Here is a 57,671-nt window from a genome sequence, read left to right as displayed (position 1 = left end):
CGAGCTCACGCGGCTGCCGCCTCAAGTCGCACCAGGCCTTTACGACGGTTGCCGAGGCGCTCACGCGCAACGTGGACATCGAAAGCGAGACCAACCGTTTTGACCAAGCAGACCGTCGCCGCATGGTGAGCGACACCGATACTGGCGCCAAGATCCGCGGCCAGATCCAGGACCTGCGCCAGCTGCTCGATGCATATAGAAACGGTGCTATCGAGGAGCGCGCCTAGCCCCGCCTGCAGGGATTGGCTAAACTTGCTGAGTTTGTCATCCCCACGGCGCTTTTCGGCGCCAGCTTAAGGCAGGTACCATGCAAAAGCTCCTTGCGCAGATCATGAAATTTGGCGTCCTCGGCGTCATTGCCACGGTTATCGACTTTGGCATTATGAATCTGCTCCACTACGGTCTGGGCCTCAACATCCTAATCGCCAACACCAGCGGCTTTATCATCTCACTCATCTTTAACTACCTCGCAAGCATGAAGTACGTGTTTGCGCACAAGGAAGGCATGAGCCGCCGCCGCGAGTTCATCATCTTTGTCGTGCTGTCAGTGATCGGCCTGGCACTCAACGACGGTATCGTGCTGACACTCAACGCCGGTCTGGGGCTCGAGGCCAATATCGCCAAGATCTGCGCCACCGCGCTTGTCATGGTCTACAACTTTGTGACCCGAAAGGTCTTCCTGGAGGGCGACGAGACCAAGTAACTCGCAACCCTACGGCCTTACGATGCCCACGGATGACGCGCGTCGAGCGCTGCGTTGTTCGTGAGCTTTGCTCGTTTACGGGAAGATTTGCAACGTTTGCGGATTACCTCTTGAATATTTGGCGAGTTCGTATAGTTCTTTCCAAAGACCTTACGTTTCCCTTGCAAAAGCTCTAAAGTATCCTCTGCTCGATTCATCAACGCATTGGATGTGATTACGTGCGCAAGGCACTGGCACAACCTCATACCAAGCAGTTCCTCAAGTTCGCCGTCGTGGGTCTTATCTCCTTTGGCATCGACTGGGGCATGCTCATTGCGCTCGTCGAGCTGTTCCACCTCGACTTTTTGATGAGCACGACGGTCTCGTTTACCACGTCCGTCGTGGTCAACTACTGGCTCAGCATGAAGTACGTGTTCGACCATCGCGAGGGCATGAGCCGCAAGCGCGAGTTCACGATCTTCACCATCCTGTCGGTAATCGGTCTGGGCCTCAACGACCTGTACATGTTTGTGGGCGTCACGTTTTTGAGCATCGGCTACCAGGCCATGAAGGCCATCGCAACGTTCCTCGTCACCTGGTACAACTACTTCAGCCGCCGCTTCTTCCTCGAGGGCGCACGGTCGTAGTCGATTCACTATTTGCCTGAATGTATAACCGGTTGGAATTCCCGTTCCAACCGGTTTTTTGTTTGCCGAGAGACCCAGCGGCCAGTCCCATTCGCATGAAAAACGGGCGGTCCGGATGTTGGTCCGAACCGCCCGTTTGATGCAATATGTCGAGGCTCCTAGCCTGTCACGTAATACCAGACCACGCTGTCGCCATTGGAGAGAACGTAGTTACTGCAGGCCGTCATGGGCGTTGTGCCGTTGACGGAGTACATCCAGCCGCTCGTGCCGCCGTGCTGTTTCTCGGCCAAACCACCAATCGCGGAGACATACGTGCCGTACGACGAGCCATGTGCGTTGACAGAAAGGCCCAGCGCGCACAGGGCATCGTAGACGGTAGCGCCTTCGTTAAAGGTAAAGGTGCCACCAGAGGACACAGGATTGCCCACGGCGCTCGATGTGACCGAAACCGTCACCGTTACGTAGCTAGGCTGCTGCGAGCTGCCCTGGTCGCCAGTAGAGGCGTTGCCGTTATCGGGGGCAGAAGATGCCCCGCTGGATGAGGAGGAGGCGCCAGGCGTAGAGCCGGCCCCGCCAGAAGAAGTCGAGTTCTGAGAAGTCGACTGATTGCCGTCGGTCTTTTTATTGCTGTTCTTCTCTCCAGACTTCTTGCCATCCTTGTCTTCGGACTTTTTGCTATCCGAGCCCTTGTTTGATTCCTTGTCCGAAGACTCGGACTCCTTCTTAGAGTCAGATTTATCCGAACCCTTAGACTCGTCGTTCGACCCATCCGAAGATTTGGAATCCTTGGACCCAGCTTTACCCGAAGCGGCGGTCGAGCCAGACCCCTTGGTGTCCTTGGTGACGACGCTCTCCCCCGTCACGGTCTGAATGATCCAGTCAATGGACCAGGCGCCGCTCTCGGAAGGATGGACGAAGCCCAACGAGACGACGATCAGAATGATGCACGCGGCAGTCAGAACGCCGAGGAGCGCCTTGCGACGAGGGGCGGACGCCGCCGAAGCGGCGCCCTTTTGCTTTGGGTCATCGAGCTGGATAAACGAGGAGTCGGGCTGTTGCCCGTTGGTCTCCTTGGGCTTATCGAGCATTACCGTCACCCTTGCCGCGCTTGGTCAGCACGAAGACGGCGATGAGCGCAAGGCCAATCACGCCGGCGGCGATGCCAACGATGGCGAGCGGGTTGGTGCCAGTCTCCTGCTCGGAAGTACTAGAGGACTTCTTAGCAGTGGTCGTGGAAGCAGCACCCGTATCGGACTTGGAATCGGACTTCTTGTCGGACTTGCTGTCCTTCTTGTCAGACTTCTTCTCGTCCTTCTTATCGGACTTATCGGAGTCCTTCTTGTTGGACTTGTTGCCCTTGGTCTCGGTCTTGGTCGACACCGTCGTCTTGGTCACCGGCTTCTGGCCCGGGGCAATAGCGCCGCCCTTCGAGCCGGAGCCAGAACCCGCGCCAGCGCCAGCGCTGGAACCAGTACCGGTACCAGAACCGTCGCCGCCATTCGAACCAGTGCCGCCATTACCGCCAGGGTTAACAGCATTCTTGGTCCACTTGGCATACAGCGTCAGGTCGGCCGTTACCGGCGTACTGAAGTCATACGCCTGCGTGCAAGCCTCATCGGTATACCAACCGCCGAAAGTGTAGCCATCGCGCGTCGGATCGGCCGGCTTGACCAGCTTGCCATCGGCCGTAGCAACAAACTTAGTGTCGCAAGCAGACCCGCCGTTGGAATTAAAGGCAACCGTCCAAGACTCAACGGCCCCAAGCTTGAACAGCGTGCCCGAATCATTGATGTAGTACAGGTTGCCAGATGCATCGGCAATGACCGGAGAGTCACAGTACTGGTAATGGCCAGCCGCATCATAAATCTGTGTCGCCTCTGCGTCGCCAAGCGTATAGCGGTACACGCCGCCACCAGCAGAGTAGTTGACGTAATCCTTGCAATCCGCGCTGTTAACGGTGAAGTACACATGGGTCTTGCCGCCCTGAACACTCACCAGCGGAGTAGCGGCAATACCGTTAAATCCGGCCGGTAGTTCTTTACCGTCGGCAGCGGTGACCATCGTGGCCTTACCGGTCTTCAGATTATAGAGAACCAGAGCAGATCCAGTAGCCGTCTGCCCACCGACAATCAAGTTGTCGACAGACACCGCCGGGGCGCTCATGTTATTCGTAAGACCCAGGTCGACCGTCTTCTGCTCGCTCAGCACGCCCTTCGCCGAAAGCGAAATCACATGGAGCTTTCCGTCGTGCGTCATCTGATAGAAGGTCGAGCCATTGGACGGATCGGCGACGCAGTCAGCGTTCGCAAAGGCGCCGAGCTTCATGGTCGAAACGACATCACCCGTTGCCTTATCAATGCACTTAAGCGTACCTGCGCTCGTGGGGACGATGGCGTACTTATCCGTCAGGGCAGCGCCAGTCCAATAATAGCCCTCAGCTGCGTCGATGTTCTGCCAAGAGACTTCACCTGTGGAGATCTTGATGCGCGTAAAGGAACCGTTGACGTATTTCTTCCCATCAGCCGTGCCTACATAGACGTACTCGCCGTCCGAAACGACGGTGCAGGAGCTCTGCGTCAAGTCCGTCAAACCAGGCGTCAGCCACTTGCAGATCAGCTTGTCTGCAGTAATCGCCTGGACCGCACCGCCGTTGAGCGGAACGATGATAAGGCCATTGGTATAGATCGGACGAGAGGTATAGCTCACCTTGGAGGCAAGCGGCGCAGAGGCAACCTTTTTGCCCGTGGACGAATCGATCTTAATGAGCTCGTTCTCGGTCGCGATGTACACAAAACCGTTAGCAATGACAGGCTCGCTGCAGTTGGCATACTGCTGGCCAGACTCGGCCTTCCAATCGAAGGCCCACTTAAGACCGGCGGCCTGCGCAGGCGTCTTGGAATCCGTTGCGGTCGAACCGTTGCCACTGTTGCCGTAGCCGGCCCACTCGGCATCCCAATCAGGAGTCGTCGCGCTCGGGTCCACGACAATCTTGTCGGGATCGGGCATGGCCGAATCGTCGGTGGTATAGGCAAGCGTAACCTTATCGCCGCTCTTGAGCGTAATCTGATTGGCGCAGAGTAAGGAGGGCTCTCCGTTGATATACAGGTACCAATATTTATTGGTCGCAGCATCCCAGGCATACGGCTTGTGATCGAACGGCGAGTTGATGGAATTGAGGAACCAGTACTCACCACTCTGGGAGCCGTTGTACGTAACGCCCTTGGCCTTCAGGACCGTCTCAATAAGGTTCTGAGCCGTAGAGCCCTCGGGCAGGGAAACATTGCTTGCCGAGCCCCAGCGAGTATTGTTGCCGTTGACATCGGGACCGATAACATCGACAGACCCAAGAACCTGGCCAGGAAGGGCATCGGCGTCAGCACCATACATAAAGGTGACGGCATCGCCCTCTTGGAGCTCATAGGCACCGGCGCCAACGTCGGCGAACTTGCCATTTACGTAGAAGCGCCAATAGCTATTAGTCGCAGCATCCCAGCCATAGGACTTACTATCGAACGGTGAAGTAATGCCGTTGAGGAACCAACCCCAAGACGATTCGCCAGCATCGAGAGTAAGACCGGTCTGCTCAAGGAGATCCTTGGCAGTAGAGCCCGCCTTGAGACTCGTCTGGCCCGTCGAAGCCCAAACCTGCTGCTTGCCGTCCTTGTCCTTACCGAGGACCTGAACGGAAGCATGGACGGAATCGGACGGCAACTGGTCGCCCCAGCCACCGTAGAACCACGTAACGGTATCACCAGCATGAATGGTGACATTGTCTGCCGTGTAGTCGCTCGACTTGCCGTTGATGAACAGCTGCCAATAGGTCGAATAATCGAACGGCGTACCCAGCTCAACACCGTTGTACTTAAGGCTCAGAATGAAGGAGCCCGCAGCAACGGCGTCGATGCCATTCGCCTCGAGCGCGACCTTCGTAAGGTCAAGTGCGTTCGAGCCGGACGTCACCACATACTGCGCGTTATCGACCCAAGTCTGAGTCTTGCCCTGGGCATCGCGACCAATGACGGTCACATTCGCAGCAAGCTGGTCCTTAACGACAGGGGATGCGCTACCACCCGTAAAGGCAAGCTCAATCTTCTGCCCCGGGGCGAGCTTAACGCTGCTCGCGCCAACCGAGGAAGACACGCCGTCGACGAACAGCTGCCAGAAGGCATTAGTCGTCGGATCGTAGGCAAGCGTGCGGCCATCGCTCGGGGACGTGATGCTTTCGAGGTAGAAACCGTATACCGTGTTCGGATCGTACTTCGCCTTGAAGCCCGTCTTCTCCTGCAGCTTAATGAAGGCATCCGCAGCCGTCGCGCCCTCATCGAGCTTGAGCTGCGTAGGTGCCACCCAGGTCTGAGCCTTGCCGTCGGCATCGGTGCCGATAATCGAGAACGAGACCTCGACTTGCTTCTTGGCGACATCGCCGGTTTCTGTCGGGTTCTCTGTCTGGACGGCAGTCGCGGCGGCAGATCCTGCTTGGCCAGCGGATGCCGTCGAAGACTGCTCGCTCGTGGCAGGGCTCTCCCCCGTCGCCGAGCCTTCGTCGCCAGTTGCCGCCTCTGTTGTAGCGGCACTAGCTGCAGGCGCGCTCCCGGAATCCGAAGCCTCGGCGCCGCTCTGCTCAGCGGCACCGCCCGCAAGCGCTGCGTCCTCGCCCGGCGTCGTAGCCTGAGCCACAGCCCCGGCAATGCCCTCGGCGCCCTCGGCCCACAGCTGAGCCGGCGTGGTGCTGAAGGCCATCGCGAAGGCCAGGAATGCCACCAGGCCGCGCTTGGCTACGCCGCGTGCAATTGCGCCACGGCGATGCAACGAGGCGCGCTCGCGCTCGTCCTCAAACATATCCATTTGTCCCCCATTGTCTGTACTTGGAGCGTTGCCTTGCGACTGCCCAACGTCATCGCGCATGTTGCGCTCGAGTTCCCCCATCGGGGTCCCCCTTCCCTCCAGAGCCCTATGCACACCGGCGGCAAAAGCCGCAGCCGCATACAAGACGGGAGGCGATCCGACTTAACCTTAACGACTCGGGCACGTCGTCCGATCTGCGACGCGAGCATCCCGAGCCAAGAGGAATTACGGTTACTGGTACAGCCGGGGACTTGCACCCCGATTCTCCCAAATGCGCAGGATAACCGCGCATTCGTGCGTCTCCGCACCACCATCTAGGCCATCGATTATTACCGTCAAAATGGTATCACGCAAAAGAGCCTCGCACGCAGGCGAAGCCCAAGGTAAAAGCTATTGTTTGCGATAGGAAAATGCGGTGACGGCCGCAGCCTCTAGTGCTTGCCGCCGTGGCTGTTGAGCCAGATATTGCGGCCCAGCATGAGCGCCAGCACCAGCGCACTCACGTAGCCCATAAAGCCAATGACTGGGATACCAAACACAACCGGCTCGATGCGTGCGTAGTACACCACCGACGAACCGATAAACAGACCGGCGATAACGATAGCCATCGACATGCGGTCGATAATTCCGCCCAGCTGTCGCAGCGCCTTATCGCTGCTCATGATCTGCGTGTTCACCTTAAGCTGGCCGCGCGTGAGCATGCGCGAAGCCAAGCCCAGATACTCGGCCGCCTCGAGCGAGCCTTTTGCCGCGCGATAGCTGCTCGCGGCAAAGTCGCGGCTCATCTCGCGCATGCGGGCATAGGTGCTCTTCTCGTTTTTGATATGAGCCTGAATGATCTGGATCATGTTGACGTTGGGCATGTACTCGGTCAGCAAACCCTCGAGCGTCACCATGCCGCGGGCGAACATCGTCACCACGCTCGGCAGCTCAACGTCATTTTTGCGCGCCAGATTGAGCAGCGAGGTCAAAAACTCGCCGATATCCAGATCCTTCAGGTCAAGTCCCGCAAAGTCAGCCACGATAAAGTCCAAGTCGGACAAAAAGGCCGAATGATCGAGCTCAGCCGAGTCGCCACGCGTCACGGCAAAGCGCATGAGCGAATCCTTGAGCTTGGGCACGTCACCCTCGGCCACGGCGAAAATCATGTCCTTAACGATGCCACGGTCGTGGCTCGACATGCGTCCGACCATGCCCAAGTCGATAAAGTAAACGATGCCGTCCTTGAGGATGATGTTTCCCGCATGCGGGTCGGCATGGAAAAAGCCGTCATCGAGCACCTGCGTCGAGTAGTCCTCGACAATCGCGGCACCGATCTTTTCCAAGTCATAGCCCTCGGCCACCAAGCGTTCAGGATCGGCGATCGAAATGCCGTCGACGTAATCCATAACCACCACGTGCTCGGTGCACAGGTCCAGATAGGATTTAGGGCACGTCACGCCATGAACGCTCTTATGGAACTCGTAGAAGTCGTTGAGGTTTTTGGCCTCGGCCAAAAAGTTGGTCTCCTCGCGAAACGAGGTCCACAACTCCTCGACTACGCCGTGCAGGTCAACGAATTGATCGGTGTTGACGAACTTGGAAACGATACGCACCACCGAGCGGATGATATCGATGTCCTGTGCCATAACCTGCTGCGCACCGGGGCGCTGCACCTTGACGGCCACGTCCTCGCCCGTCACCAGACGAGCGCGGTGCACCTGCGCGAGCGATGCGCTACCAAGCGGATTGGGGTCGATCGCATCGAACATCTCCCCCAGGCGCAGGCCGTATTCTTCTTCCAGACAGCTGAGTACGACCTCGTACGGCACCGGCTCCACGTCGGAGCGCAGACGACGCAGCTCGTCGCAAAAGCGCTGCGGTAGAATCTCGGACCGGTTGGCCAAAATCTGCCCCATCTTGACGAACATGGGGCCGAGTTCCTCGAGCAGGCGGCGCAAACGAACCGGCGTGAGGTTATCCCACACGCGGTACTTTTTGACCAGGCGAACAATCTGCCCGATGCGTTCGCGACGACCCGCCGGCGTGAGCTGGTATTCCTCGTCCGGCGCCATCGCGTCGGGCTCCTCGGGGACCATATCGACAGCGCGCGGCTTCTTGCGAGCGCCCGAGACGACGGCATCGACCTCATCGACAACCGCCGCCTCGTCACCCAGAGGATCTAGATTGTTGAAATCGGTGGTGGAATCTGCCATCTGCGCTGCTACTCGGCCTCTTCGGTATCCTTCGCATCGTCGGGCTCAACGGACTCGACGGGCACCGAGGTCACGTTGTCCTCGACCGAATCGACGATGTCGCGCACATGGGCCAGGAAGGCCGTGCGCTCGGGGGCGGTCATAACGCGGACGCGGGCAAGGATGAGCTCGTCGAGCACGCGCTGGGCCGCGGTCTCGCCCTGCATGCCCAAGCGCTCGGTCAGATCGGAGATGGTACCGCCGGCCTGCTCGAACATGTCGGACACGCTGCGGGCGATATCGGGAGCGCCTGCGTCCTTGCGCACCTGCTCACCCTTGGTATTGAGGTCGTCGAGAACCTTCTTGCTGCCCTCGACGGCAACGGCGGCGGCGCCAAAGCCAACGTTGATGGCGCCGTTAACAAGCTGATCGAGTTTCATAACCATGGTTGTCTCCAATCACAAACAACTGCATTGGCGTTCTTGTACCCAAGATTGAGTGAAAGCGACAAAGCGTTTTAGCGCTATTCGATCGACGGGAAATCCCTACCTCACGTTGTCGTTCATCGCGAAAGAGTTCTTCATGGCGCAGCTCGTGGTGTAGAGCACCTTGCCCAGCAGGGCATCGGTCTCCACGCGGACACGCTCGGCAAAGGCCTCGTTGGCGCGTGCAAGCTCGGCAGGCACCTCGGCCTCGGGCAGCGCGGCTACGACAGCGTCAACGTCGTGAATCTGCTTGTGGCCCATGCCGCCGACCTTCTCCTGATAATCCTCGACCGCGCGACCGCACTCATGGAAGCGAACATCGGCCAAGGCACCGATCAGGCGATTTGCCCAATAGAAATTCTCGGACGTCACGCGCGCCTGGGTGTCGGCATAGTACTCGGGCATGGTCTCGACGTTGGCGTACAGCGGGACGAGCGCGTTAAACGAGTTGGAGCCAAACGCCATCCACTGCACGGCGCGATACGCCGGCTGCGCATAGGGGCGCAGCTGCAGCACGGCGAGCTGACTGTTGCGGTTGATGCCAATGGGACGATAGGCGCCGCGCGTGGCGGGCGTACCCTTGCTGCCGTAGCAGTCGTACTCCGTGCCCTGGTAGTGGCTCGAAAGCACGTACTTGATGTCCTCGAGGGTCACCTTGCGCTCGGGCACGCGGCTCCAGGGGATGTCGTCGCTCTCGGGCGTGTAGTCGGCGTCGGGGCCGTCCCACACATCGCTGGGGTTGAGGCAGCGCTGCATGTACCAGGCGCGCGGCGTGTTGTAGACGTGATCGCTGTCGCTGTGCGAGCCAAAGGCCTCACGCGGGTTAAAGACCGCGACGGGACCGTCGCCCTCGACGCCCAGCGTCAGGTCCAGATGCCACTCGGCCATCCAGGAGCGCAGGTCGGCGGAGCACATATGATCTGCTTGCGCGCCTTCAGCGTCGTCCAGGTCAAAGCTGTCGATACCCAGCTGGTTGGGCATGGTCACATAGGCGTCGTCGGGCACGCGCTTGGCGATCCAGTGGTGGCCGCCGATGGTCTCGAGCCACCAAATCTCGTCAACGTCACTCAAGGCGATGCCATTGTTCTCGTAGGTACCGTAGCGCTCGAGCAGGTCGCCCAGGATACGCACGCCATCGCGGGCGGACTTGGCGTACGGCAGCACCAGGGTCACCATGTCCTCCTCGCCCAAACCGCCGGGCTGCGCCGGCACATAGCCGTCCTCGCCCTCGTTGCCCTTGGCGGGCACATAGTCCACGAGCGGATCGGCGCCGCGGACGCGCTCATTGGTGGTGAGCGTCTCGGTTGCGGACATGCCAACGTTGAGCTCGTTGAAACCGGCCTCGGCCCAAATGCCATGACCCGGGACAACGTCGGGGACGCTTGTGTAACGCATGGGGTTGTCGGGCAGCTCAACGGTCAGATGGCTCAGGACACTCGTGTAGACACGCGGCTGCTCGTCGGGATGCACCACGCGCATGCGCTTGGGCTCAAACACCCCGTTGGACGAGTCCTCGTTGCGGGCAACCAGCGTCGACCCGTCGTAGCTCGCGTTCTTACCAACCAAAATCGTTGTGCACGGCATGCGCATCCTCCTTGAGCGAAGAAATCAAACGGCAACAGTGTATCGCTTCGGCGCAAAAAGGGCGAAACCGCGACCCCTCGAGATCCCCTCGGGACCCCAGTGGTCAAAAAATGCCAAATATGAGTACTGTCACCAATTTAGTAACAGCAATTTTGCTACGCATGGGTGTCGAAAGTCTACATTTGTTCAAAAATTAGATGATGTAGTTCCCCATAGGTCCAATAAAATAGGTTCTCTATCGATAATAAATATCGTAGAGAACCAAATTAACCTAAAATATATGTGACTATCTTGGCAACAGTACTCATATTTGGCATTTTTTGACCACGTGGTATAGAACTAACCCCCTAAACAGCCTCTAAACGCCTATTTCGATGCGCGCTCCGCCGCCTCAATCACGTGTTTGGCGAGAATCGCGGTGGTCACAGCCCCCACGCCGCCCGGCACGGGCGTGATGGCGTTAACGACCAGCTCCGCAGCATCAAAATCGATGTCCCCGACCAGCTTGCCAGCGGCCTCGTCCCAGTTAATGCCAACATCAATGATCGTCTGGCCCTCGCGAACGGCATCCGCGCCAATCGTGCTCGCGCGTCCAACGGCCGCAACAACGATATCGGCAGAACGGCACTCGGCAGCAAGATCGCGTGTATGCGTATGGCACGTCGTCACCGTGGCATTGCGAGCCGTAAGCATGGCGGCAACGGGACGCCCGATCACCAGCGAGCGCCCGGCCACAGCAACCTTAGCTCCATCCAGCTCAACGCCGTAATGATCCAGCAACGCCAACACGGCCTCGGCCGTGCAGGGAGCAAAGCCCTCGCCACGACCCGAAAGCGTGGTAAGCAGCGAGGCCGGCGTCATGGAGTCAACATCCTTGGCGGGATCGAGCGCCGCGGCAACCGCATCCTCGTCAAGCCCAACGGGCAACGGACGAAACATCAGGCACCCGTGAACAGCGGGGTCGGCATTGATGTCCTTAATAGCCGCCAGCAGCTCATCCTGCGAAACATCGACAGGAAGCAAAACGCGGCGAGCCTCGATGCCAACCTTCTCGCAGCGCTTGAGGGCACCGCGCTCGTAGGACAGGTCGTCCTCGCGCTCGCCCACACGAACAATGGCCAGCGTCGGCACAACGCCGCGCTCACGCAAAGCGGCACAGCGAACAGCAAGTTCCTCGGTCAGCGCGCGAGCAACGGGAGCACCCTTCAGCAGTTCAGCCATGACTATCCTCTCTTCCTTGCAGCGTCGGAGGCGCGGCGCGCCAGCGCATCGGCGCGCGGCAACCATGTGTCGAGCAACTCATCGCACGCCGTCTCGAGCTCCTCAGCACGAGCGCGATCCTTCATAGACGTGGTGTTCGCAAAGAGCGTCAAGCTCGCGCCCTGCATGGCGGCACGGCAGAACACAGCGCCGCACGCCACATCGGACAGCAGCTGACGCGAACCCTTGTCTGCCATGTCCTCGAGCAGCGCCAACGCGCGCCCACAGGTGTCCATAATGCGATACGGCGGCATAGCGGCCACATGCAGCGCATCCTGAATCGCGGTCGCTCGAGCCGGATCGTCACGCGGAATACCGTACGCCGCGGACACCTGTCCGTAGGCGCGAACGTCCTCGGCAACCAAATCGACAAGCTCCTGGGCCAGCTCATCAGCCTGAGCAAACGCGCGCGTCAGGTCATCCGCACGATCGGCAAGCGCGGGATTGGTCGCCCCGTAGCGCGCGACCATCCCGCAAAGCGAGGCTCCCAGCGCGCCCACAAAGGCGCTCGCGCTACCGCCGCCGGGAACCGGCTCACGCGCGGCAAGCGCCTCGGCAAACCCGCGGCAGGTTTTATCCATCATCTCTTGGCTCATACGCATGCACCTTCAAGTCATATACATCGGTCGGACGGCGACTGCCTGCCGACTGTATCGATCACATAATGGTGCTAAGTCTAGCCCATAAGCACACGGGCGTCAGCGTACCTGGCCATCGCTGATTTCTATGGCACGCGATAGGCGTCGACACCGCAAACATGGGACACATGGCCCACCTTTCGAGACTTCCGGGCAGCGGCAACTGGGGCATACATTATAGGTAAGGAGCCCTATGTTGGGGCAAGCTCATCACGGCACCGGACGACGAATGGAAGAATAACCGCACAGTAAACAAAGACATCATGGACATGCGTAACCGCCGCCCCAGCGATCCGCGGCACACGATGTCCCTGGCAGACAAGGAGGACGCCACCATGAAGAAAAAGACCCTATCGATCCTTTCCCTTTGCATCGCCCTCTTTGCCGCGTTTGCCCTTGTCGGCTGCGGCGGGAGCGCATCGGGCGGCGGCAGCGTCCCCAAGAGCGAGAGCAAGGAAAAGGTCCCCGTCGCCAAGAAGACCGACTTTATCTGGTTTAAGGTCGAGATGCCCGAGAGCGTTGGCGTGAGCGACTCCGCCGGCAAGAACGCCGACAGGGTCCAGCTCACCTTCCCCGAGAACGAGAACACCACGGTTGACCGCTTCATACCTGTTTGGGAAGAGAAGATGACGGCAGAAGAGGCTCTTGCCGATGAAGGTCGAAAGAGCAGCATGTTCCAGTGGGAAGTTGGCGACCCCGTCGAGTACAACGGCAGGACATGGCTCACCGGAACGTGCAAGGACAACCGCGGCACCCATACCTATCTCTTTACCGACGTTGAGCCGGGAAGCGTCTGCGTTCTCATCGCGAACTTCGACCTGCACAAGAAAGAAGCCGAGGCGCTTCTCAACTCCATCGAGTTCCCCGACGACATGAAGAAAGCAGTTGACGAGGCACGTGAAGTCGAGATTTCGAGCATCGAGATCAAGTAACGGGGCACCCGTACGCGCCTACGCGAACCCGCGTAGGCGCGCCCCATTAAAACAACGGGCGCCCAACCCGGGGAGAGCCGACAGCACCGGCCCTCCCCTCTTTTGGACCCGTGCATATTGCCACTTAACGGCGCAAATCCGGCCCTCAGAATGGGACACATGGCCCACCCGAAGGAGCCGTCCACGCGTACAGTAAAGGGAGGTAACCCATGGACGATTACAGATCGAGGAGGACACGACCATGGAAAAGAAGGCCTTTGCGATTCTCACCCTCTGCATCAGTCTCTTTGCCGCGGTTGCCTTGGTGGGTTGCGGTGGCAGCGGCGGCGCTACCGGCAGCGGCGGTGGCGGTGGAGCGGAAAAGCCAGCCGTGGATATGAGGACTGACTTCATTTGGTTTAAAGTCGAGGTGCCCGAGGGCGTCGAAATCACGGACGTTGCAGGCGATACCGCCGACAGGGCCCAGTTTAAGTTCACCGAGAGCGAGCATGCCAGTGACCGCTTCATCCCCGTCTTCGATCCTGACAAGAACGCCGATGAACTGTTCGACTACGAGGCAAAGTGGAAGACCAACTCCGGATGGACCGAGAGCGATCCCGTTAAGTACAACGGCAAGACCTGGCGCAGCGCCTACTTTACGCACTCGGGCGGCGTGACGACCGAGTACTTCACCGACGTTGACGGTGGCAGCGTGTATGTGCGTATCGACAACGTCGAGGAACACAAGGACGCCGTCGAGACCATGATGAAGTCTCTGGAGTTTGCCGACGACATCGCCGAGGCCAAGACCGAGGCCATGGACGTCAAGCTCGACGATATCGAGATCAAGCGCTAAGCGACTGGCGAGTGCAGCGGGAAACACGGGCGCAGTGCTAACAAGCGGCGGTGCCCCAGCGCTTCGTATTAAGGGAGGACCGGCTCGCCGGCCCTCCCTTTCTTATGCCGATAGCCGGCGAACGCGAGGGTGCCGGGCGGCAAAACCACCCCCAGCGCGGTAGCAGCACAAATAGACAAGCGCCCCAACGCGCCCGCCCGCCGATTTATAGCGCCGCGCAGACAATTAAGCCAACACGTTTAGACATCCGGGCAGTATAGTGAACAAAATGAGTGCATAACCGCACCCTGCGAACGGAGGAGTTATGACCGAACACCACGCCATCAGCCGTCGAGCATTCACGTTGGGCCTAGGACTCGCAGCATTGTCGCCATTTGTAAGCCTGCCCGAAACCGCGGGATTGGGCCTTCCCGTGCGCGCGGCATTTGCAGAAGACACGCCCACATCGGCGGCCACCCTCGACAAGTTCGTCATTCGCCTTCGCCCCGCGGGCTATTTTCGCACCGCGAGCGTCAACGAAGACGGCAACGTCATCGGCAACGTCTGCCACCTGTTTAATGACGGCACGTCCAGCAAACTCATCCTTGAGCACGTAGAGACCGATACAGATAATACAAATTGGTATGCCATCCGCACCCTGCTCAATTTCGAAGAGCACAAGAAGACGGGCTACAGCATTTGGTCGGTCGATGGCGACTCGGACAAAGATGGAAAGGTCATCCACGTATGGAGTGGTGAGCATGACGGCAAGCCCAGCCGCTCTTTTGCGTTCGACCGCCAGCAAAACGGAACCTACATCATCCGAGACCGCACAAACGAGAAAAAAGACATTAATTACCTGGCCATAGAAAAGGACGGCAAAGACCAAGACAACAACAAGATCTGCCACAAGAGGAAGAGCATTCCGTGGGAGCTCGAACTTGTCGGTTACGACAAGGGCGAGATCAATACCACGGTTAGAAGTATCGACTGGATCACGTATAGCAGCTAAGTCGACGGACCATGCTGGATGAAATACGTCGACGGCAACAAATACCTCGACGAGCTGAGCATCCCGGGCACGCATGATTCAAGCACCTGCAGCGTCGACAACGACACCGAGCCCCAAACCTCGCTTGCAAAGTGCCAGCAGGATTACATCCCCACGCAGCTGCTCGAAGGCATTCGCTATTTTGATATCCGACTTGGAAAGAACAACGAGAACGGCGACCCCGGCATCGACCATGGAATATGCTACCTGCTCAAAAAAGACGGGGGCTTTATACATCTCTCCGATGTCATCGGTTACTTCAAAACATTTTTGAACGAAAACCCGTCAGAAGCGCTCATCATGCTGGTGTCACGAGGCAACGACGAAGCCACCGACGACAGTGTTACGACGGCTTTCGCCAATGTTATGGACAATAACTCCGATCTGTTCTATACGTCGAGCCATGTCCCCACACTGAACGAGGTGCGCGGAAAGATCGTCCTGCTGCGTCGATTTAAACTCGCCGGCGACAGTGTAGACGGCCACACGTGGGGCCTCGACCTCACCGAATGGGACGACAAAATCAAGGCGCATTCCGGAAAGTCCATGTGCCTCGTGAAATACGAGCAAGGCTTTGAGGCTGCGGGCAATACGGGCGACAAAGAGCCCTATAGCACAGCGGTATATGCCCAAGACCATTACAGCTGCACGGGATCCAGTAAGATCGACTGGGTCGATATGGCCCTGAAGGCGGCGGCCGAGTTCGAGCCCAGCACCGTAGATATCACTGCCGCGGACGGGACAACGGTGCAGGCAACGGAGCGCTGCTGGTTTATTAACTACACTAGCTGCACGCAAAACAACCCTTTTACCGCAGCGCGAGTGGTCGACGAGCACCTGTACAAGAGCTCGTATATAAACAATACCGGAGTTGAGGGCACAAAAGAGAACTGCCGTAAGCGCATTGGCATCATTGCGTCCGACTTTGTTGATGCCGCACTGGCCCGGAGCATCTACCAGCGCAATTACGATACGCAGCACAAGCAGACAGCTTCGTGCTACCTCCCAGCCCGCATGCACATGACATATGGCGACTCGCTGAGCGACGCCTCGCTCCAGGACGGCAAGACCGTTGGCGAGGGTCATTTCCGCCTCGTCGACAGCAGCAACGTACTCAACGTGGCGGCTTCGGGCCATGCGTTTGCCATCGAATATGTGGATGTCGACGCCTTGGGCAACGAGACCGTTACGGAGCTGCGGGGCTCCGTGCCCATCGATATCGATCCACGCGCGCTGACGCCCCATTTTGAGGGACTCGAAGGCCTTAAGGCCGGCGAAGACGTGCGCGCCAAGATTGCGGCATCACTCGAGGGCAAGCTCGAAACCGATGCCTGCACGGCCCAGCTCGAGTTTGTGCACGACGCGAACGGCGCTCCGGGCACGGCAATGGCCGAGGGCGAAACATTTGCCGCAGGGACGTACTGGGTGCGCGCGAAAAGCCTTTTGGGCGACGCGGCACAGAACTACACGCTCGCCAGCGATGGAGCCGCAAGCTTTACCGTAGCGGCCTCGGGCAGTGCAGGCGGCGCCGGCAACGGTACCGGCGACGGCAACGGCAACGATGCCGCCACGGACAGCGCCGACAAGAACGGCAAGGGCAACAAGAGCAAGGGCTCGACCGGAAAACTCGCCGACACGGGCGACGGCTCTGGTATCGCCGCCGGGCTCGCCGCTGCCGCCGTGGCGACAACGGTCGCCGGCGCGGCGATGCTTGCCAATGCCCGCGACAATACCGAGGACGTTAACGAATAGGCAAGCCAGTCTTTTGGGCGCATTAACTCAATCGGGGCGCAGAATACCGTTCTGCGCCCCGATTTTTACCTTAGCCCGAACACCGTTATCGGCTACATCACCATGTTCAGCGCATTCACGAACTCCTGAGCTTGGGAGCGGCTGCTCAGACTAAAGACACAGGCAGTCAACAGCCTGTTACGTAGGAAAACGTCGCGGCCCTTGATCCTGCTGACCCCCGTGATGTCCTTAAGGTAGACAATCTCGGTGTGCTTGCCGCCAAAAGTGCCCTTCTTGAGTACCTCAATGCGGTTAGGGTAGATCTTGACGTCTTTAAACCTACCCGAACCCTTGTCCTGAAACAGCAAGGTGTTGTTGTCCATGCGTGTCACTCCCATGGGGTTCGTTAAAACTGCCTTTATGGTCACATTTTAGTCACCGCAAGGCTCCCATGCGAAGGTGCCAGACAACATAGCAATTCGTGTCCGCGCGAGGCTTTAAACTAAATGCGTTAAAGATGCATTCCACAAGAGGAAAGTGGGGCGACAGTGATGGGTGAACTGGTAAACCGTGGAGAATCGGCAATCGTGCCCGAAGGTTTTTACAAGCAGGTCTCCTCGATTCTCAACGCCGCTCGCGACAAGGCCTATACCGCCGTTAACTTTGCGATGGTTGAGGCATATTGGGAGATCGGCAAGAGTATTGTTGATGAACAGGGCGGAGAGGAGCGCGCCAAGTATGGCGATGCACTGATCGACGAACTTGCCGTTAGATTGACTAAGGATTTTGGCAGAGGCTTCAACGCCAGAAGCTTAAGATACATGCGTCAGTTTTATCTTGCGTTCCCAATCCGGAACGCGCTGCGTTCCGAATTGAATTGGACACATTACCGCAGGTTATCGCGTATAACCGACCCTGATGCTCGAACATGGTACATGAACGAATGTGCCGATTCTCGCTGGAGCACGCGTCAGCTCGAGCGCCAGATCAACACCATGTTCCGCGAGCGCCTACTTGCCAGCAAAGACAAAGAGGCCGTCATCCAGGAAATCCAAAAGAGCGCCCCGGCTCGTCGCCCCGAGGATATCATCCGCGACCCATATGTACTGGAGTTTTTAGGTTTCTCGGACGATACTGCGTTTCGCGAGAGCGATCTAGAGCAGGCGCTCATCACGCATCTTCAGAAGTTCCTGCTGGAGCTTGGCCGTGGTTTCGCTTTCGAGGCGCGCCAAAAGCGCATCACCTTTGATGGGCGCCATTTCTATATTGACCTTGTTTTTTACAACTATCTGATGCGCTGCTTCGTGCTCATCGACCTTAAGACCGATGACCTTACGCATCAGGACCTGGGCCAGATGCAAATGTATGTGAACTACTACACGCGCGAGCTCATGAACGAAGGCGACAATCCGCCCATAGGCATCGTGCTCTGCGCGGACAAAAGCGATTCGATCGTCGAGTACACACTGCCCGAAGACAACGACCAAGTGTTTGCCGCCAAATACCTGCCGTATCTTCCAAGCAAGGAAGAGCTGGCGCGCGAACTAAGCGCCGAGTACCGCGCCATCAACGAAGCGACCAATGGCGAAACGCAAGGGTAACAGCACGTTGCGACCGAAACCACCGCAGCCGTCGCAGGCGCACTCGCGGTTGCGACGCACGCTACGAAACAATACCGGTCATGGACGCCGGCAACGACATTCTAGCCGTGGCTGGCGAGCGTGACCTGACAGGCAAAGACGCGGCCTTCGTCTGATGTGGATCCATTGGCTGTCACAGAAAAGGGCCGGTTGCAGCCGGCCCTCAAGACACTTGCACCTGCGTTGCCCGCGCTTCCGAAGTGTGACTAACTGAGGAGCGGGTTCCGTGGCACAACCTGATTTTACCCGGTGGGGCGGCTCTTGTGCAGCCGCTCCACTGTTTATTTTCATCTGGCACCCTCAAACAATCAGACGGCAGCCCGCACTCCTGAGAGCCGCCCCGCACCCCCGGCCATCACGTTACGGCAACAACCGGCGCTACTCCCCTACTTCCCAAATAGCGTACCCAGCAGACCGCGGCGTTTGGGCTTTTCTTCTCGGTAGGAACCCTCGGCAACCGCTGCAACCTGGCGCGGTTGCTCGCCGCCTCCACGGCGCACGATCTGGTACAGAAACGGCGACTTAACGTATTTGACCTCGATGGGCGTGGCATGCACGGTGCTCTCACCGGACAGATGCAGGCTCGGATTGAGCGGCGCCACGACGTGCGTTTCGCGCTTGTCACTAAACACCACCGCGGCCGCGCGGCCCGTCTGTCCGTTTACGGCAATGCGCACCTGCTCGCCATCGCGGCTGTCCGTCGCCGGACGATCGACAAAGTAGACCGGCACCATCACCAGGCCATCCTTATGCTTGCGGGCCTTGCGCGCCCAGGTTCGGATGCTCTTTTTATTGAGCCCCAGTACGGCCTCGGCATCGTTGCCCGCAACGTCGAGCGCCAACTTATCAATGACCACCTGGTCCTTGGTAGATGCATCGACGGAGACGACGCGGAAGTCGCCTTCCTGCATGGCGGGATCGAACGGACCGACCTTGGCAAAGTCCCACGGTTCCAAAATGCCCATGAGGCGAACGTCCAGGTAGTTTGCCCTGGGGTATGCCCAGTCGAGCACCTCGTAGTACACCAGGGTTTCCTTGCTCAGGCCCTTGCCCGGGAAGCTCGCCATCATGCGCAGGTCCGCCAGCGCCATGGGGAAATAGAAGAGCATCATGTCGTTTTGGATCGCATCTTCCACGTCGTGCCCGGCAAAGGCATCCGGGTACTGGCGCACCAGCTGCAGCGCGTTGGCACGTGCCTGCTGCGGCGAGATTTCGCAGGGAATACCCTGATCCGGCACATACTCCGCACCCACGCCCATGGTCAGACGCTTGCTAAACGTCCCCGGCTTGAGCAGGTCGGCAATGCCGATCTTGTTGCCGCAGGACGGGCACTCAAACACGCGCTGGGTCGACTCGCCCTCAAAGGACGCACCACAGAAGGGGCAAGGAATGCTCACATGCGTGGCCTCTTGGAACTCCTGCGCCGTGCCGCGATCCTCCCACAGCAGATGTTCCAGGACCGACTGATTGCGCCAGTGCGAATTGAAGAAATACCAGTCCGGGTCCTCCGGGCGCTCGAGTTGCGACACATGCGTGAGCTTGAGCAGTCCATCCACCACCGTCAGCGGCGTATGGCGAATGCCCAGGGCGCTCTTGGGCTCCCCCGCATCAGCCTGCCACGGAACGACCGTGCCGCAATAGGCGCACTCAAAGCTGCGCTTAGCCTGGTGCGAGTACATAGGGCCGCCGCAGTTTTGACATTTAATGGCAAACATCTCGTCCATGGAAACGTCCTCCTTTGCACAAAGCTGTCGACATTAAGTATGTCGAGCAAACAGGCACATGCCCATACCCATGTGGCCCAAAATGGACCACCCAGGCAGACGAGAAGGCTCGCTCGTTAGCACCGGCAGACTATTGCTGCATTTTCTGAGCATCGGTGCACGGCGCCCCCGCGCGAGCTACACTATCCCCTTAAACATGATTGTGAGGACGACCGCTATGCTATTTGTAAATCGGCTGGTACATACGCTTGTTCCCGGCAGCGAGAGCGAGCCGGTCGATGCATCTTGCCGCACCAACGCGGGCTTTTCCGCAAGCCTCATCTGCATTGGCCTCAACATCACCCTGTGCCTGGCCAAGGGCATCGCGGGCCTGCTCGCCGGCTCCGTCTCCCTCATCGCCGACGCTTTCAACAACCTCTCCGATGCCTCGAGCAACATCGTGAGCCTGCTCGGATTCCGACTTGCCAGCCGCCCGGCCGACGAAGGTCACCCCTATGGCCACGGCCGCTATGAGTACCTAGCCGGCCTGTTTGTCGCCGTCCTGGTTTGCGCCGTCGGCATCAACCTGATCCTTGAGTCGGTCACCAAGATCATCAAGCCTTCCCCCACTGCATATTCGGTGCTCTCCTTAGCCGCCCTCGTCTTGTCCATGCTCGTTAAGCTCTGGATGGCCGCGTTCAACCGCACGCTGGGCGACCGCATCGACTCGGAGACGCTCATCGCCACAGCACAGGACTCCAAAAACGACGTCATCACCTCGGGCTCGGTCTTGGTGGCGGCGCTTATTTCGCAGATGACCGGCTTTGACCTCGATGGCTGGGCAGGCCTGGGTGTGGGCATCTTCATCTGCATCAGCGGCATGGGCCTAGTGCGCGACGCCATCAGCCCGTTGCTGGGGCAAGCGCCCGACCCCAAGCTCGTCCAGGCAATCCGCGACAAGATCATGTCCTATCCGCAGGTCTTGGGCACACACGACCTCATGGTGCACGACTACGGCCCCGGTCGTCAGTTTGCCAGCGCCCACGTGGAGATGCCTGGCGAGGGCGACGCATTTGAGCACCACGAGATTCTGGACACCATCGAGCACGACATCAAGCGCCAGATGGGCATCGATATCACGCTGCACTGCGACCCCATCGCCACCACCGGCGACGATCTGCGCGGCTGGGTCAAGCGCGGCGTCATGCAGATTGATCCCGCGCTCTCCATCCACGACCTACACGAACACGACGGCTTCGTTTCGTTTGACCTGGTGCGCCCCGACGGCTTTGACATATCCGACGAGGAGCTGTTGGAGCTCGTCACGCGCATCGTGCACGAGCGCAGGCCCGATGCCTCGTGCGTCGTCACGTTTGACTCGGGCTTTAGCTCGCCCGAGCGCCCGGCAGAGCGTCTGTAATCGACGGCAAAACGGGACGCAGGACCGCCGACCCACGCGCACATGCGCCCGGTCACGCGACACTGCGTCCCGTTTTTGTTTGCACTGCTAAGGCTCTAGCCGCTCAGCCGCTAGTTCCCCTGTGCGCCCGAAATGCCGTTTTGCAGTGCGTTCCAGGCATCCGTCGCCATGTCGCCCAGGTTCTGCGCGGTGTCGCCGAGGTTTTGGGCCGTATCGCCCAGCTCTTGGGCCTTGTCTCCCAGCTCCTGGGCCTTGTTGCTGAGATCTTCCAGCGCGCCGGAACTCGAGCTATCCGTGCCGCCCTGGCCACCAGACACATTGCCCGACGAGCCATCCTTACGAGTGAGCTGGACCTCCAAGTTGCCATCGCCGTTGTAGCGGGCAGACGTAACCACCCAGTTAGCATCGACAACGGGCGTCGAGCCATCGTCGGTCAGAATCACGGCGTTCGAAAGTCGGCCCCGCGCGACTTGAGGAGCTTCTTGGCGTTAGACCAGTACTGTCCCGGGATATCACTCAGGTCCACAGCGCCTGATTGGGTAGCCTCGGCCTGCTCTGCCGTCGTATCGGTTGAAGCGCCTCGTTTATTGAGCATGCCCGACACGATGGCAAACACAACCGATAAGGCAAAGAAAATCGCCAGTACGATGAGAATCTTCTTAATAACGCTCGACGAACGCGAGGACTTCTCCCCCTCGTCCTCGCCATACTGCGGAATCGATTTGGGATACTCGCGATAGGGCTGGCGCGCACGCGAATCGCGCGAGTCATAACGAGGCTGGGCCTGTGCCGTACGCGGCATATACGTCGTCTGCTGAGGCTGCAGAATGGAATTTTGCGACAAATCGCTGTAAGGGTCCGGCGCGGAACTGGCATAGGGGTCCTGCGGCGCGTAATCAAACGGGTCTGGTGCCACGTTGCCGTAGGGGCTTTGCGAAGGGACAGCGTAAGGGTCCGGCGCCGCGTTGCCATAACCCATAACTCGCGTGGGCTCGGCCGTGGCCTGGGTCGCGTCGGGCGCGACGTAGCCGGGATTTGCCACAACGCGGGTCGCATCGGCGCTATTACCCGCCTGCGCGGAGCCGTAGCCACCCATTACGGTCGTCTTATCCTGGTCCATGCAACGTTTCCTTTCCGTCGCCTGCAAGCATCGAGTTATCCATGCATTCTACCCGCGCAAAAGCCTATGATGGGCAGTGCCCGCCGGTATCTACAAGACATGCGCGGTCCTCGGGATAAAAAGCCCCGCCGGGCCTTGGTGGCGCGGCGGGGCGGGCAAGCGGCTATGAATAGCGAGCTTAGAACAGGCCGGTGATGTTGCCGTCGTTGTCGACGTCGATGTTCTCGGCCGCGGGAACCTTGGGCAGGCCCGGCATGGTCAGAACGCTGCCGGTCAGCGCGACCACGAAGTGAGCGCCGGCGGAAACCTTGAGCTCGCGCACGGTGATGCGGAAGCCCTCGGGGGCACCGAGGGCCTTAGCGTTGTCGCTAAAGCTGTACTGCGTCTTGGCCACGCACACCGGCAGGTTGCCAAAGCCGTTCTCGCGCAGCTCAGCGAGCTGGCGCTTGGCAGCCGGCGTAAAGTCAACGCCGTCGGCACGGTAAACCTTGGTGGCAACGGCCTCGAGGGCGTCGGCCACATCGGCACCGTCCTCGTAAGCAAACTTGAGCTCGCTCGGCTGCTCGATCAGGCGCATGACCTCATCGGCCAGCTCGAGCGCGCCCTCGCCGCCCTTGGCCCAGACCTCGGACAGCTTAACGTTGACGCCCAGCTTCTGGCACTCGGACTCGATGAGCTCCAGCTCGGCCTCGGTGTCCGTCGGGAAGCGATTGATGGCAACCACACAGGGCAGACCGTAGACGTTCTGAATGTTGTCGACGTGGCGCAGCAGGTTGGGCATACCGGCCTTGAGCGCCTCGAGGTTCTCCTCGTTGAGGTCGGCCTTGGCAACACCACCGTTGTACTTAAGCGCACGGGCGGTCGCGACAATCACGACGGCGCTGGGGCGAACGCCCGTCATGCGGCACTTGATGTCGAGAAACTTCTCGGCACCCAAATCGGCGCCAAAGCCTGCCTCGGTAATGGCGACATCGCCAAAGCGCATAGCCATACGCGTGGCCATGATGGAGTTGCAGCCGTGGGCGATGTTGGCGAAGGGGCCGCCGTGGACAAACGCGGGCGTACCCTCGAGCGTCTGCACCAGGTTGGGCTTGAGCGCGTCCTTAAGCAGCGCGGCCATGGCGCCCTGAGCCTTGAGGTCGCGGGCGCGGACAGGCTCGCCAGCATAGCTGTAGCCGACGACGATCTCGCCCAGGCGCTCCTTGAGGTCGTTGATGCTCGTGGACAGGCACAGGATCGCCATGACCTCGGAGGCGACGGTGATGTCGAAGCCGTCCTCGCGCGGCACGCCCTGGGCCTTGCCGCCAATGCCGTCGATCACATGGCGCAGCTGGCGGTCGTTCATGTCGACGACGCGCTTCCAGGTGATGCGCTTAACGTCGATGCCAAGCTGGTTGCCCTGCTGAATATGGTTATCGAGCATGGCGGCCAGCAGGTTGTTCGCAGCGCCGATGGCGTGGAAGTCACCGGTAAAGTGCAGGTTGATGTCCTCCATGGGGATGACCTGGGCCCAACCGCCGCCGGCGGCACCGCCCTTCACACCAAACACGGGACCGAGCGAAGGCTCGCGCAGGGCCACGGCGCTCTTGACGCCGCGACGACGCAGGCCGTCGGCCAGACCGATGGTCGTGGTGGTCTTGCCCTCGCCCGCAGGCGTGGGGTTGATAGCGGTCACAAGGACGAGCTTGGCCTGGTGATCGGTCGGCTCGTTGAGCAGTGAATAGTCGACCTTTGCCTTGTCGAAGCCGTACGGAATCAGGTGCTTAACGTCGACGCCGGCGTTCTTAGCCACCTCGGTAATGGGCAGCGGCGTTACAGAACGTGCGATTTCGATGTCGGTAGGCATGGGCGGTCCTTTCGTTACCGTGTGAGAAAAAGACCAATCCAGCATAGCACGGGCGCGCAATAGTAAAGCACCCGTAACCGATGAACGACGATATGTTTATCCAATGCCCAGCGATAGCCTACAAACCCGCCAAAACAAGGGTCCCTAAACGGTAGGCTCAATACCCAGATGCTCAAACGTGCGAAGCGTTGCCTGGCGGCCCTGGGGCGTACGGATCATCAGGCCGCACTGCAGCAGATAGGGCTCGTACACGTCCTCGAGCGTACCCGGGTCCTCGCCTACCGCACTGGCAAGGGTCGTCAGGCCCACGGCGCGACCGGAAAACGTCTTGGCAAGCGTCTCCAAAATGCGAATGTCCATCCAGTCCAGGCCAAGCTCATCGATCTCGAAGAACTCGAGCGCCTGGCGGCAAATGTCAAGCTCGATAGGGCCGTTGCCGCGCACCTGCGCATAGTCGCGCACGCGCTTGAGCAGGCGGTTGGCCAGGCGTGGCGTGCCGCGCGAGCGCGAACCGATTTCGAGCGCGCTCGGATGGTCAATGGTCACGCCCAGGATGGTCGCCGAGCGCGTCACGATTTGAGCGAGCTCCTCGACGGTGTAGTAGTCCAGACGATACGAAATGCCAAAGCGGTCGCGCAACGGGCCGGTCAACATACCCGAGCGGGTCGTTGCCGCCACCAGCGTGAACTTGGGGATATCCAGGCGAATCGAGCGCGCCGCCGGACCCTTGCCGATCACGATATCGAGCGCAAAGTCCTCCATCGCGGGATACAGGACCTCCTCGACCGAACGGTTAAGGCGGTGGATCTCGTCGATAAACAGCACGTCGCCCGGTTGCAGGTTGGTGAGGATGGCCGCCAGGTCACCGGTTCGCGCGATGGCAGGACCGCTCGTCGTCTTAATCTGAGCACCCAGCTCGTTGGCGATAACGGTGGCAAGCGTGGTCTTGCCCAGGCCCGGAGGGCCCGAGAAGATCACGTGATCGAGCGTCTCGCCGCGGCTCTGCGCCGCCTCGATCAGCACGCGCAGGCTCTGCTTAATATGCTCCTGGCCGCAGTAGTCGTCCAGGCGCTGGGGGCGCAGGGTGCGATCGACATCGAGGTCCTCGGGCGTTAACTCCGAGCCCACCATGCGCTCGCCATGCGCCATGGATGCCGCCGGCGAGTTGCCGGGCGTCGCCCACAGGTCCTGAGAGTCATCGGCTTCCCACATCACGCATCCATTCCGAGTCGCTTAAGCGCCGCGCCGAGCAAGTCCTCGACACGCATATTCTGCCCATCATACCCGCTCAGGGCAACATCGGTCTCCTGTGGGCTAAAGCCCATGGAAAGGAGCGCCGCGCGGGCGTCGTCAAGCGCCGAAGGAGCAGCAGCGGGCACCGGCATCGCGACCTGGCCGGGAATCACATCGACCGGCACAAAGCCCTTGTCCTTGGCAAAGGTGCTCTTGAGTTCCAAGATCAGGCGCTGGGCGGTCTTTTTGCCCACGCCGGGTACCTTTGCCATGCCCTTGTCGTCCTCGGCCATCACCAAGGAGTACAGCTGCCCCACCGTATAGGTGGAAAGTACGGCAAGCGCCAGACGCGGACCCACGCCCGAAACGGACACAAGGCGGTCGAACATCGTGCGCTCGTCCTTGGAGGCAAAGCCAAAGAGCGTCATGGCGTCCTCGCGTACCTGCATGCGGGTATACAGGCGAACCTCGCCACCGGGCGCAGGCAGCGTGGCCGCGGTGCTACCAGAGATGCCGAGCTCAAAGCCCACGCCCGACACATCGACAACGGCCGAGCTCATCGTGGCCTCGACAAGCGTTCCATGGAGCTGGGAGATCATCAGTATCCGGTTCCTCTCTGTTGGTAGAACTCGCCGCCGGTGAGGGCGCGGGTGCGGCTGAGATTAACGTGGCAGATAGCGCAGGCCAGGGCATCGGCGGCATGGTCGGGATGCGGGTCGTGGTCGAGCTGCGTCAACGTACGCACCATGTAGGCAACCTGCCGCTTATCCGCAGCACCTGTGCCCACGACGGCTTGCTTGATCTGCATGGGCGTGTACTCGCCAATCTCGAGCGCACATTCCGAAAGCGCCACGAGCGCGGCGCCACGGGCGTGTGCCGTAGGTATTGCCGAGCGAACGTTGGCGCCAAAGTAGATGCTCTCGACGGCAGCGGTATCGGGACGATAGCGCTCAACCACATCCTTAAGGTCGCGAGCGATATGTGACAAACGAACCGCGAGCGGGCTGCCGGCACTGGTTTCGATACAACCGTAGGCACGGCAGCGAACCTCGCCGCGCCGCTCCTCGATAATCCCCCAACCCGTATGGGCCAAACCGGGGTCAATACCCAAGATAACCAAGCCAGCCTCCCCTCGCCTTTGCCATACGCAAGGGAAAGGCCCCGCGCATCATTCACGAACGTCTGTTCTAGAATAACACAATGGGGCCGATATACTTAAGGCAAGATCATCTCAATTGTTGAGCTTACGATCGCAGGGAAATCCCTCTCGTGGCATTCCCTTATCAAAACCCTAGTTCTGACTGAAGAAGGGAAATTGGCGAGGATCCACCGGGGGATGAGGCATCGGCATGCCCTGCGGACCACCTTGCGGCCCGCCCTGGCCGCCCATCATCTTGTCGATGGCGTCCTGGACCTCGCCCTCAAACTTTTTCATACCTTCATGCAGGCGGCGCTGGCCGTCCTCGGAACGCAGCTCCTCCATCTGCTCGGGCGAAATGCCCAACAACTCGCCGAGCAGACCCATCATCTCGCCGCGCATGCGCTCGCTCGCATCGCCCTCGTCAAACCGGCGCACCTCGGCGCGCGCCAGCGAATCGACCGTCATGCGCTCCTTGCCACCAAGCCCCAAATCCGACCACGCAAGCATATACGGCCACGAGCGCTCGGCAAACGAACGGGCCGAGACAATCGGCGCCGTCGGCAACATGCGGCGAGCGGCCTCGCCCTGGCGAACGAGCATCAGCAGCAGCGAGCAGGCCTCGGGCTTGCCAGTGGCCATCGGAATGTCGTCGAAGGGACGGTTGCGGTCCACATGCGCCTCGAGCGCGCCGTCGATCTCGCCGGGCTCCAACCCGCCCAGCAGCTGCGCCGCGCGGTCGAGCATGTCGACCGGACCATCGAGCGTCGAGAGCGCCTGCGCCAGCACGCGCTCCATGCAATCCTCCACCGCATTGAGCGTCACAAGCTCCTGCGGCACCACAGCAGACGTACGGTTGCGCACACGCGCCACAAACTCGAGCGTCGACAGGTACACGTCGCCGAAGGGCGCGTAATCTCCCTGGTAGCCACCGCAAAGCGCCGACGCCGCCAGCGCGTACTCGGTTTTGGACAGCGGACTCAGCGCTATCGCGCCCAGCTCGAGCGCCGTATCCTCGAGCATCAGGCCCAGCGTGCGGGAGCGCAGACGCTCGGCATCGCCTGCCGACACGTCGCGGTCGAGCACACGCGCGGCATCCGGCGCATCGCGCTCAACCGTGCGAATATGCAGGCGCTCGGCAATGGCGCGAACGGCGGAACAGCGAGCCGCCTCGGCCTCCTCCTGCGCCGGCGTAAAGATGCGGTTGCGCCCCAGCACCAGGCCGATCACATTGCGCGGACCCAAGGCGTCGACGGCAAGCGCCGCCAGCAGGGACGACGGCAGGTCGCCCTCGAGCGCCACCACGGCGCGCGACGTACCGCGGGCGCGGGCGTTGTCGCGAACGGCGAGCACCAGTGCCTGCCACAACCACTCCTCAGAGCGGAACTCGGGCAGCTCATGGTCCTCCAGGGCATCGAGCATCACGCCGCGTTGAATCTCCTGGACCAGCAGGCTCTCCTCAAAACACGGCGCCTGGGCCACCACGCGGCAGCAGTCGTCGAGCACAAACGACCCGCCGGTATACACCGACTCGTCGTACGCACCGACCGGCGCCATGCAGGCAAACCACACGCTGCGCTTGGAAGCGATCTTGCGGTAGGCGCCACTGCGCACGGCGGCAACGGCAGCGGTCTCGCGGTCAGTCATATCGAATGCGTTGAACTGGAAATAGACAATTAAATCGACCCCGGTCGGCAGCATCTCGAGCTCGCGGTCCAGATCGAAGATCACCGCGATGCGCACGCCGTCCACATCGAACACCGGCGGCGCCCAACGCGCGTCGTTGTTCTCGCCGCGTTGCAGGGCAATGCTTGCGCGCGCGGGCACCACGCGACCGTCCTTGAGCATCATGTAGTCGAGCAGGGGCTGGCCCTCAAACGAAACCGCCGCGGGCACGATGCAGATCATATCGAGCTCCTGGATGCGCTCAGCGACGCCGGACAGGCCAGTAAGCATATCGTGTTCAAAGTCGGCAGCGCCCACCAGACCACCGGGCAGGGCACCCATAAAGAGCGGGGCCGGCACGCACAGTACGCGCGCACCGCGCTCGTGGGCCAGGCGCGCCTGATCCTCGATGCGGCCGCAGATACCCTCAATATCCCCCAGGCGCATATCGATCTGTGCAAGTGCGAGCTTCATGGCTCAGCCCTTTCCGTCGTAAACCGTCGTTGTCGTAGTAAAAGCGCCGGCCGCAAGATGCAGTCGGCGCTTGCATGTGCATATGCTAGCTATGATACCCCGAGCGGGGGCACGCTCCTAGAACGTCGCGGACCACAGCCCGTGCAGGTTGCAATAGGCATAGACGGTGCCGGTCTTGGAACCGCCGGCAAAAAACGTCGCGGGCTTCATGCCGGGCTCAAGGTAGTGGACCTCCAGACGGCCCTCGGCCTCGAGCGCGATCCACTCGATGTAGTGCTCGGGCAGGCTGGGGTGCTCGACCGAGCCCACGCGCGCACGGATCACGTGACCGTCGCGCTCGCTCTCGATGACGGGCACGTGCTTCTCGTGCGCCGCGTCCTCGGTGTTCGCGGTCAGCTCCGTGCAGCCGGCGGGGGTTGCAACGTCGTCGCCAAGGGCAGCGATGAGCTTGCCGTCAGAGTCCTTAAAGAATTTCGCCATGATGTTCTCCTTTGCTGATGTGCCGGTGTTCTCGATGCTTCTTATGCCCAAAGGCAAACGAAACATCCACGGCATCGCAAATGAACACATAACGAGCGAGGTTAGCGCCCGTCACCGCCCAGTAGCGCCAGGACATCCTCGCGAGTAAACAGCGCCGAGGAGATACCGTCGCCACCGAGCACGCTGTTGACTAGGTCGCGCTTGGACTCCTGCATCTGCATGATGCGCTCCTCGATCGTGTCCTTGGCGATGAGCTTGTACACGGTCACGGTGTGTTGCTGGCCAATACGGTGGGCACGGTCGGTCGCCTGGTCTTGCGCCGCCACGTTCCACCACGGGTCGTAGTGAATGACCACGTCGGCGGCTGTCAGGTTCAGGCCGACGCCGCCCGCCTTGAGCGAAATCAAGAAAACCGGCACCTCGCCCGCTTGGAACTGCGCGACCATCTTGGCGCGGCTTTCCTTGGACGATGCGCCCGTAAGCTTAAAAAAGCCGATGTCCTCCTTGGCCAGGCGCTTGCCGATAATATCGAGCATGCCCGTAAACTGGCTGAACAGCAGGATGTGGTGTCCGCCGTCGAGCGCGCCGTGCACGAGTTCCATGCAAGCGTCGAGCTTGGCGCTGCCCGCCTTGTAGTCCTCGTAGTGCAGATGCGGGTCGCAGCAGATCTGGCGCAGCTTGGTGAGCTCGGCGAGCACCTTGAGCTTGTCCTTCTTAAACTCATTGGCCTCGCGATGCTGTACCTGCTGGGCGATGCGGTCCTGATTGGCCAGGTAGAGCTTGCGCTGCTCGCCGGTGAGCTGTGCCATAACCGTGTCCTCGATCTTCTCGGGCAGGTCGGCCACCACGTCTTCCTTAACACGACGCAGCACAAACGGCGACACGAGCGCCTGCAGACGAGCGGCGCTGTCGCCCTCGGCGTGCTCGACCGGACTCTCAAAACGCTTGGCAAACGACTCGCGCGTGCCCAAAAGGCCCGGCATCAAATAGTCGAAGATGCTCCAGAGCTCGGACAGGCGGTTTTCGATGGGCGTGCCCGTCAGGGCAAAGCGCACGCCGGCCGGCAGGCGCTTGGCGGCGCGCGCCACCTGGGTGAGCGGGTTTTTAATGTACTGGGCCTCGTCGAGTACCACACGGGCAAAGTCCTGCTCGACGTATTCGTCGATGTCCCGGCGCATGAGGTCATATGACGTCACGACCACGTTGTGCTCGGCGGCACCGGCAATTTGCACGCGACGCTGGGCCTTGGCACCCACGATGGCGCACACATCAAGCGAGGGGGCAAAGCGCTCCAACTCGGCAGCCCAGTTGTACACGAGCGACGCGGGGCATACCACGAGCGTGGGCTTGGTATCCCCCGCTTCCACGCGCGCCAGAATGTGCGCGATCATCTGCAGCGTTTTGCCCAGGCCCATATCGTCGGCCAAGATGCCGCCAAGGCCCAGATGCTCAAGCGAGCCGAGCCACTGGTAGCCGTCGACCTGGTAGCCACGCAGTGTGGCCTTGAGCGAGGCAGGCACCGTAAAGTCCATCTTGCCGAGCGTGTCCAGACGCTCGACGGTGCGGCGGAACGCGGCGTCGCGATCGGCCTCGAGCGCCGGCGTGCGCGCGAGCATGCTATCGACAAAAAGGGTGCTCGACGCGGGAAGCGACACGCCGTCGAGCAGGTCGACGGCATCGACGCCCAAGTCCTCGGCAAGGCCAAACGCAGCACGAGCGCCCTCGTCCAGGCGCACGATGTCGCCCGACGTGAGACGCGCAAACGTCTGGTGACGCTTGTAGGAATCGAGGTAGATGGCAAGGTCAGCCGCCGAAAGCCCGCTCGCACCCAGCTCGACGTCGAGCAGGTTACTCTTGACGGTCGCGCGCACAGAAAGCTTGGGCGCAGGGCGCACCGAGATCTGGCGCAGGCGGTCGCTGAGCATGACCTCGCCCAGCTCGGACAGGGCAGACAGGCCCTCGGTCAGCAAGTGGAACAGGCTCTCGTCATCGCGCTCCTCAAATGCCAGGCCGCCCTCGTAGAAATCGAAATACAGGGCCGCCGTGTCCATAACGCGAAACTCCGCCACCGTATCGCGGGGCGGAACGCCGGGGCGCTGTTCTTCGAAGGGACTGCCCGGAGCACCAAGACTAAAGAGATCTGCCGACCAATCGCCGTAGGTAACCGTAACTTTGCAGGTCACAAGCCCATCGTCGACGCCGATCGCCATGGCAAAACTCGGCTCGGGCGCCACGGCGTCGAGCGCGGCGGGAGCGGTAAGGTCGGTGTAGTCGCGCAAGATGGGCAGCGCCATGCGGCAGAACTCGCCCACCTGGTCGGCGGCGATATGGACCGGCGTGCGGCAGGGCAACAAGTGCGATAGGAACGGCGCCGCATGTTGGGCAAACGCCGTGTCGCTACGGCGCGCGCGGCGCGTATCGACCAGATAGGCTGCGTCGCCCGCGACAAAGCAGTACGTATCGGCCGGCAGACGCAAGTCGTAGCTGCCTCCCGCCGCCGGTGCAATCTTGGCGGCAAGGAGCGGCGGGCGCTTAGCCGGGGCTTGTCCCTCCCCCTGCGGCGACGGCTCGACGGCCACCTCGTAGGCGCGATGCGTCGTCGTCCCCCGCGACCAAGCAGGCTCAAAGGACAGGGTCCTGCCACGCAGCAGGTCCAGCACGGACACGACGGAATACTCGGATACCGGCAACTGACGCTCGGCGACAAAGCCGCTGCGGGCAAAGTCGTACGATGCCGAGCGCGAACTCGTGATGTCGCTCAGGTAGGCGACCGTCATTGCGATAAAGTCGAGCAGCTTTGTCGATACGTCGTCGAATGCCTCGGACACATGGACAAACGTAAGCTTCTTGCCATAGGAGAACGTACCGCCGCGCACATAGGCATCGGCCATGCCGTCGATATCCTTAACCACGTAGGACACCGAACCGCTGCGAATGCGAAACTCAAGCGCCCAGTTAAAGCGGTCGGCAAACAGCGGATTGTAGTACGGCACCAACGAGGGCTCCAGCACCGCTTTGGGCGCATCGGGATCAACGGCACCGGCAAGCTTGCGGCGCATGCTCGCCAGCTCATCCATGCGCGCGTCCGAAAGATCGGAAAGCGCCGCCACAAGGCTCGGGCTCGTGGGGATGGGTGCCGGAAAGGGAAAGTTGGGGTTGACCGCAGATGCGGTGGGCGCGGGGCGTGCGGGCTGCTTGGACTGTGCGGGCGGTACCGTAAACGTGCGGACCGGCGTGCGCAAACCCTCGACGGACTCGGCGCCGCTGGCATCCAGATACGCTAGCGCCGTGGCGATGGCGTGCTTGCACATGCCGGAATAGCGGAAGGCGGCGGGGCAATCGCAGTCGTAGTCGACAACCTCGTGCTCGTCCATGTCGAGCGCCACGTGCGTCTTGTACAGGTCGCCGCGCGAGCCGCGCACCGAGCCCTCGATAGTCACATTTTTGGAGAAGCGCGAGCCGGAGTCTTCGAACGACAGCACGGCGCCGTTGAGCATGAGCGAGCGCCCCTTCATAAAGGTACTGCTGAGCGCCGCCTCTTTACGAAGCGCCTGCGCAAACGTCCCCTGCGTCATCACTTCCTCCAATCTCGCGCGGACCAGCAAGGTCGCCCTTAGATCACCGTCACTCTGCCTTGGTTACCCACAATGGCCTTGGCCTCTGCCAACAGCGGAATCGAGCGTGCGTTGACCTTGGCCGGCACCTCGGCACGCAGCACGCGCCCGTCCACCTGCTCGATAAAGATCTCCACGCGGTCGCCGCCCGGGTTGGCGGTAAGCACCGTGGCAAGACGCGCCATATTGCCCTGACTAAAGCGGCTATTGGGCACCATGACCTCAAACACCTTGGGCTTGTTGTTCTCCTCGTTGAGCTCCAGCGGCACGATCTCCTGCGCGATGATCTGGTCGCCGCGGTCCGAGCGCTCGAGCTTGCCCTTAATGCGCACAAACGCATCGGACAGCTGCGCGCCGGTCTCGGGATCGACCTCGCCGTACAGGTACCCCTCGGCCTCCTTGTAGGTCTTGGGGAACACCACGACCGTGGCCTCGCCTTCCATGTCCTCGAGCTGCACGATGCCCATCGGGTCGCCGTTTTTGGTCACGCGCTTGGACACGCTCGAGACCATGCCGGCCCACCACAGCGCCTTGCCCTCGGGAATCTCCTGGTTGATAGTGCCGCCCGTGGGGTTTTGCACCTCGTAGCCGGTGTCGATCTGCGAGAACGAGAAGTCGCGCGCTTTGCTCAGTGCATACTCAAACGGGCGCAGTGGGTGGTCCGAGACGTAAATGCCCAGAACCTCCTTCTCCTGGCTCAGCTTGAGGTGGCGGTCCCACTCCTGGCCGTCCGGATCGGGCACGCTGACCTCGAAGCCCGAGCCCTCAACGTCGCCAAACATGTCGAAGAACGAGGTCTGGCCGCTCGCACGGTCCTTCTGGCGCTTTACCGCGGCGTCGATGATGTTCTCGGGGTTGTTCTTGTCCACAAAGTGCATCATCTGGCGGCGCGGATAGCCCGTGGAGTCGAAGGCACCTGCCTTGATCAGCGATTCGATCACGCGACGGTTTGCCTGGCTCGAGTCCACGCGCTCCACAAAGTCGTGCAGCGTCTTAAACGGACCGCCCGCCTCGCGCTCGGCGATAATCGCCTGCGCCACGCCGGTACCAACGCCGCGGATGCCGGCCAGACCAAAGCGCACGCCTTCCTTGGTAGCCGTGAACTCGGTGCCGGACTCGTTGACGTCTGGCGACAGTACGGGGATGCCGTCGTGACGGCACGCCGAGACGTAGTGCACGATCTTGTCGGTCTTGCCCGTATAGGACGTCAGAACGGCCGCCATGTACTCGTGCGGATAGTGCGCCTTGAGCCATGCCGTCTGCATAACCAGAATGGCATAGCCGGCGGAGTGCGACTTGTTGAAGGCGTAGGACGCGAACTCAAGAACATCGTCCCAAATCTTCTGGGCGACCTCGCGCGTGTAGTTGTTCTTGATGGCGCCGTTCATCCAGTGGTCGTAGGTGGTCTCGTCCGAGCCATCCTCCCAATGCAGCACCGTCGACGTGAGCAGCTTGATCTTTTTCTTAGCCACGGGCTTACGGATGCGCGAGTCCGATTCGCCCTTGGAGAAGCCGCACATCTCGACGGAGATGAGCATAACCTGCTCCTGGTAGACCATGGTGCCGTAGGTTTCGCCCAGGATGTCGTCCAGGCGATCGTCGTAGGAGACCGCCGGCTCCTTGCCGTTCATACGGTTGATGTAGGACGAGACCATGCCGGCGCCCAGCGGGCCCGGGCGGTACAGGGCGATCAATGCTACGACGTGCTTGTACTCGGTGGGCTTCATGTTCTTGATCGTGGCCGTCATGCCGGCGGACTCGACCTGGAAGACGCCGGCAGTGTGGCCGGAGCCCATGAGCTTAAAGATCTCGGGATCGTCAAAGGGAATCTCTTCCTCTTTGATGTCGATGCCAAAGTTCTTTTTGATGTTGGCCTTTGCCTTGGAAATAACCGTCAGCGTGCGCAGGCCCAGGAAGTCCATCTTGAGCAGGCCCATGTCGGCGACGGTATGGCCCTCGTACTGGGTAATCTCGACGCCGCCCTTGGTATCGAGCTTGGTCGGCACATGTTCGTTGACGGGGTCACGGCAGATCAGAACGGCGCACGCATGCACGCCCTCGCCACGAGTGAGGCCCTCGATAGAGAGCGCCGTGTCGATGATGCGGCGAGCGTCGTCGTCCTTTTTATAGGCCTCGGCAAAATCGGGGTTAAACAGATCCTCTTTGCCGGGCTGTTTGTCGAGCACCTGCTTGAGTTTGACCTTGGGGTCGCTCGAGACCATCTTGGACAGGCGCTGGCCCATGTAGACCGGGTAGTCCAGAACGCGCGCGGCGTCGTTGATAGCCTGCTTGGCCTTGATGGTCGAGTAGGTGATGACGTGGGTGACTTTCTCGGGGCCGTAGAGCTGGCGAACGTGCTCAACGACCTCGAGGCGCCGCTCATCGTCGAAGTCCATATCGATATCGGGCATCTCGGTACGCTGCGGGGACAGGAACCTCTCGAACATCAGGCCGTTCTCGAGCGGGTCGAACGCGGTGATGTTCATGGCGTAGGCGACGATGGCGCCGGCGGCCGAGCCACGGCCGGGGCCGACGCCGATGCCATTGTCCTTGGCCCATTGCACGTACTCGGCAACGATCAAGAAGTAGGCGGCAAAGCCCTTGTCGCAGATGACCTTGTATTCGTACTCAAAGCGCTCTTTGATGTTGACGCCGCCGATCTCGCGCGTGGCCCAGTCGTCGCCGTAGTGCTGACGCAGGCCTTTCTCGCACTCGCGACGGAACTGGCTCTCGTGCGTCTCGCCGGGATCGAGCAGCGGGAAGCGCGGCAGGATGATGGAGTCCCAGTCCAGCTCCACGTAGCACTTGTCGGCAATCTCGAGCGTGTTGTCGCAGGCCTCGGGGCAATACGGGAACATCGCCCGCATCTCCTCCTCGGTCTTCATGTAGAACTCCGAGCCAGTCATGCGCATGCGGTTGGGGTCATCGACCTTGGCGTTCATGCCAATGCACATGATGACGTCCTGCACGGGCGCATCCTCGCGGCGCAAATAGTGGAAGTCGTTGGTGGCGATGACCTTGACGCCCACCTGCTTGGCGATGTCGATGAGCGTGCGGTCCATCTGCTCGTCGGTCAGGCCGTTGTCGGTCGTGATGCCATGTTCCTGGATCTCGATGTAAAAGTCACCGGGCTCGAAGGTGTCACGGAAGGTCTCGGCCCACTTGATGGCGCCCTCCATGTCGCCGCGATCAATGTATTTGGGGATGATGCCGGCGATACAGGCGCTCGTGCAGATCATGCCCTTGGCATGGCGGCGCAGGTTGTCGAGCGTTACACGCGGCTTGTAGTAAAAGCCCTGCACGGCGGCCTCGGAAACCGTCTGCATCAGGTTGACGTAGCCCTCCTGGTCCTTGGCCAGAAGGATCATGTGGTAGAGCTCGGGCTTGTGGTCGCGGGCGAGCGTCTCGTCCGGCGTAAAGTAGACCTCGCAGCCAAAGATGGGCTTAATGACCAGGGGCGGCTTGAGCTCGTCGATGTTGCCCTTCTCGTCCCACATGGCCATGTCCTTCACATACTGGGCATGCTCGCGCGGGTTTGACTCAGGATCGGGCTCCACCAGCTCGTCGCGGCGGTCCTTTTCCAAGAAGGCCTTGTCGTGGCTCCAGGTTTTATACTCGGGCGTGTTGTGGTTGACGGCGTCGCAGGCCAGCGCCAGGTCGGGTACGCCGTACATGTAGCCGTGGTCGGTAATGGCCACGGCGGGCATGCCAAGCTCAACGGCACGATTGACCATATCCTGGATACGGGTTGCGCCGTCGAGCATAGAGAAGACAGTGTGGTTGTGCAGATGGACGAATGCCATGTGATGAGCTCCGATGCGGGTTCGTGTTCTGACTGAACGATTTTACCCCACGGCGCGGACGCCACCCGAACCTAGCCAAACCCACACGGCTCCTACGGCAGTTGCGGTGAAATAGTTCCTGTTTGGGGGTGCGGACGATTTCTTGGACCGCGCCTAGGCGTATCCAAGCTTCCTGCGGTACTCCATCGGGCTGAGCCACCCGAGGGACTTCTTTATCCGCTCCTCGCGATAGTACACGAGGTACGCCTCGAGCCTCCCCATGAACTCCTCGGCCGTCACGCCCTCCCAGTCCCTGTAGTGGAAGAACTCGTTCTTGAGGCGGCCGAAGAAGCCCTCGCAGGCCGAGTTGTCCGGGCTGCAGCCCTTCGCGGACATGCTCCTGACCAGGCCGTTCTCCTCGCAGATCCCGATCCACTCCGGCCAGCGGTAGTGGCCGCCCCGGTCCGAGTGGATCGTCGTGCGCGCGCCCGCCGGCCTCGCCGCGCAGGCCTTGAGCAGGCTCGAGTTCGCGAGGCGCTTGTCGGGGTGCAGCCCGATCGACCAGGCGACGGGCATCCCGTCGAAGCAGTCGACGATCGGGCTCAGGTAGACCTTCTCGCCGCCCGGGAGCCTGAACTCGGTGATGTCGGTGAGCCACAGCCGGTTGGGCTCGTCGGCGCGGAACCTCCTGTTCACGAGGTTCTCCGGCGCCTTGGAGACCTCGCCGGCGTAGGAGCTGTAGCCCCGGGCGCGCCTCTTGTTGTAGACGACCTCGAGGCCCTCCTCGCGCATCACGCGGGCCACGCGCTTCTCGCTGGCCCGGACGCCCTCGCGGCGCAGGCGCGCCCAGACGGTGCGGTACCCCCCAGCACCCCGAGCCCTCGCGGAAGATGCGCACCACGCGGTCGCGTATGTCGGCGTCGCGGTCGCGCGGCACGGCGACGCGGGGCCTCCAGTACTCATAGGAGCTCTTCGATATCCTCAAGAAACCTGTGATCGAGCGGAGGGGCAGGGCGGTCGCCCGCCTCAATCTCTCGCCGAGCTCGCACTTGCTCCTGTTCGAGATCGAAGCCGGGTCCCACCCTTCCGCTTTTAGGTCGTCCAACACCGCCCTGAGCAGCAGGTTCTCTATCTGGTCCTCGTTGAGCCCGGCGAGCGGGCCGGTCGCGGGCGGGGCATAGATCGACTTGTCGGGGCCCAAGCTGGCCTCCTTCCGTGGCGGTTTCCTCGCCACGATTCTACAGCGCGCCCCGGTGTAGCTGTGCGGGAGGTGGCCCGTCGCCCACTTCTTGGCCGCGCCCACCGTGACCCCCGCGAACTTCGCGGCGGCGGTCGGCCCCATGCCGTCCTCCGTCGCCAGGAGGAAGAGCTCGACCTTCTCCCTGCTGTACATGCGAACCTCCAGTCCGGACCGCTTCACGGTCCAACTTTCTGTCCGCACCCCCTTTGGCCCGCCTGAGCAGCAATTCAGGAACTATTCCACCGCAAGTTATTGAGGCTAGAGCTTGTAGGTGACTACTTGGGGCTCGGCGGGTTCGACGAAGATGGTTGGATCCGGCTGTTCCACACGGACGAACTTGACGGTCACCGCCTCGTAGCCCGCCTTATGCAGAACATCGGCGTAGACGCGCGCCTGCAGGGCATGCTTCTCGAGCAACTGGTCTGGTGTCTCGTCCGGCGTGCCACCTGTCTTGTAGTCGATGACCAACGCACGCGACGGATCTGCCGGATCGGTCGCCAAGGCATCGATAGCGCCCTCGGCATACGCACCGTAGCGGGCGATGTCCTCGTCCTCGCAGCCCAGCGAGAAGAACGGCACCTCGGCGCGAACGCACGGCCAGGAAAGCAGCTCGGCGCGAACCGCCGACTTAAGCCAGCGATCCAGAGCAACGTCAAAACGCTCGCGCTGCTCCGACGTCAGGTGCCACAGGCGAGCCAGGGTATCGGCGCGCTCGGCGGGCAATTCGTCGGCGCCCATCTCGATGAGCCACTGGCAAGCGGCATGGAAGGCCGAGCCCAGGGCCATGGGATTGCCGACGGGCTCGACAGCAGCCACATCCGCATCCGTCATCTCCGAGCCATCCGACTCGACATCATCGCCAGCCTCGTCCATGGGCACGCGCACCTCGGCGGCATGGTCCTCGGCCTCGGCATGCAGCACCGCGGCAATCGACGAATAGCTGTACGAATCGCGCGCCGGATACGGGCAGGTGCCCATGCGCACACCCACCGCCCGGGGATACACGAGCTCAAACGCATCGGGCTCGGGGTCGGCAGGACCGAGAACGGCGACGCGGGCATCTGCGCCGGCGCCTTCCGCCTCCGCACCACCGCGGACAAGCCTGCCCTCGGCATCCAACGAAGCGTTAGCCTCAAACGTCTGCTCGCCAAAGGTAAAGTTTGCCAGCGAGATAAGCTCGTAATCGCCCGGCTGGGAATTGTCGAACACCAAGTGGTCGGCATCGAGCTGCGGCATACCCAGGCCCTGGCCAGGCAGAATGCGGCGCAGCACGTCATAGGTCAGGTCGGACTCGACGTCGAAAGACGGTGCCGGCACCTTACCGCGACTCACGGCGACGTCCATCGCCAGAATCACCAGCTCGCGCGCACGCGTCATGGCGACGTAGAGCAAGCGGGCCCGCTCCTCGAGCGAGAGCTGCAGGTCATCATTGCGCAGGCGCACAAATGCCTCGGCGGGAGAACCCGTCGCACAGACATCGTCCATAAGTTCCGGCGAAAGCCACAGCGACGTGCCCTTGCCCTTAAATGCGTGCTCAAACTGCTTTTTGACGTCGTCGCCCTTGACGAAAGTCCCGTCGGCGAGCTTAACACCATCAAAGCGTGCCGGTAGTGCCACAACCTGCGCGCCGCCCTCGACACGCCCCATCTGGGCAGCTCCGGTCGACTTACGTACGCCAAAGCACTCGGAAACCGCCACGACCGGATATTCCAGACCCTTGGACGCATGCACCGTCATGATGCGTACCGCGCCATTGCCCTCCTCGTTGAGCGCACCCGGCGCCTCCTTGCCCGCCAGGAAGCGATCGAAGGCGAGTGCAATGGAGCGCGGCGAGTTGCCGACCTCGGCCTCTGCCTCGGCCACGGTATCGAGCGCCTTGAGCACGTTAGCGGCGATGGCCTTGCCCTCGGGGCCACGCTGCGCCAGGCGCACAAACCAGCCCGAGGCGTTGACCGCATCGCGAGCGATAGCGGCAAACGAATCGCGCCCCACGCGACGGAACGCATAGCGCAGCACCTCGCGGGCGCGCGTCAGCAGCGGCAGATCCCGCAGGCCGGGCACGTCGCAATCGCTCATGATGCCCGCATCGATATTGCGGCGCGAGGTCTCCCCCGTCTGGTCGTCGAGCTTGGTCGCCAGTGCCAAGAACTCCTGGGCACCGAGCGCAAACATCGGCGAGGCCAGCAGGGGCATAAGGCCCTGCGCCGTGTCCGCCGGGTTGGCAAGCGCGCACACCAGGGCGCGAATCGTCTGTACCTCGGCAGCTTGGGCAAAGACCGAGCCGCCCGCAATGACGCAGTCGAGTCCCTGGTCGCGGAACGCTTGGGCATAGACGTCGGCATTGGTCATGCGGCCCAGCAGCAACACCATATCGCCCTGAGGCTGTTTTTTATCGGCAAGCGCACGGAAACGCTCGGCAATCGCACGAGCTTTCGCCTGCGTGCGCTCCTGCGTGCTGCCGCCGGCAACGAGCAGCGCCTGACGGCGCGAAGCCTCTGCCCTGAGCTTGTCTTCGCGCTCATCACTCGGCTCAAGATCCAAAAAGCCCTGCATAAGGCCACCGGTATCGCCGTCAAAGACACGCGCCACGTAGCGCAGGACCTCGTCGTGACTGCGGAAGTTGCGCACGAGTTTGACAAGCTCGCCGGCGGGTGCCCCAGACGAAGCGAGAACGGCGCCCGGAGTGCTGGCAGCTGCCGACGCGCCCGAAGCACCCACCTTGCGCTCCTGGCGGCGGAAGACCTCGACCTCGGCACCACGGAAGCGATAGATCGACTGCTGCGCGTCACCCACCGTGCACAGCGCACGCTCGCCCGCACCCGTCAGGTAGCGAATCAGATCGACCTGCATCTGGTCGGTGTCCTGGAACTCATCGATCATGACCATTTTAAAGCGGCCCTCGTAGGCGGCTCGGATAGTAGGATAGTCGCGCAGCGCCTCGTATGCCATGCGCAGCAGATCGTTGTTATCGAGCGCGGACTGGTCGGCCTTGAGCGCGCGGTACTCCGCCTCCACGGCACGGGCGAGCCCCGTCAGCGCATCGAGCGCCGGGTCGCCGCAAGCCAGCACAATGTTGACAAACGTGTCGGCAGCCTCTGCCTTGAGCAGCTCGACGTTCTCCTTAGGGAACATCTTGCTCGCGCGCGGCATGCCGCACGACATCATGAGCCGCGCCACATCCGCCATGGTCTTGTCGCTCGCCTCGAACACGTCGATGGCCTCAAGCGCCACCTGTGCCTTCTCGGTCGCGGCCTTGCTCGCGCCGAGCGCCGCACGATAGGCATCGGCAAGTGCCGAGGTATCAGAGCAGCCGCGAAGCACGCACACGTCGTCCATGCCACCCGGCAGCTGGCTGGACAGCTCCAGCAGGTCGCGCACCAAGCCCTTGATGGTGGTGCCGCCGCCAAAGGGACCGCCCTCTCCCGCCATGGGATACCAGGCGTAGAGGGCTTTGAGCGAAGCGGCAAGCTCGGGAGCGGCATCGGGTGCCGTCGCGCGGGCCAGCACATGCTCGACAGCCTGGTCCATGAGCTCATCGGTATCGGTGAGCACCGTGAATTCGGGGTCGATGCCCAGCTCCAGCGCATGCGCACGCAGAATACGCGAGCACATGCCGTGGATGGTCGAAATCCAGGCGTCGTCAACCGTCAGGGCTTCCTCGTCCATGCCCTCTTCGATAAGCGCACGACGCACGCGGTCGCGGATCTCGGCCGCGGCGTCCTTGGTAAAGGTAATGGCGAGCACCTGGTCCAGATGCTCAACGAACGGACCGGATTCGGGCGAGAGCGCGTAGACGATACGGCGCGTAAGGGTGAAGGTCTTGCCCGAACCGGCGCCCGCCGAGACAAACAGCGGACGGTCGAGCGTTTTGACGACTTGCAGCTGTTGCGGCATCAAAGTCGAAAGATCCATGGTCTACACGTCCCTCCTTACAAACGTTCCTTCGTGGTTATACGAGCAGCGCGCATGCGCGGCGTGAGCCGACGTCGGATCGACGGCAGCAACGTTGCCTGCCTCGAGCTCGCGCAGGCGCTCGGCAATTCCGGCCTCCACGCGGTCGAGCAGGGTGTCGAAGTCCATATTGCCGCCCTCGCCCGGAAAGCCCTTCTTAAGGCCTGGAATACGACCGTCGCCGCGTTCCTCCTCGAGCAGCTCGTCACTCGCGGCGCCGCGCAGCGCCGGCTTGCCGCCCTTGGTCGAAAAGTAGAGCGCCGCGCGCGTGTTCAGATCCAGCGCCCGCCGCATGGCCTGCGCGTAGATGAGCGTCTGGGTATGCGGCGGCAACCAACGCGAGTCGTCGGCGGGCACCGCGCCCGTCTTCTCGTCGAACACCGTGGGGTCGGCGAGCTTATACTCCTCGACGCCCGAACGGTGCTTGTAGTCGATCACCACGGCACGGTTCTCGGCATCCACGTCCACGCGGTCGATGCGCCCGCCGAGCGGCCAACCTGCATACTCGACCTTAAGCTCGTTAAACGCAAACTCCAGATAGCGCGGGACAAAGGGCGCAAGCGCCTCGGACTCATAGGCGAGCACGCCCTCCAGCTGCGGCAAGATCTCGGCCACCTGGCGCTCCTCCACCGGAGAGAGTGGCACGAGCGGGCCCTCGGTACCGCGCTTGCCGGCGTGCTCGGCCAGGGTCTCGTCGAAGACCTCGCGCAGCAGCTCCTGTGCGCGCGGCAGGTTCATGGGCGTCACGCGCTCCATACCTTCCTGCGGCAGGCGAGCATGCAGGTGCTCCAACACGTCGTGTACAAAGTTGCCCTTCTCCATGTTGCCAAAGCCCGCATCGATAGACTGGGGTTTTACGCGATAGGACACAAACCAGCACAGCGGACAGGTGGAATAGGCCTCGATCTGCGAGGCGGACGTCAAGCGTGGCACAAGCGGCGCGTCCTCGCCCTCACCATCGCGGCGGCGCAAAACCAGATACGGCACGGCCTCGGCGCTCAGATGCTGAGGGGCTTCGCATGCGACCCGCTTGCGCTCGAGCCCTTCGCCGGCGGCGGGGTCGAAGTCCCTTACGATATCGCCCTCGCCCACGCACGTCGCCTTGGCGGCGTCAGCGGCCTTGTCGGCGTCAGCGGTCTTGGCGTCGTCAGCGGTCTTGGCGTCGTCAGCGGCCTTGGCGTCGTCAGCGGCCTTGGCGTCGTCAGCGGCCTTGGCGTGCGCGCGCAACTCGGTCCACACGGCAGCCGGATAGCACTCGCGCGCCTGACGGTCGTGCGTCACGCGGGCAAGCACAACGGAGCCGCGCGCAGCCTGCATCGCACGCCCAAAGCGCACGCGCAGCAGGGCGGCGGGCTCAAGCGTCACGCCGCCGCGATCCAGCTCTTCCGTCAACGTGGCCAACGGGCCCTCCTCATGCGAGAGCGGATAGCTGTCCAGGTCGACATCGGCAAACAGCACCGCATCGTAGCTGTTGGGACGCAGCGCCGCCGCATCGGCAAGCGACGCAAAGCGCACCTGGGCACGCGGGGCGCGATCGACCTCGTAGGTCTCGTAATCGTATGCGGTGCTGCGCTTGTCCACCTTGGTGCGGACGCCGTCGAGCACGGGCACGGTCGCCGCCTGCGACACGTCGAGCGCACGGGCGTCGTTCATAAGGATGTCGATGGTATGGCGCAGCAGGGCAGTCTCGGCCTGGCGACGGGCCTGGCCGTCGAGACCGCCAAACGCGCGATCGGGCAGCGCCTCGGCAACGGCAAGCATGGCCTTGAGCGCCGTCACGGGTTTGTCGCGCCACAGCGCTTGGAACACGTCCGAGACCACGCACGGCACGTTCTTAAACCAGTTCTGGTCGCTGGCCGCCTTGCGCGCACCCCTCGCCTGACCCTGCACGCTCTGCAGCAGGCTCTTCACGCCCGCAGTGGTCTTGCTGCGCGACAGGCGCATGTTCTTATCGAGGGCTCGCGCGCTGGCGGCATCGGCGCCCGAAAGCGGGCTGTAAATCCAGTCGGTAAGCTCCGGGGCGGGCCACCACTCGGTCTTGGAGGCGGTGCCCTCGTCAGCAGCCTTCATGCGCTCGATCAGGTTGGCAAGCGCCGTGAACTGCCTGCCCGCGATGGATTGGGAAAACGCCGTGAACTCGGTCGTCTCGGCCGCAATGTGACGCGCGGCCAAACGGGCGGCGAGCTCGCCGAACAACTGGGGTGCCCGAGCGGACACCACGAGCACGCGCGCAGGATCGGCCGGTGCCGCAGCGCCGTCGCGCGGTGCGGCCTCCTCGCATTCCCTTACCAACTTATCAATAGAATTCGCATAGGCATAGGCGCGGGCATGGGGGCCAGCCACCTCTATAAAGGCAGGCTGAGCGGTGGGCTTAGAGGAGGTCTTAGACGCGGCAGCGTCCTCCCCCAGCGGCGCAATCTCAAACAGCACGCCGCGGGCATCAAAGGCCGCAGCAAGTTCCTCGCGCATTGCCGCCTGCTCGCGGGCGAGCAGCACGACGACCTCTCCCCCGCCATTCGCCACGGCAGACAGCAGCTCGAGCAGGCCATGCGCAAACGACGTGACGCCGCGCACGAACACAGCGCGGGCGCAGGCGGGCAGATTGTCGGCCAAGGCGCCGGCCATCATGTCGGCCGCCTCGCAGGGCTCGACCAGATCTCGGCGGTCCAAGCCGCTCGCGTAGGCGCGCAAAAGCTCGAACACGCGGGCCTCGGCATCGCTTTTGGGCTCGGGCTGGCAGGCGTTGCCACAGTGGCGTTCGGCACCTGTCCCCGCCACGCCCGGAAGCACATCGCGAGCCATGCGTGCGAGCATGCGCACCGTGCCCTGGCTACGAGAAAGCGGCTGCAGGTCGGCATCGTCGCGACGGGCAACCATATCCGAAAACAGCATCTGGCGCTGCAGGTTGTCGACGAAGCTGCGGCCGTCGCCCATCAGCTCCCACAGCGAACGGAGCCACGATGAGGGGGTCTTGCAGTCAACGCCCAGTGAAGCGCCGGCCACCGCCGCATCGTGACGGCACAGGTCGAGCTCGGCAAACGTAGGCGCCAGCAATACGGCACGTCCATGGCGGGCAACAAGGTCGCTCAGCAGCGCCGCCTCGGCATCGCTCAGGTCCGCGCCGGCATTGGTGGTATAGATTCGAACAGGCATGATCCTCCACTCAAACTGTTCGCAATAATCAATGTATCCATCCTACCCGCCCACGCGGACAACATGGCCCCACACCAACATCTTTTGGTGCATCGGGGACAGACCTGACCCCTTTGCACCAAAAAAACCGCCCCCGAAGGGACGGTTCTGTGCAATTCGTTTTTGCCGTTGGCCTACTCGCCATCCTCCAGCTTGATGAGGATCTTACGATAGCCGCCGTACTCGCCGTTGAGCGCCTTGGACACGCGGCTCACCGTGGTGGACGAAGCACCGGTGCGGGCCTGAACCTCAACATAGGGCTCGCCCTCATCCAAATAACGCGCGACCTGCAGGCGCTGCGAAAGATCGCAAATCTCGCGCGGCGTGCAGATATCGGTCAAAAACGCTTGAATATCCTTCTCGTCGTCCAAAAGACTAAATGCGTGGACCAGCTGCTTGACATCAGGCTTGTCAAACATGTTCTCGATATTCATCGATCACCGCCAAACCCGCCAAAAGGCATCGAAGTTGATACTGACATCGGGCATCGTTCGCCCGTTCTATGCAATAAAACAATGCATGGGGCATTTGCCCGTAGCAGTGTAGCACACCACCAAACTAAAGCGACAAGACTCTCTGCCAGCGGCGCGTTTTTCAGGACGAACGCCGTTTTGAAACTAAATGCGCACGTAAGCTCCACGAATATTTGCGACAATGGGCGTCCAAACAAAGCGACACACTGTCTGCGCAGAAAGGGATCACACCATGCGCTTTATGCTTAACTGGCTCTTCACCTCGATCGCCATCGCAATCGCCACGTTCCTCGTCCCCGGCATCCAACCCTTCGGTTTTGCCGAAGCCTGGGTCTGCTTTGCCTTTGTGGGGCTGTTCCTCAACATCGTCGACTCGCTCGTAAAGCCGTTCCTCACGGTCATTTCGCTGCCGCTCACCATTATTACGCTGGGCATTTTCCAGCTCGTGGTCAACAGCTTTATGCTCGAGCTTGCCAGCTACCTGTCGGTTAATCTCCTAGGCGCCGGCATTTCTATCGCCAGCTTTGGCTCGGCCTTTATGGGCAGCATCCTGGTGTCCATCATGCGCAGCATCCTCGACGGCGTCGCCAACGATTAAAACAATCCGTCGTCAGGAGTCACAGAAACACAAAGCAAAGGCCGCCCATCGCAAAAATGGACGGCCTTCTTTGTCCAGTCTCAGAGGGTCAGAAATTCTTCCATTTCCACCCTGTCCCCACGCGGCAGGTGGGGCTAGATCACGTAGTCGTAGCCCTCGTTGTGAGCGACAAGTTGGTCGAGCGTCACACCGTCGAGGTAGTCGTTGATGAGCTTGTCCAAGTTTTTCCACACGTCGAGCGTGGGGCACTCATCCGAACGCGAGCAGCCCTTGCAGTCGCCATCCAGGCAGGCGACCGGCGCCAGGCTGCCCTCGGTCAGGCGCAGGATCTCGCCCACCGTGTACTGCTCGGGCGGGCGCGTGAGCACATAGCCGCCGCCCTTGCCGCGCATGCCCGAGAGCATATTGGCGCGCACGAGCGTAGCCAGAATATTCTCGAGGTACTTCTCCGAAATACCCTGACGCGCCGCGATCTCTTTGAGCGGGATACGACCGGCCGCCTGGTGCTCGGCCAGATCGACCATAACGCGCAGGGCGTACCTGCCCTTAGTGGAAACCAACATATATAGTGCTGCCTTTCGGTCTTTTAGTCCGTTGAAATTCTAGCCGAAAAATTGGCTTTGGAAATACCCGTTCCGGTCAAGATGGTTAATCGACTCGTAATAATCTTCTATTTCCTATTGCATTACTAGGCTTTAGTGTCTACTATGCTTGCCAACAGCTGAACGAACAACCTATAAGGTTTATGGGTTTAGCTGCTAGACACGCCGTAAAACCACACGGCAACCAGCAACTTGAACACTTTGGAGGTTCACCATGAGCAAGGTTTACACGTCCATCGATCAGCTTATCGGCCACACCCCGCTTCTGGAGCTCACCCACTTTGAGGCCGACGAGGACCTCAAGGCTCGCGTGCTCGTCAAACTGGAATACTTCAACCCCGCCGGATCCGTTAAAGACCGCGTCGCCAAGAACATGATTGACGAGGCCGAGAAGGCAGGCAAGCTCGTGCGCGGCGGCGACTACACCATCATCGAGCCCACGAGCGGCAACACCGGCGTCGGCATCGCCTCTGTGGCCGCCGCCCGCGGCTACAAGGTGATCATCACCATGCCCGAGACCATGTCCGTCGAGCGCCGCAAGCTGATGCAGGCATACGGTGCGCAGCTCGTGCTCACCGACGGCTCCAAGGGCATGAAAGGCGCTATCGCCAAGGCCGAGGAGTTGCAGAAGGAAACTCCCAACAGCATCATCGCCGGCCAGTTTGTGAACCCCGCCAACCCCGCCATTCACAAGGCCACGACCGGCCCCGAGATCTGGGACGACACCGACGGCCAGGTCGACATCTTCGTCGCCGGCGTTGGCACCGGTGGTACCGTGACCGGCGTGGGCGAGTTCCTCAAGGAGCAGAACCCCGAGATTAAGGTCGTCGCCGTCGAGCCCGCCACCTCCCCGGTGCTCTCCAAGGGCCAGGCCGGCCCACACAAGATCCAGGGCATCGGCGCCGGCTTTGTGCCCGACGTCCTCGACACCCAGGTCTACGACGAGATCATCCCCGTCGAGAACGACGACGCCTTTGCCACCGGCCGCGCCGTGGGCCACAAGGAGGGCGTGCTCGTGGGCATTTCGTCCGGTGCCGCCGTGTGGGCCGCGCTGCAGCTGGCCAAGCGCCCCGAGAACGAGGGCAAGACCATCGTGGCCCTGCTTGCCGACACGGGCGAGCGCTACCTGTCCACGGCACTGTTCCAGGACTAGAGCTTCTCGTTCTTAGAACGAGTCCAAGGCACGCCGGTCTCCCCTCTCTTCTGGCAGCCTGGGCTCATCCCAACAGGGTGTCCCACGAAACGTCCGAACTTGCTACAATGTCTGCGGCGCGGAACCAGCCTCCCGCGCCGCTTTTCTTTTTTGGCCACATGCCACCAAGGAGAACCTCCCCATGCACAACAAGCGCGTGCTCGTCGCCATGAGCGGCGGCGTCGATTCCAGCGTGACCGCGTACCTGCTCAAAAGCCAGGGCCACGAATGCGTCGGCGCCACCATGCGCCTCACCTGTCCCGCGCCCGATCCCATCACGGGCATGAGTAAGGTCGACCGCGACATCGCCGATGCAAAGGCCGTCGCCGAGCGCCTGGGGATACCCCACCATGTGCTCGACCTGCAGCAGACGTTCGACCGCAACGTTATCGAGCGCTTTGTGAAGGCCTACCAGGAGGGGCTGACGCCCAATCCGTGCATTATCTGCAACCGCCACATTAAGTTTGGCGCGCTGCTCGATGCGGCGCTGGACATGGGCTGCGACTACATCGCCACGGGACATTACGCCAAAACAGACCAGGCGGCAGACGGCACCTGGCAGCTACATCGCGGCGAAGATCCCAAAAAGGACCAAAGCTACTTTTTGTATTCGCTTACGCAGGAGCGCCTGGCGCACACGATCTTTCCGCTGGCAGGCCTGGACAAAGAGCGCGACGTGCGCCGCATAGCCGCCGAGCAGGGCTTTACCAACGCCCAGAAGGCCGAAAGCGAGGACATCTGTTTTATTCCAGACGGTGACTACGCGGGCTATATCGAGCGCCGCTGCGGACATCCCGCTGCACCGGGCGACATTGTGTGGCGCGACGGCAGCGTGGTCGGGCGCCACAGCGGCGCGCTGCGCTACACCATCGGCCAGCGCAAGGGCCTGGGCGTCGCGATGGCGCATCCCGTGTATGTGACGGGCGTCGATGCCGCCAGCAACACCGTGCATTTGGGCGAGGCCGAGGACCTGACCGCCGCTGCCCTCACGGCCGATGAGTGGATCTGGAGCGCGCCGGACGCACACATGGAGGCGGAGCTCGACGCCGGCGGCATTCGCGTAGGTGCCAAGTACCGCTACCGTCAGAAAGACCAGGCGGCAGTGCTCACGCGCGGCGCAAACGGGCAGATGCTCTTGACCTTTGACAAGCCGCAACGAGCCATCGCCCCCGGCCAAGCCGTCGTCGTCTATCGCGGCGACATCGTCCTGGGCGGCGGCACCGTTACGGCAGCTATCAAGTAGTCCCATCTCCTTCATAAGTTGCGGTGAAATAGGGACTGTTTAAGCGTTTCAGGCCGCTAAACAGTCCCTATTTCACCGCAACTTAGAGAGGACGGCCTCGGTCGGCACTGCTGTGTCAGCCGAGGTCGCTACATCGTTAGCGCTGGACGTAGGCGCGAACCAGCTCGTAGGTATTGCGCACGCCGTCGATGTGGCTGCGCTCGTAGTTGTGGCTCGCGTACACGCCGGGGCCGATCAGACCATGGCGAATGTCGTAGCCGGCCGAGAGCGTGGCCTCGACGTCGGAGCCATAGTGCGGGTACACATCGATGGCGTAATCGAGCTCCAGCTCGCGCGCGATGTTGGACAGCGTGGTTACCAGGTCGTAGTTGTACGGACCGCCCGAATCCTTGGCGCAAATCGAAACCATGCGCTCGGTGCAGCCCAGGTCGTCGCCCACGCAGCCCATGTCCACGCTGATCATCTCGCGCGTGTCGGCCGGCACAAAGGCACCGCCGTGGCCGACCTCCTCGTACACCGTAAAGAGCAACGAAACCTTGCGCGAAAGCGTCACCTCGCCTTCGGCGACGGCGCGGGCCAAACCCAGCAGAATCGACGCGGACAGCTTGTCGTCAAGGAAGCGACTCTTGATGTAGCCGCTCTCCGTCACCGTGGTGCGCGGATCCATAGCGATGATGTCGCCGGTTTGAATACCCAGCTCGAGCACATCGTCCTTGCTGTCAACGTTCTCGTCGAGCAGGATTTCCATGTTCTTCTCGATGGTCTTGACCGGCTCATCGGCCACATGCGCCGAAGGCTCGGTATTGAGAACCACACCCGTGTAGACATTGCCATCGCGCGTGTAAACGGTGCAGTTCTCGCCATCGGCCGTAGACCACTGATGCCCGCCGAGGGTCGTGGGGCGCAGGCGACCATTGTCCTTAATGGAGCGCACCATGGCGCCCAGGGTATCGACATGGCTGGCCAACACCAGCGGCTCACCCTCGCCGCCAAGCTCAACCAGCACGTTGCCCTTATTGGAACGCTCGGGGCCAAAGCCCATATCGCGCAGGGTCTCCATCAGATAATCAGTGGCCGCACGAGTATAGCCCGTAGGCGAGGCAATAGAAGTCAGCGTCTTAAGCTGTCCCGCGATATAGGAGAGCGTCTCCTCTAGAGAAGCATCGATTACAGAAGCCATGTGCATCCTTCCAAGCAAAAATAAGACCGAATCCCGATTTTAACCGTTCTGCACGCGCAAGGCTCTGGGAGCCGAGCCACCTCTAGACGTCCTCGCGCCGATTTTGCGCACGCGCACGGCTTACAATCCCAATCTTGTATAAATCCTATCGGTATTTGCATAGAAATGAGGAATCTTTTTGCTTCGTCTCAGGGTACCCCACCTTCGGCCGTGCAAAAAACGGAGTATTCAGCACCGTGGGTCCCAACGACCCCATCGCGAACGACAAAACGACGTGGTTACAGCAGTGTTGCAGGTCGTCGCAAAGCAGAAACTCAGTAACAACCCCCTCCACTCATCGATAGCCCGCCCACAATGGCTGTCGATGGGCGCCTGCGGGCCACTACGGGCCATTCAAAACGTTATGCATTTTTAAGAGCTTGCTGAATACTCCCAAAAATGCACGCTGGGAAGTGCACCACCTATCCGCAGCGGACAGTATGCCTTGGTTTTGCCCGTCTCGGGGCATCGACGCAGCACAAAAAGCCCCGCCGCGCGTAGCGCGGCGGGGCCAGCGGCAAGTCAATAGACCATACGCCTACGGGCGAGGGACCACCAAACTGGGCTAAGCAGCCGGGCAGATCTTCTTGAAGAGCTCGATGACGTCGTCGAGCGTTGCCTCGCGCGGGTTACCCGGGAAGCAAGCGTCGGCCATGGCGTCCTTGGCCAGGACCTCGATCTCGTCAGCCTTCATGGCCTCGCAGACGTGCGGGATATTCACGTCGGCGGAAAGCTGCTTGACGGCGGCGATAGCGGCGTCGGCAGCCTCGTCGGTGCTCATGCCCGTGGTGTCAACACCCATGGCGACGGCAACCTTGGCCAGACGCTCGGCGCAAACCGGCTTGTTGAACTCCATGGCAATCGGCAGCAGCATGGCGCAGGCGACGCCGTGCGGGGTGTCGTAGTGAGCGGACAGGGTGTGAGCCATGGCGTGGTCGATACCCAGGCCGACATTGGAGAAGCCCATGCCGGCGACATACTGGCCAAGGGCCATGCCCTCACGGCCGGAGCCGGGCTGACCGGACTTGGCCTCGGCGACAGAGTCGCGCAGGTTCTCGCTGATCAGCTTAATAGCCTCAAAGTGGAACATGTCGGAGAGCTCCCAAGCGCCCTTGGTGGTATAGCCCTCGATGGCGTGGGTCAGAGCGTCCATGCCGGTGGAGGCGGTCAGGCCGGCGGGCATGGAAGCCATCATGTCAGGATCGACGACGGCGACCTCGGGGGCGTCGTTGGTGTCGACGCACACGAACTTACGGACCTTCTCGGGGTCGGTGATGACGTAGTTGATGGTCACCTCGGCAGCGGTACCGGCGGTCGTCGGCACGGCGATGGTGAACACGGCGTGGTTCTTAGTGGGAGCAACGCCCTCGAGGCTGCGGACATCGGCGAACTCGGGGTTGTTGATGATGATGCCGATAGCCTTGGCGGTGTCCATGGAGGAACCGCCACCGATGGTCACGATAGCGTCAGCCTCGGCGGCCTTGAAGGCCTCGACGCCGTCCTTGACGTTCTGGATGGTGGGGTTGGGCTTAATCTCGGAGTAGAGGCTCCAAGCGATGCCGGCGGCGTCGAGCTCGTCGGTCACCTTAGCGGTAACGCCAAACTTGACCAGATCGGGGTCGGAGCAGACGAAGATCTTCTTGTAGCCGCGACGCTGGAGCTCGCCGGGAATCTCCTTGATGGCGCCGGAACCATGATAAGAGATGGTATTGAGAACGAAACGATTAGCCATTGATAGCCTCCCATCGTGTGCGGGGCGCCCATTACGCCCCACGCTATAAGTCCCATCCTAACGCTTTTGAAACGAAAAGCACGTGAGAACGTCAAAATTGTTAAAGCGTTTCAACAGATGATGAAAAATAAAGCGGCAAAGGGACAGCCCCTTTGCCGCATTCGGTTACTTTCGGCAGCCCTCTTTCCAAGCCTCGGCCGCAACCTTCCAGCGTAAGCGCAAGTCGCGCTCGCGGTCGATGAACATGATGGCAAACGCGACAAACAGCAGCAAGCTCGCCACGACGATGGCGTGCAGGCCCATGCGCTCAATACACCAGTTGCCCAACACGGCGCCAAACACAAAGGTAAAGATCACGCCAAAGTACAGCAGGCCGTTTTCCAAAAAGCCGCGCCTGTGGGTGATGATGTAATCGTCCACGTTTTGCAGCGCGTTGCGCAAGTTGCCGATGCACATGGTCGTAGCGATGCCGTGACCGTGGATCTTGCGGAAGCTCTCGACCTGCATGCCGCAGGCAAACGAAGTGAGGCAGTTGGCGAGCAGGTTGTAACCGCCACCGGGGATAAAGCTCACGCCCAGCAAGATGACGGCTTCAAAGAACACCGTCACCTGACGCCAGTGGATCACGCTGCCAAACCGCTCGTGTACCAGATCGGCAAGCATAATGCCCACGGCAAACGACACCACAGGGAAGAAGTAGCGCCCCGCAAGTGCCCAATTGCCCTCCGAGATGCTCACGCCCACCAGCAAGATGTTGCCCGTCTGCGCGTTAGCGAAAACATGGTCGCGCCCAATGTACGAATACACATCCATAAAGCCGCCGGCGAGCGCCAGGATAATGCCCAGTTCGATGGACTCCGATATCTGTTTGGCACGCTGCATCGTCGTGCATCCTCCTTGTTGACGACCCTCTCGTGCGTTGGCGGAAACATAGCCGCCGTTCATACTGTAACCCATTGACAACATGGCGTGCGCGCGAGACGGCTCCTTCGACACGGGGATACACAGTCTGGAAACAAACGGCACCCGCATCGACACGCCGATCCGCCAGCCCATGTACTCCACCAGTCTTTTTAGCCCCGTCCCAAAAAGACTGGTTACAATTACGTGCAGCATACAAACACCGGGAGGGATCGTGGCAAAAAAGCCTCAGCACGCTCAGAATAACCAGCGCAGTCAGCAGGGCAAACAGGGCCAGCAGCAAAAGCGCGGCGGCAAGGCCCAGGGCGGCCACGCCGCTCATACCCCGGCAGCGCCCGCCCGTCCCTGGCGCCCGGGCCGCGATAAGTTCCTCCCCGTCAGCCGCGCCGATATGGACGCGCGCGGTTGGGACCAGTGTGACTTCGTCTACATCTGCGGCGACGCCTACGTGGACCACCCCAGCTTTGGTATGGCCATCATCAGCCGCGTACTCGACGCGCACGGCTACAAAGTGGGCATCATCTGCCAGCCCGACTGGACCGACCCCGCCAGCATCACGGTGCTCGGCGAGCCGCGCCTGGGCTTTCTCGTCAGCGCCGGCAACATGGACTCCATGGTCAACCACTATTCGGTGACCAAGCACCGCCGCCACACCGACGCCTATACTCCCGGTGGCGAGGAGGGGCACCGCCCCAATCGTGCCGTCACGGTCTACGGCAACCTCATCCGCCAGACGTTCAAGGATGCTCCCATCATCATCGGCGGCATCGAGGCGAGCTTGCGCCGTCTGGCCCACTACGACTACTGGCAGGACAAGCTCAAGCGCTCGGTGCTGCTCGACTCGGGCGCCGACATCCTCATCTACGGCATGGGCGAGCACGCGATCGTCGAGATCGCCGACGCGCTCGACGCGGGACTGCCCGTCGACCAGATCACCTATATCAACGGCACCGTTTACCGCACCAGCTCGCTCGACGAGGTCTACGACTACGACCTGCTGCCCAGCTGGGACGACCTTGCCGCCGATAAGCTCAACTACGCGCGCAGCTTTAACGTTCAGCAGCAAAACATGGACCCCATCACCGGACACCGCCTGGTAGAGCCCTACCCCAACAGCGTATATGTGGTGCAGAACCCGCCGTCGGCGACGTTGACGACCGACGAGATGGACGAGGTAGCCGAACTCCCCTACGCGCGCGATTGGCATCCCGACTACGACGCGGCGGGCGGCGTGCCGGCCTTTGCCGAGATCAAGTTTTCCATTAGCTCCAACCGCGGCTGTTTTGGCGAGTGCTCGTTTTGCGCGCTCACCTTCCACCAGGGTCGCGTGCTGCAGATGCGCAGTCACGACTCGATCATGCGCGAGGCCGAGCTGCTCACGCGCGATCCCGAGTTTAAGGGCTACATCAACGACGTGGGCGGACCGACGGCTAACTTTAGCCGCCCGGCCTGCGACAAGCAGCTCAAGCACGGCGTGTGCAAGAACAAGCGTTGCCTGTGGCCGAGCGTGTGCAAGAACATGGTGGTCGACGAGAGCGGCTACACGCAGCTGCTGCGCGACCTGCGCCAGCTGCCGGGCGTCAAGAAGGTCTTTGTCCGCAGCGGCATCCGTTTTGACTACACCATGGCCGATGCCTCGGACGAGTTTTTGCGCGAGCTGCTGGAACACCATGTCTCGGGCCAACTGCGCGTGGCGCCCGAGCACGTGAGCGACGCGGTGCTGTCCGTGATGGGCAAGCCGAGCCGCGCCGTCTACGATGCGTTCTGTCGCAAATTTGAGCGCTTGAACCGCGAATACGGACTCAAGCAGTATGTGGTGCCGTATCTGATCTCGAGCCACCCCGGCTCAACCATGAAGGAAGCCGTGGACCTTGCCGAAGCCGTGCGCGACATGGGCTACATGCCCGAGCAGGTGCAGGACTTCTACCCCACGCCGTCCACCATGTCGACCTGCATGTACTACACCGGCGTGGACCCGCGCACTATGCAGCCGATCTACGTGGCGCGCGACCCGCACGAAAAGGCCATGCAGCGCGCGCTCATCCAGTATCGCAAGCCCGAGAACTACAAGCTGGTGCGCGAGGCGCTGGAGAAGGCCGGCCGCCGCGATCTGATCGGCTACACCAAGCATTGCCTGATTCGCCCCGTGCCGCCGCGCCCGGGCGAGACATCTGCCGGCGGTGGACATGGCACCGGCAAGAAGGGCGGCAAACCGCATGGCGGCGCTGGCGGGGCCGGCAAGGGGCCTAAGGGCAGCAAGGGGCACAGCGGCATGTCGCGTGCGCAAAACACCGCCGGGCGCAATCGTGCAGCTCAGGGGCGTCAGGGTGCCAACGGAGGCGGGCGTCGCAACTAGTGCAGTGGTGCGCTCGCTGCGTCCATCCCACACGCGTGGCGCAGCGAGCGCATTGCCTCAACGAGGATAACGCCGGCAATAGCGACCGTGACTACCGCGTCGAGCGGCGTGTTCACAAACCATAGCAGGCCCATGAGGTACGAGCCGGCATTAAAGGCAAAGTGCAACAGGATCGTGTAGCGGAGCTTTCCGGTCGTCACGAGCAGCCAGCCAAAAATGAGGCCGGCAGCGCCCGCATAGCAGCCCTGCACCCAGTTCATGTGCATAAAGCCGAAGACCGCCGCCTGCAGTACGATTGCCGCGGCGACGCCCCAGGTACTCGGGGCCGCCCAGGGCACTATGGCGCTGTCTTGCGGTCGCACGAGACGTCGGCGCTTCCAAAGTGGGCGGCACTGCGGGTTAAACGCTCGGAGCGAAAACTCAAAAATGATGCCGCGCACCAGCAGCTCCTCGCAAAACGGAGCGCCGAGCACCGTAGTCAGGACGGCGAGATAGCTGGTGTCGCCCATGCCTGTTTCCTCGACAAGCTCGCTGTAGTCGGCCGCCGCCTCGGGCAGCAGCGACAGCACGGCGTCGCATAGGTAGCTAATTACCACCTGCATGGATAGACCGATCACGACAACGCAGGCGATGCGCTTCCATGCCGCGCTTGCTCCCCCACCGAGCGGGCGCTCGCCTTGCCGGCGCGCCATGAAGGAGCGGGACCACAGATAACGCCACCACAGCAGCGCCATCAAAAATGAAGCCGTCTGAGCGGCAGCCTGAAACCATTGGATATCGAGATTGTCGATCGGATAGCCCGTCAGCGCCGACACGGCATCGAGAACAGAAAACAGAACCACGCTCAGGGCTATATCGGCAGCGACAACGCCAAAACAGGCAAGCGCCCACGCTATCGCATTGAGCATGCCGGCCCTATCCCGACGACTAGTCATTGGGGACGTTCTTTAACGACTAGTTGTTGGGGACAGTCTTTACCAAAGGCCCCGTTGGGCGAAATGTCGAACGGAAAGGTGCCGCAGCGATTGAAGGCGGCGATGAACATGCGGATGGCGTTGGACGGCGTGGTGCCTACGAGTTGGGTCGCCGCCGTGAAGGCCGCCTTTTCCTCGGGCAAGACCTTCGCGACAACCGGGGTCATGTGTTCTGCCATGGCGCTTCCTTTTTGAAACGACGGTGGTGCGGATAGATGCGGGCCACGCGGCTGGGCGACGGGCTGTGAAGGCAACCCGATTGGCCCGCATCTGGAGTTTGTTTTTACGGCGTTGGTATTACTTAGTATTCTTAAGTATTACCCCGCAGATAGAATACCACACCCGCCCCATGGGGACGGAGAAAAAACGGATCATTTTGTTGCTGAGTAAGTATTTAGAGCGTGATGATGTCCGAGATATTAAGGGCCTGAGCGTCGGCGACATCGTGCGTGGCAAGCAACAGCATACGACCGTCGAGCAAGTCGAGCACGACCTCGGCCGTCGCATCGCGCGCGGCGGCATCCAGGCCGGTAAAGGGCTCGTCCAGAATCACTGCGCCGCCCGGACACAGCAGGGCTCGGGCAATCTCGACGCGACGGCGCTGCCCACCCGAGAGCTCGGCCACGCGGGCATGCACATCGACCCCCGGCACCAGCAGGCGCAACAGGGCCGCGGCACTCGAGGCGTCCACGCGCGCGTCGGCGCACACCAGCACGTTATCCAAAGCCGAGGCGCCCTCTACCAGGCGCACATCCTGAAACACCATGGAGCACGGCGCGCACTCCCCCGCCGCCAGCGCAAGCAGCGTCGACTTGCCCACGCCCGAGGTGCCCATCACACAGATACGCCCACCCGCAGGCACGTTGAGCACCAGACCATCCAGCGCCGGCGCCCAGGGCGCGCGATCGCCCACGGCAAGCGCAAGCTCCGCCGCAACCCCGCCGCCAGCAGAACCGCTCGCACGCCCGCGCAAGCCGCGTCCATGCGCCCGCACGGCCGCGCGCCACGCCACGGGTCCTG

43 protein-coding genes (2 of these 43 cut by a window edge) are annotated in these 57,671 nt (G+C 61.5%); 13 read left to right on the top strand and 30 right to left on the bottom strand.

All coding sequences use genetic code 11. The features are described 5' to 3' along the window. The 3 genes from FGQ67_RS05235 to FGQ67_RS05225 form a co-directional block, all read left to right on the top strand. A protein-coding gene (locus FGQ67_RS05235) for a fructose-1,6-bisphosphatase (RefSeq protein WP_138340463.1) crosses the window boundary here: on the top strand, positions 1 to 227 show its 3' portion. The gene continues 1,690 nt to the left of window position 1, outside the view; 227 of the gene's 1,917 nt are visible here — the last part of the coding sequence; the start codon falls outside the window, past its left edge; it ends in the stop codon at positions 225 to 227. A gap of 80 nt (positions 228 to 307) precedes the next feature. Further along, positions 308 to 703, top strand: a complete 396-nt coding sequence (locus FGQ67_RS05230; protein WP_138340462.1) for a GtrA family protein — start codon at positions 308 to 310, stop codon at positions 701 to 703. Positions 704 to 921: 218 nt separating this feature from the next. After that, on the top strand, positions 922 to 1,329 hold the full coding sequence (locus FGQ67_RS05225; RefSeq protein ID WP_055250894.1) for a GtrA family protein: 408 nt from the start codon (positions 922 to 924) through the stop codon (positions 1,327 to 1,329). 158 nt (positions 1,330 to 1,487) lie between these two features. Here the strand turns inward: FGQ67_RS05225 and FGQ67_RS05220 are convergent, their stop codons facing one another. From FGQ67_RS05220 to FGQ67_RS05190, 7 genes are all read right to left on the bottom strand, one after another. Beyond that, positions 1,488 to 2,417, bottom strand: a complete 930-nt coding sequence (locus FGQ67_RS05220) for a DUF4430 domain-containing protein (RefSeq protein ID WP_138340461.1) — start codon at positions 2,415 to 2,417, stop codon at positions 1,488 to 1,490. Beyond that, entirely contained in the window at positions 2,407 to 6,174 is a 3,768-nt protein-coding gene (locus tag FGQ67_RS05215; protein ID WP_171025207.1) for a DUF4430 domain-containing protein, read from the bottom strand. The genes FGQ67_RS05220 and FGQ67_RS05215 overlap by 11 nt, the downstream gene beginning before the upstream one ends. A 431-nt stretch (positions 6,175 to 6,605) precedes the next feature. Continuing rightward, a complete protein-coding gene (locus FGQ67_RS05210) occupies positions 6,606 to 8,369 on the bottom strand; it encodes an ABC1 kinase family protein (protein ID WP_138340459.1) in 1,764 nt (587 codons plus the stop codon). 8 nt (positions 8,370 to 8,377) lie between these two features. Then, positions 8,378 to 8,794, bottom strand: a complete 417-nt coding sequence (locus tag FGQ67_RS05205) for a hypothetical protein (protein WP_055250902.1) — start codon at positions 8,792 to 8,794, stop codon at positions 8,378 to 8,380. Positions 8,795 to 8,893: 99 nt separating this feature from the next. Next, a complete protein-coding gene (locus FGQ67_RS05200; RefSeq protein ID WP_138340458.1) occupies positions 8,894 to 10,417 on the bottom strand; it encodes a C69 family dipeptidase in 1,524 nt (507 codons plus the stop codon). Between the two features lie 366 nt (positions 10,418 to 10,783). Beyond that, on the bottom strand, positions 10,784 to 11,638 hold the full coding sequence (locus FGQ67_RS05195) for a bifunctional 5,10-methylenetetrahydrofolate dehydrogenase/5,10-methenyltetrahydrofolate cyclohydrolase (RefSeq protein WP_138340457.1): 855 nt from the start codon (positions 11,636 to 11,638) through the stop codon (positions 10,784 to 10,786). A gap of 2 nt (positions 11,639 to 11,640) precedes the next feature. Continuing rightward, positions 11,641 to 12,273 (bottom strand): cyclodeaminase/cyclohydrolase family protein, encoded by a 633-nt coding sequence (locus FGQ67_RS05190; protein ID WP_171025206.1) that lies wholly within the window; start codon positions 12,271 to 12,273, stop codon positions 11,641 to 11,643. A gap of 377 nt (positions 12,274 to 12,650) precedes the next feature. On the opposite strand from FGQ67_RS05190, the gene FGQ67_RS05185 reads away from it, so the two are divergent. From FGQ67_RS05185 to FGQ67_RS05170, 4 genes are all read left to right on the top strand, one after another. Beyond that, positions 12,651 to 13,247: a hypothetical protein gene (locus FGQ67_RS05185; RefSeq protein ID WP_138340455.1), complete on the top strand. Its 597-nt coding sequence runs from the start codon at positions 12,651 to 12,653 to the stop codon at positions 13,245 to 13,247. A 241-nt stretch (positions 13,248 to 13,488) separates the two neighbouring features. Then, positions 13,489 to 14,082: a hypothetical protein gene (locus FGQ67_RS05180; protein ID WP_138340454.1), complete on the top strand. Its 594-nt coding sequence runs from the start codon at positions 13,489 to 13,491 to the stop codon at positions 14,080 to 14,082. A gap of 304 nt (positions 14,083 to 14,386) precedes the next feature. Beyond that, positions 14,387 to 15,073, top strand: a complete 687-nt coding sequence (locus tag FGQ67_RS05175; protein WP_138340453.1) for a hypothetical protein — start codon at positions 14,387 to 14,389, stop codon at positions 15,071 to 15,073. An 18-nt stretch (positions 15,074 to 15,091) separates the two neighbouring features. Continuing rightward, complete coding sequence (locus tag FGQ67_RS05170) at positions 15,092 to 16,864, top strand: phosphatidylinositol-specific phospholipase C (protein ID WP_138340452.1); 1,773 nt, start codon at positions 15,092 to 15,094, stop codon at positions 16,862 to 16,864. Positions 16,865 to 16,956: 92 nt separating this feature from the next. Here the strand turns inward: FGQ67_RS05170 and FGQ67_RS05165 are convergent, their stop codons facing one another. After that, on the bottom strand, positions 16,957 to 17,226 hold the full coding sequence (locus FGQ67_RS05165) for a hypothetical protein (protein ID WP_138340451.1): 270 nt from the start codon (positions 17,224 to 17,226) through the stop codon (positions 16,957 to 16,959). Between the two features lie 168 nt (positions 17,227 to 17,394). Between FGQ67_RS05165 and FGQ67_RS05160 the strand changes: the two genes are divergently transcribed. Further along, positions 17,395 to 18,444 carry a PDDEXK nuclease domain-containing protein gene (locus FGQ67_RS05160; protein WP_138340450.1) on the top strand — a complete coding sequence of 350 codons (1,050 nt, stop codon included), beginning with the start codon at positions 17,395 to 17,397 and terminating at the stop codon, positions 18,442 to 18,444. A gap of 425 nt (positions 18,445 to 18,869) precedes the next feature. Here FGQ67_RS05160 and FGQ67_RS05155 read toward each other — a convergent pair whose 3' ends face one another. Then, the gene (locus tag FGQ67_RS05155) at positions 18,870 to 20,207 is read right to left on the bottom strand and encodes a TFIIB-type zinc ribbon-containing protein (RefSeq protein WP_138340449.1); all 1,338 of its coding nucleotides are present in this window, start codon (positions 20,205 to 20,207) and stop codon (positions 18,870 to 18,872) included. A gap of 217 nt (positions 20,208 to 20,424) precedes the next feature. Between FGQ67_RS05155 and FGQ67_RS05150 the strand changes: the two genes are divergently transcribed. Then, a complete protein-coding gene (locus tag FGQ67_RS05150; RefSeq protein WP_138340448.1) occupies positions 20,425 to 21,606 on the top strand; it encodes a cation diffusion facilitator family transporter in 1,182 nt (393 codons plus the stop codon). A 110-nt stretch (positions 21,607 to 21,716) separates the two neighbouring features. Here FGQ67_RS05150 and FGQ67_RS05145 read toward each other — a convergent pair whose 3' ends face one another. The 14 genes from FGQ67_RS05145 to FGQ67_RS05080 form a co-directional block, all read right to left on the bottom strand. Continuing rightward, complete coding sequence (locus FGQ67_RS05145; protein ID WP_138340447.1) at positions 21,717 to 22,049, bottom strand: SNARE domain-containing protein; 333 nt, start codon at positions 22,047 to 22,049, stop codon at positions 21,717 to 21,719. Continuing rightward, entirely contained in the window at positions 22,046 to 22,726 is a 681-nt protein-coding gene (locus FGQ67_RS05140; RefSeq protein WP_138340446.1) for a hypothetical protein, read from the bottom strand. Before FGQ67_RS05140 ends, FGQ67_RS05145 begins: the two co-directional genes overlap by 4 nt. A 178-nt stretch (positions 22,727 to 22,904) precedes the next feature. Continuing rightward, the gene (locus FGQ67_RS05135) at positions 22,905 to 24,572 is read right to left on the bottom strand and encodes a formate--tetrahydrofolate ligase (protein WP_138340445.1); all 1,668 of its coding nucleotides are present in this window, start codon (positions 24,570 to 24,572) and stop codon (positions 22,905 to 22,907) included. A 144-nt stretch (positions 24,573 to 24,716) separates the two neighbouring features. Continuing rightward, on the bottom strand, positions 24,717 to 25,784 hold the full coding sequence (ruvB, locus tag FGQ67_RS05130; RefSeq protein WP_117735946.1) for a Holliday junction branch migration DNA helicase RuvB: 1,068 nt from the start codon (positions 25,782 to 25,784) through the stop codon (positions 24,717 to 24,719). Next, on the bottom strand, positions 25,784 to 26,404 hold the full coding sequence (gene ruvA, locus FGQ67_RS05125) for a Holliday junction branch migration protein RuvA (RefSeq protein WP_138340444.1): 621 nt from the start codon (positions 26,402 to 26,404) through the stop codon (positions 25,784 to 25,786). The genes ruvB and ruvA overlap by 1 nt, the downstream gene beginning before the upstream one ends. Further along, positions 26,404 to 26,925, bottom strand: a complete 522-nt coding sequence (gene ruvC / locus FGQ67_RS05120; RefSeq protein WP_118405685.1) for a crossover junction endodeoxyribonuclease RuvC — start codon at positions 26,923 to 26,925, stop codon at positions 26,404 to 26,406. The genes ruvA and ruvC overlap by 1 nt, the downstream gene beginning before the upstream one ends. A gap of 171 nt (positions 26,926 to 27,096) precedes the next feature. Beyond that, positions 27,097 to 29,082, bottom strand: coding sequence for an NAD(+) synthetase (locus FGQ67_RS05115; RefSeq protein ID WP_138340443.1), 1,986 nt, complete (start codon positions 29,080 to 29,082; stop codon positions 27,097 to 27,099). A gap of 117 nt (positions 29,083 to 29,199) precedes the next feature. Beyond that, entirely contained in the window at positions 29,200 to 29,562 is a 363-nt protein-coding gene (locus FGQ67_RS05110; RefSeq protein WP_138340442.1) for a desulfoferrodoxin family protein, read from the bottom strand. Between the two features lie 101 nt (positions 29,563 to 29,663). Further along, positions 29,664 to 33,137 carry a DEAD/DEAH box helicase gene (locus tag FGQ67_RS05105; RefSeq protein ID WP_138340441.1) on the bottom strand — a complete coding sequence of 1,158 codons (3,474 nt, stop codon included), beginning with the start codon at positions 33,135 to 33,137 and terminating at the stop codon, positions 29,664 to 29,666. A gap of 38 nt (positions 33,138 to 33,175) precedes the next feature. Beyond that, positions 33,176 to 36,979 (bottom strand): DNA polymerase III subunit alpha, encoded by a 3,804-nt coding sequence (dnaE, locus tag FGQ67_RS05100; protein ID WP_138340440.1) that lies wholly within the window; start codon positions 36,977 to 36,979, stop codon positions 33,176 to 33,178. Positions 36,980 to 37,132: 153 nt separating this feature from the next. After that, complete coding sequence (locus tag FGQ67_RS05095) at positions 37,133 to 37,921, bottom strand: IS3 family transposase (protein ID WP_138340439.1); 789 nt, start codon at positions 37,919 to 37,921, stop codon at positions 37,133 to 37,135. Positions 37,922 to 38,456: 535 nt separating this feature from the next. Then, complete coding sequence (locus FGQ67_RS05090; RefSeq protein ID WP_138340438.1) at positions 38,457 to 42,110, bottom strand: UvrD-helicase domain-containing protein; 3,654 nt, start codon at positions 42,108 to 42,110, stop codon at positions 38,457 to 38,459. 3 nt (positions 42,111 to 42,113) lie between these two features. Further along, entirely contained in the window at positions 42,114 to 45,302 is a 3,189-nt protein-coding gene (locus FGQ67_RS05085) for a PD-(D/E)XK nuclease family protein (protein WP_138340437.1), read from the bottom strand. Between the two features lie 173 nt (positions 45,303 to 45,475). Then, positions 45,476 to 45,775, bottom strand: a complete 300-nt coding sequence (locus tag FGQ67_RS05080) for a YerC/YecD family TrpR-related protein (protein ID WP_022094855.1) — start codon at positions 45,773 to 45,775, stop codon at positions 45,476 to 45,478. A gap of 271 nt (positions 45,776 to 46,046) precedes the next feature. Here FGQ67_RS05080 and FGQ67_RS05075 point away from each other — a divergent pair, with 271 nt between their 5' ends. After that, positions 46,047 to 46,412 (top strand): phage holin family protein, encoded by a 366-nt coding sequence (locus FGQ67_RS05075; protein ID WP_117746372.1) that lies wholly within the window; start codon positions 46,047 to 46,049, stop codon positions 46,410 to 46,412. Between the two features lie 134 nt (positions 46,413 to 46,546). Here the strand turns inward: FGQ67_RS05075 and FGQ67_RS05070 are convergent, their stop codons facing one another. After that, entirely contained in the window at positions 46,547 to 46,975 is a 429-nt protein-coding gene (locus tag FGQ67_RS05070) for an RrF2 family transcriptional regulator (RefSeq protein WP_138340436.1), read from the bottom strand. Between the two features lie 253 nt (positions 46,976 to 47,228). On the opposite strand from FGQ67_RS05070, the gene cysK reads away from it, so the two are divergent. Continuing rightward, on the top strand, positions 47,229 to 48,167 hold the full coding sequence (gene cysK, locus FGQ67_RS05065) for a cysteine synthase A (RefSeq protein ID WP_138340435.1): 939 nt from the start codon (positions 47,229 to 47,231) through the stop codon (positions 48,165 to 48,167). 58 nt (positions 48,168 to 48,225) lie between these two features. Next, the gene (gene mnmA, locus FGQ67_RS05060; protein ID WP_271735424.1) at positions 48,226 to 49,449 is read left to right on the top strand and encodes a tRNA 2-thiouridine(34) synthase MnmA; all 1,224 of its coding nucleotides are present in this window, start codon (positions 48,226 to 48,228) and stop codon (positions 49,447 to 49,449) included. Between the two features lie 136 nt (positions 49,450 to 49,585). On the opposite strand, the gene FGQ67_RS05055 is transcribed toward mnmA, so the two are convergent. The 3 genes from FGQ67_RS05055 to FGQ67_RS05045 form a co-directional block, all read right to left on the bottom strand. Then, the gene (locus tag FGQ67_RS05055; RefSeq protein ID WP_138340433.1) at positions 49,586 to 50,629 is read right to left on the bottom strand and encodes a M42 family metallopeptidase; all 1,044 of its coding nucleotides are present in this window, start codon (positions 50,627 to 50,629) and stop codon (positions 49,586 to 49,588) included. Positions 50,630 to 51,233: 604 nt separating this feature from the next. Next, on the bottom strand, positions 51,234 to 52,400 hold the full coding sequence (fucO, locus tag FGQ67_RS05050; protein WP_022094861.1) for a lactaldehyde reductase: 1,167 nt from the start codon (positions 52,398 to 52,400) through the stop codon (positions 51,234 to 51,236). 165 nt (positions 52,401 to 52,565) lie between these two features. Then, entirely contained in the window at positions 52,566 to 53,282 is a 717-nt protein-coding gene (locus FGQ67_RS05045) for a YoaK family protein (protein WP_118377270.1), read from the bottom strand. Between the two features lie 253 nt (positions 53,283 to 53,535). Here FGQ67_RS05045 and FGQ67_RS05040 point away from each other — a divergent pair, with 253 nt between their 5' ends. Further along, on the top strand, positions 53,536 to 55,677 hold the full coding sequence (locus FGQ67_RS05040) for a YgiQ family radical SAM protein (RefSeq protein ID WP_249934394.1): 2,142 nt from the start codon (positions 53,536 to 53,538) through the stop codon (positions 55,675 to 55,677). Here FGQ67_RS05040 and FGQ67_RS05035 read toward each other — a convergent pair. The 3 genes from FGQ67_RS05035 to FGQ67_RS05025 all read right to left on the bottom strand — a co-directional run. Then, positions 55,674 to 56,585 (bottom strand): CPBP family intramembrane glutamic endopeptidase, encoded by a 912-nt coding sequence (locus FGQ67_RS05035; protein ID WP_171025205.1) that lies wholly within the window; start codon positions 56,583 to 56,585, stop codon positions 55,674 to 55,676. The genes FGQ67_RS05040 and FGQ67_RS05035 overlap by 4 nt on opposite strands. 23 nt (positions 56,586 to 56,608) lie before the next feature. Next, positions 56,609 to 56,830, bottom strand: coding sequence for a type II toxin-antitoxin system RelB/DinJ family antitoxin (locus FGQ67_RS05030; protein WP_138340430.1), 222 nt, complete (start codon positions 56,828 to 56,830; stop codon positions 56,609 to 56,611). 215 nt (positions 56,831 to 57,045) lie between these two features. Next, on the bottom strand, positions 57,046 to 57,671 hold the 3' end of the coding sequence (locus tag FGQ67_RS05025) for an ATP-binding cassette domain-containing protein (RefSeq protein WP_171025204.1). Its footprint extends 721 nt past the window's final position; 626 of the gene's 1,347 nt are visible here — the last part of the coding sequence; its start codon lies off the right edge, out of view; it ends in the stop codon at positions 57,046 to 57,048.

The organism is Collinsella aerofaciens (assembly GCF_005845035.1).
In the GTDB taxonomy this organism is placed as follows: Bacteria; Actinomycetota; Coriobacteriia; order Coriobacteriales; family Coriobacteriaceae; genus Collinsella; species Collinsella aerofaciens_I.
The sequence above is the reverse complement of the archived record's forward strand: the minus strand, read 5'-3'. Positions and strand labels throughout refer to the sequence as shown.

What these genes read in the sequence shown, in the direction of transcription:
- FGQ67_RS05150 (WP_138340448.1), top strand. Translation starts at nt 20,425, where the DNA reads ATGCTATTTGTAAATCGGCTGGTACATACGCTTGTTCCCGGCAGCGAG.
- FGQ67_RS05085 (WP_138340437.1), bottom strand. Translation starts at nt 45,302, where the DNA reads ATGCCTGTTCGAATCTATACCACCAATGCCGGCGCGGACCTGAGCGAT.
- FGQ67_RS05105 (WP_138340441.1), bottom strand. Translation starts at nt 33,137, where the DNA reads ATGACGCAGGGGACGTTTGCGCAGGCGCTTCGTAAAGAGGCGGCGCTC.
- FGQ67_RS05170 (WP_138340452.1), top strand. Translation starts at nt 15,092, where the DNA reads ATGAAATACGTCGACGGCAACAAATACCTCGACGAGCTGAGCATCCCG.
- FGQ67_RS05045 (WP_118377270.1), bottom strand. Translation starts at nt 53,282, where the DNA reads ATGCAGCGTGCCAAACAGATATCGGAGTCCATCGAACTGGGCATTATC.
- FGQ67_RS05115 (WP_138340443.1), bottom strand. Translation starts at nt 29,082, where the DNA reads ATGAAGCTCGCACTTGCACAGATCGATATGCGCCTGGGGGATATTGAG.
- FGQ67_RS05175 (WP_138340453.1), top strand. Translation starts at nt 14,387, where the DNA reads ATGACCGAACACCACGCCATCAGCCGTCGAGCATTCACGTTGGGCCTA.
- FGQ67_RS05215 (WP_171025207.1), bottom strand. Translation starts at nt 6,174, where the DNA reads ATGGATATGTTTGAGGACGAGCGCGAGCGCGCCTCGTTGCATCGCCGT.
- cysK (WP_138340435.1), top strand. Translation starts at nt 47,229, where the DNA reads ATGAGCAAGGTTTACACGTCCATCGATCAGCTTATCGGCCACACCCCG.
- FGQ67_RS05195 (WP_138340457.1), bottom strand. Translation starts at nt 11,638, where the DNA reads ATGGCTGAACTGCTGAAGGGTGCTCCCGTTGCTCGCGCGCTGACCGAG.
- ruvA (WP_138340444.1), bottom strand. Translation starts at nt 26,404, where the DNA reads ATGATCTCCCAGCTCCATGGAACGCTTGTCGAGGCCACGATGAGCTCG.
- fucO (WP_022094861.1), bottom strand. Translation starts at nt 52,400, where the DNA reads ATGGCTAATCGTTTCGTTCTCAATACCATCTCTTATCATGGTTCCGGC.
- FGQ67_RS05185 (WP_138340455.1), top strand. Translation starts at nt 12,651, where the DNA reads ATGAAGAAAAAGACCCTATCGATCCTTTCCCTTTGCATCGCCCTCTTT.
- FGQ67_RS05180 (WP_138340454.1), top strand. Translation starts at nt 13,489, where the DNA reads ATGGAAAAGAAGGCCTTTGCGATTCTCACCCTCTGCATCAGTCTCTTT.
- FGQ67_RS05090 (WP_138340438.1), bottom strand. Translation starts at nt 42,110, where the DNA reads ATGGATCTTTCGACTTTGATGCCGCAACAGCTGCAAGTCGTCAAAACG.
- FGQ67_RS05070 (WP_138340436.1), bottom strand. Translation starts at nt 46,975, where the DNA reads ATGTTGGTTTCCACTAAGGGCAGGTACGCCCTGCGCGTTATGGTCGAT.
- FGQ67_RS05160 (WP_138340450.1), top strand. Translation starts at nt 17,395, where the DNA reads ATGGGTGAACTGGTAAACCGTGGAGAATCGGCAATCGTGCCCGAAGGT.
- FGQ67_RS05135 (WP_138340445.1), bottom strand. Translation starts at nt 24,572, where the DNA reads ATGCCTACCGACATCGAAATCGCACGTTCTGTAACGCCGCTGCCCATT.
- FGQ67_RS05190 (WP_171025206.1), bottom strand. Translation starts at nt 12,273, where the DNA reads ATGAGCCAAGAGATGATGGATAAAACCTGCCGCGGGTTTGCCGAGGCG.
- FGQ67_RS05230 (WP_138340462.1), top strand. Translation starts at nt 308, where the DNA reads ATGCAAAAGCTCCTTGCGCAGATCATGAAATTTGGCGTCCTCGGCGTC.
- ruvB (WP_117735946.1), bottom strand. Translation starts at nt 25,784, where the DNA reads ATGTGGGAAGCCGATGACTCTCAGGACCTGTGGGCGACGCCCGGCAAC.
- FGQ67_RS05110 (WP_138340442.1), bottom strand. Translation starts at nt 29,562, where the DNA reads ATGGCGAAATTCTTTAAGGACTCTGACGGCAAGCTCATCGCTGCCCTT.
- FGQ67_RS05200 (WP_138340458.1), bottom strand. Translation starts at nt 10,417, where the DNA reads ATGCCGTGCACAACGATTTTGGTTGGTAAGAACGCGAGCTACGACGGG.
- FGQ67_RS05205 (WP_055250902.1), bottom strand. Translation starts at nt 8,794, where the DNA reads ATGGTTATGAAACTCGATCAGCTTGTTAACGGCGCCATCAACGTTGGC.
- FGQ67_RS05155 (WP_138340449.1), bottom strand. Translation starts at nt 20,207, where the DNA reads ATGGACGAGATGTTTGCCATTAAATGTCAAAACTGCGGCGGCCCTATG.
- FGQ67_RS05210 (WP_138340459.1), bottom strand. Translation starts at nt 8,369, where the DNA reads ATGGCAGATTCCACCACCGATTTCAACAATCTAGATCCTCTGGGTGAC.
- FGQ67_RS05035 (WP_171025205.1), bottom strand. Translation starts at nt 56,585, where the DNA reads ATGCTCAATGCGATAGCGTGGGCGCTTGCCTGTTTTGGCGTTGTCGCT.
- FGQ67_RS05030 (WP_138340430.1), bottom strand. Translation starts at nt 56,830, where the DNA reads ATGGCAGAACACATGACCCCGGTTGTCGCGAAGGTCTTGCCCGAGGAA.
- dnaE (WP_138340440.1), bottom strand. Translation starts at nt 36,979, where the DNA reads ATGGCATTCGTCCATCTGCACAACCACACTGTCTTCTCTATGCTCGAC.
- FGQ67_RS05055 (WP_138340433.1), bottom strand. Translation starts at nt 50,629, where the DNA reads ATGGCTTCTGTAATCGATGCTTCTCTAGAGGAGACGCTCTCCTATATC.
- FGQ67_RS05220 (WP_138340461.1), bottom strand. Translation starts at nt 2,417, where the DNA reads ATGCTCGATAAGCCCAAGGAGACCAACGGGCAACAGCCCGACTCCTCG.
- FGQ67_RS05140 (WP_138340446.1), bottom strand. Translation starts at nt 22,726, where the DNA reads ATGGACCAGGATAAGACGACCGTAATGGGTGGCTACGGCTCCGCGCAG.
- FGQ67_RS05075 (WP_117746372.1), top strand. Translation starts at nt 46,047, where the DNA reads ATGCGCTTTATGCTTAACTGGCTCTTCACCTCGATCGCCATCGCAATC.
- FGQ67_RS05165 (WP_138340451.1), bottom strand. Translation starts at nt 17,226, where the DNA reads ATGGACAACAACACCTTGCTGTTTCAGGACAAGGGTTCGGGTAGGTTT.
- FGQ67_RS05095 (WP_138340439.1), bottom strand. Translation starts at nt 37,921, where the DNA reads ATGAGTACTGGAGGCCCCGCGTCGCCGTGCCGCGCGACCGCGACGCCG.
- FGQ67_RS05080 (WP_022094855.1), bottom strand. Translation starts at nt 45,775, where the DNA reads ATGAATATCGAGAACATGTTTGACAAGCCTGATGTCAAGCAGCTGGTC.